At 62.7% G+C, this 57671-nt stretch carries 51 protein-coding genes (2 of these 51 only partly in view); 36 read left to right on the top strand and 15 right to left on the bottom strand.

Translation table 11 applies throughout. The features are described 5' to 3' along the window. The 4 genes from K410_RS0127870 to ggt form a co-directional block, all read left to right on the top strand. Positions 1-781 carry the 3' portion of a branched-chain amino acid ABC transporter permease gene (locus K410_RS0127870; protein WP_028137919.1) on the top strand. Its footprint begins 86 nt before the window's first position, so the window shows 781 of its 867 coding nt (coding positions 87-867); its start codon lies beyond the left edge, outside the window; its stop codon occupies positions 779-781. A gap of 85 nt (positions 782-866) precedes the next feature. Continuing rightward, positions 867-1799 carry a branched-chain amino acid ABC transporter permease gene (locus K410_RS37375; RefSeq protein ID WP_245269556.1) on the top strand — a complete coding sequence of 311 codons (933 nt, stop codon included), beginning with the start codon at positions 867-869 and terminating at the stop codon, positions 1797-1799. A 5-nt stretch (positions 1800-1804) separates the two neighbouring features. Further along, positions 1805-3283 carry an amidase gene (locus K410_RS0127860; protein WP_349509810.1) on the top strand — a complete coding sequence of 493 codons (1479 nt, stop codon included), beginning with the start codon at positions 1805-1807 and terminating at the stop codon, positions 3281-3283. A gap of 12 nt (positions 3284-3295) precedes the next feature. After that, entirely contained in the window at positions 3296-4924 is a 1629-nt protein-coding gene (gene ggt / locus K410_RS0127855; protein ID WP_028137917.1) for a gamma-glutamyltransferase, read from the top strand. 420 nt (positions 4925-5344) lie between these two features. On the opposite strand, the gene K410_RS0127845 is transcribed toward ggt, so the two are convergent. Together K410_RS0127845 and K410_RS0127840 are read right to left on the bottom strand one after the other, a co-directional pair. Then, complete coding sequence (locus K410_RS0127845) at positions 5345-5932, bottom strand: ANTAR domain-containing response regulator (RefSeq protein WP_028137916.1); 588 nt, start codon at positions 5930-5932, stop codon at positions 5345-5347. Next, positions 5929-7104, bottom strand: a complete 1176-nt coding sequence (locus K410_RS0127840) for a transporter substrate-binding domain-containing protein (RefSeq protein WP_028137915.1) — start codon at positions 7102-7104, stop codon at positions 5929-5931. Before K410_RS0127840 ends, K410_RS0127845 begins: the two co-directional genes overlap by 4 nt. Positions 7105-7516: 412 nt before the next feature. Between K410_RS0127840 and K410_RS0127835 the strand changes: the two genes are divergently transcribed. The 9 genes from K410_RS0127835 (at position 7517) to K410_RS0127795 (ending at position 16978) form a co-directional block, all read left to right on the top strand. Next, positions 7517-8917, top strand: coding sequence for an amidase (locus K410_RS0127835; protein ID WP_028137914.1), 1401 nt, complete (start codon positions 7517-7519; stop codon positions 8915-8917). A gap of 17 nt (positions 8918-8934) precedes the next feature. Then, complete coding sequence (locus K410_RS0127830; RefSeq protein ID WP_028137913.1) at positions 8935-9930, top strand: acetamidase/formamidase family protein; 996 nt, start codon at positions 8935-8937, stop codon at positions 9928-9930. 74 nt (positions 9931-10004) lie between these two features. After that, positions 10005-11204 carry an urea ABC transporter substrate-binding protein gene (locus tag K410_RS0127825; protein ID WP_196236091.1) on the top strand — a complete coding sequence of 400 codons (1200 nt, stop codon included), beginning with the start codon at positions 10005-10007 and terminating at the stop codon, positions 11202-11204. A gap of 95 nt (positions 11205-11299) precedes the next feature. Beyond that, a complete protein-coding gene (locus K410_RS0127820; protein WP_049820356.1) occupies positions 11300-12166 on the top strand; it encodes an ABC transporter permease subunit in 867 nt (288 codons plus the stop codon). A gap of 12 nt (positions 12167-12178) precedes the next feature. Continuing rightward, positions 12179-13243 carry a branched-chain amino acid ABC transporter permease gene (locus tag K410_RS0127815; protein ID WP_028137910.1) on the top strand — a complete coding sequence of 355 codons (1065 nt, stop codon included), beginning with the start codon at positions 12179-12181 and terminating at the stop codon, positions 13241-13243. A gap of 2 nt (positions 13244-13245) precedes the next feature. Further along, complete coding sequence (locus K410_RS0127810) at positions 13246-13965, top strand: ABC transporter ATP-binding protein (protein WP_028137909.1); 720 nt, start codon at positions 13246-13248, stop codon at positions 13963-13965. Beyond that, a complete protein-coding gene (locus K410_RS0127805; RefSeq protein WP_080672266.1) occupies positions 13955-14680 on the top strand; it encodes an ABC transporter ATP-binding protein in 726 nt (241 codons plus the stop codon). The genes K410_RS0127810 and K410_RS0127805 overlap by 11 nt, the downstream gene beginning before the upstream one ends. A gap of 45 nt (positions 14681-14725) precedes the next feature. Then, on the top strand, positions 14726-15487 hold the full coding sequence (locus K410_RS0127800) for an SDR family NAD(P)-dependent oxidoreductase (RefSeq protein WP_028137907.1): 762 nt from the start codon (positions 14726-14728) through the stop codon (positions 15485-15487). 87 nt (positions 15488-15574) lie between these two features. After that, on the top strand, positions 15575-16978 hold the full coding sequence (locus K410_RS0127795) for an amidase (protein ID WP_028137906.1): 1404 nt from the start codon (positions 15575-15577) through the stop codon (positions 16976-16978). A gap of 92 nt (positions 16979-17070) precedes the next feature. On the opposite strand, the gene K410_RS0127790 is transcribed toward K410_RS0127795, so the two are convergent. Genes K410_RS0127790 through K410_RS0127780 form a run of 3 tightly spaced genes read right to left on the bottom strand, consistent with a single transcriptional unit; the run spans position 17071 to position 22091 of the window. Continuing rightward, a complete protein-coding gene (locus K410_RS0127790) occupies positions 17071-19281 on the bottom strand; it encodes a S8/S53 family peptidase (protein WP_155253722.1) in 2211 nt (736 codons plus the stop codon). Between the two features lie 2 nt (positions 19282-19283). After that, the gene (locus K410_RS0127785) at positions 19284-20429 is read right to left on the bottom strand and encodes a phosphatase PAP2 family protein (protein ID WP_028137904.1); all 1146 of its coding nucleotides are present in this window, start codon (positions 20427-20429) and stop codon (positions 19284-19286) included. Between the two features lie 15 nt (positions 20430-20444). Further along, positions 20445-22091 carry a hypothetical protein gene (locus K410_RS0127780; RefSeq protein ID WP_245269555.1) on the bottom strand — a complete coding sequence of 549 codons (1647 nt, stop codon included), beginning with the start codon at positions 22089-22091 and terminating at the stop codon, positions 20445-20447. A gap of 112 nt (positions 22092-22203) precedes the next feature. Between K410_RS0127780 and K410_RS0127775 the strand changes: the two genes are divergently transcribed. The 9 genes from K410_RS0127775 (at position 22204) to K410_RS37370 (ending at position 32814) form a co-directional block, all read left to right on the top strand. After that, positions 22204-22437: a hypothetical protein gene (locus tag K410_RS0127775; protein WP_028137902.1), complete on the top strand. Its 234-nt coding sequence runs from the start codon at positions 22204-22206 to the stop codon at positions 22435-22437. A gap of 444 nt (positions 22438-22881) precedes the next feature. Further along, complete coding sequence (locus K410_RS0127770; RefSeq protein WP_028137901.1) at positions 22882-23916, top strand: peptidoglycan-binding domain-containing protein; 1035 nt, start codon at positions 22882-22884, stop codon at positions 23914-23916. 160 nt (positions 23917-24076) lie between these two features. Continuing rightward, the gene (locus K410_RS0127765) at positions 24077-24286 is read left to right on the top strand and encodes a hypothetical protein (RefSeq protein ID WP_155253721.1); all 210 of its coding nucleotides are present in this window, start codon (positions 24077-24079) and stop codon (positions 24284-24286) included. Positions 24287-25036: 750 nt separating this feature from the next. Then, positions 25037-27142 carry a PatA/PatG family cyanobactin maturation protease gene (locus K410_RS0127760; protein ID WP_080672265.1) on the top strand — a complete coding sequence of 702 codons (2106 nt, stop codon included), beginning with the start codon at positions 25037-25039 and terminating at the stop codon, positions 27140-27142. An 18-nt stretch (positions 27143-27160) separates the two neighbouring features. Beyond that, positions 27161-27376 carry a cyanobactin biosynthesis system PatB/AcyB/McaB family protein gene (locus tag K410_RS38725; RefSeq protein ID WP_080672264.1) on the top strand — a complete coding sequence of 72 codons (216 nt, stop codon included), beginning with the start codon at positions 27161-27163 and terminating at the stop codon, positions 27374-27376. Positions 27377-27486: 110 nt separating this feature from the next. After that, positions 27487-27681 (top strand): hypothetical protein, encoded by a 195-nt coding sequence (locus K410_RS0127755; RefSeq protein WP_028137898.1) that lies wholly within the window; start codon positions 27487-27489, stop codon positions 27679-27681. Between the two features lie 58 nt (positions 27682-27739). Beyond that, positions 27740-30091, top strand: coding sequence for a TOMM precursor leader peptide-binding protein (locus tag K410_RS0127750; RefSeq protein ID WP_049820445.1), 2352 nt, complete (start codon positions 27740-27742; stop codon positions 30089-30091). A gap of 121 nt (positions 30092-30212) precedes the next feature. After that, positions 30213-30401, top strand: a complete 189-nt coding sequence (locus K410_RS0127745) for a DUF5837 family cyanobactin class RiPP (RefSeq protein ID WP_028137896.1) — start codon at positions 30213-30215, stop codon at positions 30399-30401. A gap of 310 nt (positions 30402-30711) precedes the next feature. After that, complete coding sequence (locus K410_RS37370; protein WP_196236076.1) at positions 30712-32814, top strand: cyanobactin maturation protease PatG family protein; 2103 nt, start codon at positions 30712-30714, stop codon at positions 32812-32814. Positions 32815-33003: 189 nt separating this feature from the next. Here the strand turns inward: K410_RS37370 and K410_RS0127735 are convergent, their stop codons facing one another. Beyond that, a complete protein-coding gene (locus K410_RS0127735) occupies positions 33004-34143 on the bottom strand; it encodes an acyl-CoA dehydrogenase family protein (RefSeq protein ID WP_028137895.1) in 1140 nt (379 codons plus the stop codon). Between the two features lie 78 nt (positions 34144-34221). Here K410_RS0127735 and K410_RS37365 point away from each other — a divergent pair, with 78 nt between their 5' ends. The 5 genes from K410_RS37365 (at position 34222) to K410_RS0127710 (ending at position 40402) form a co-directional block, all read left to right on the top strand. Then, positions 34222-35085 carry a FadR/GntR family transcriptional regulator gene (locus tag K410_RS37365; protein WP_080672262.1) on the top strand — a complete coding sequence of 288 codons (864 nt, stop codon included), beginning with the start codon at positions 34222-34224 and terminating at the stop codon, positions 35083-35085. A 32-nt stretch (positions 35086-35117) separates the two neighbouring features. Beyond that, positions 35118-35927: an enoyl-CoA hydratase/isomerase family protein gene (locus tag K410_RS0127725; RefSeq protein ID WP_028137894.1), complete on the top strand. Its 810-nt coding sequence runs from the start codon at positions 35118-35120 to the stop codon at positions 35925-35927. A 222-nt stretch (positions 35928-36149) separates the two neighbouring features. Then, the gene (locus K410_RS0127720) at positions 36150-38159 is read left to right on the top strand and encodes an acyl-CoA dehydrogenase family protein (RefSeq protein ID WP_245269553.1); all 2010 of its coding nucleotides are present in this window, start codon (positions 36150-36152) and stop codon (positions 38157-38159) included. Between the two features lie 24 nt (positions 38160-38183). Continuing rightward, positions 38184-39368 (top strand): CaiB/BaiF CoA transferase family protein, encoded by a 1185-nt coding sequence (locus K410_RS0127715; RefSeq protein ID WP_245269552.1) that lies wholly within the window; start codon positions 38184-38186, stop codon positions 39366-39368. 65 nt (positions 39369-39433) lie between these two features. Beyond that, positions 39434-40402 carry a Bug family tripartite tricarboxylate transporter substrate binding protein gene (locus K410_RS0127710; RefSeq protein ID WP_028137891.1) on the top strand — a complete coding sequence of 323 codons (969 nt, stop codon included), beginning with the start codon at positions 39434-39436 and terminating at the stop codon, positions 40400-40402. A 12-nt stretch (positions 40403-40414) separates the two neighbouring features. Here the strand turns inward: K410_RS0127710 and K410_RS0127705 are convergent, their stop codons facing one another. Both K410_RS0127705 and K410_RS0127700 read right to left on the bottom strand, forming a co-directional pair. Beyond that, positions 40415-41368, bottom strand: coding sequence for a Bug family tripartite tricarboxylate transporter substrate binding protein (locus K410_RS0127705; protein WP_049820351.1), 954 nt, complete (start codon positions 41366-41368; stop codon positions 40415-40417). Positions 41369-41498: 130 nt separating this feature from the next. Beyond that, positions 41499-41987, bottom strand: a complete 489-nt coding sequence (locus K410_RS0127700) for a MarR family winged helix-turn-helix transcriptional regulator (RefSeq protein ID WP_028137889.1) — start codon at positions 41985-41987, stop codon at positions 41499-41501. On the opposite strand from K410_RS0127700, the gene K410_RS41070 reads away from it, so the two are divergent. Genes K410_RS41070 through K410_RS0127670 form a run of 6 tightly spaced genes read left to right on the top strand, consistent with a single transcriptional unit; the run spans position 41977 to position 47771 of the window. Continuing rightward, positions 41977-42495, top strand: coding sequence for a hypothetical protein (locus K410_RS41070; RefSeq protein ID WP_245269550.1), 519 nt, complete (start codon positions 41977-41979; stop codon positions 42493-42495). The genes K410_RS0127700 and K410_RS41070 overlap by 11 nt on opposite strands. A gap of 23 nt (positions 42496-42518) precedes the next feature. Next, positions 42519-43838, top strand: a complete 1320-nt coding sequence (locus K410_RS0127690; protein ID WP_028137887.1) for a Rieske 2Fe-2S domain-containing protein — start codon at positions 42519-42521, stop codon at positions 43836-43838. Between the two features lie 10 nt (positions 43839-43848). Beyond that, the gene (locus K410_RS0127685) at positions 43849-44805 is read left to right on the top strand and encodes a PDR/VanB family oxidoreductase (RefSeq protein WP_028137886.1); all 957 of its coding nucleotides are present in this window, start codon (positions 43849-43851) and stop codon (positions 44803-44805) included. Positions 44806-44830: 25 nt separating this feature from the next. Next, positions 44831-46126 carry a CaiB/BaiF CoA transferase family protein gene (locus K410_RS0127680; protein ID WP_245269548.1) on the top strand — a complete coding sequence of 432 codons (1296 nt, stop codon included), beginning with the start codon at positions 44831-44833 and terminating at the stop codon, positions 46124-46126. Next, on the top strand, positions 46123-47319 hold the full coding sequence (locus K410_RS0127675; protein WP_028137884.1) for a thiolase C-terminal domain-containing protein: 1197 nt from the start codon (positions 46123-46125) through the stop codon (positions 47317-47319). Before K410_RS0127680 ends, K410_RS0127675 begins: the two co-directional genes overlap by 4 nt. Continuing rightward, on the top strand, positions 47316-47771 hold the full coding sequence (locus K410_RS0127670) for a Zn-ribbon domain-containing OB-fold protein (protein ID WP_028137883.1): 456 nt from the start codon (positions 47316-47318) through the stop codon (positions 47769-47771). The genes K410_RS0127675 and K410_RS0127670 overlap by 4 nt, the downstream gene beginning before the upstream one ends. A gap of 26 nt (positions 47772-47797) precedes the next feature. Here K410_RS0127670 and K410_RS37360 read toward each other — a convergent pair whose 3' ends face one another. The 4 genes from K410_RS37360 to K410_RS0127650 all read right to left on the bottom strand — a co-directional run bounded on the left by K410_RS37360 (position 47798) and on the right by K410_RS0127650 (position 51053). After that, positions 47798-48649 carry a FadR/GntR family transcriptional regulator gene (locus K410_RS37360; protein WP_049820350.1) on the bottom strand — a complete coding sequence of 284 codons (852 nt, stop codon included), beginning with the start codon at positions 48647-48649 and terminating at the stop codon, positions 47798-47800. 71 nt (positions 48650-48720) lie between these two features. After that, positions 48721-49488, bottom strand: a complete 768-nt coding sequence (locus K410_RS0127660; RefSeq protein ID WP_049820349.1) for an SDR family NAD(P)-dependent oxidoreductase — start codon at positions 49486-49488, stop codon at positions 48721-48723. A gap of 18 nt (positions 49489-49506) precedes the next feature. Next, the gene (locus K410_RS0127655; RefSeq protein WP_245269547.1) at positions 49507-49887 is read right to left on the bottom strand and encodes a Zn-ribbon domain-containing OB-fold protein; all 381 of its coding nucleotides are present in this window, start codon (positions 49885-49887) and stop codon (positions 49507-49509) included. A 5-nt stretch (positions 49888-49892) separates the two neighbouring features. Then, positions 49893-51053, bottom strand: a complete 1161-nt coding sequence (locus K410_RS0127650) for a thiolase family protein (protein ID WP_028137880.1) — start codon at positions 51051-51053, stop codon at positions 49893-49895. 89 nt (positions 51054-51142) lie between these two features. Between K410_RS0127650 and K410_RS0127645 the strand changes: the two genes are divergently transcribed. The 3 genes from K410_RS0127645 (at position 51143) to K410_RS0127635 (ending at position 54492) form a co-directional block, all read left to right on the top strand. Then, entirely contained in the window at positions 51143-52657 is a 1515-nt protein-coding gene (locus tag K410_RS0127645; protein WP_028137879.1) for an acyl-CoA synthetase, read from the top strand. 161 nt (positions 52658-52818) lie between these two features. Further along, the gene (locus K410_RS37355) at positions 52819-53625 is read left to right on the top strand and encodes a tripartite tricarboxylate transporter substrate binding protein (RefSeq protein ID WP_196236075.1); all 807 of its coding nucleotides are present in this window, start codon (positions 52819-52821) and stop codon (positions 53623-53625) included. Between the two features lie 9 nt (positions 53626-53634). Next, positions 53635-54492 (top strand): MaoC/PaaZ C-terminal domain-containing protein, encoded by an 858-nt coding sequence (locus tag K410_RS0127635; RefSeq protein ID WP_028137878.1) that lies wholly within the window; start codon positions 53635-53637, stop codon positions 54490-54492. Positions 54493-54526: 34 nt separating this feature from the next. On the opposite strand, the gene K410_RS0127630 is transcribed toward K410_RS0127635, so the two are convergent. The 3 genes in view from K410_RS0127630 to K410_RS37345 are tightly spaced (at most 3 nt apart) and all read right to left on the bottom strand, a layout consistent with a single transcriptional unit that may run on beyond the window. Continuing rightward, entirely contained in the window at positions 54527-56317 is a 1791-nt protein-coding gene (locus tag K410_RS0127630) for a chloride channel protein (RefSeq protein ID WP_028137877.1), read from the bottom strand. Position 56318: 1 nt separating this feature from the next. Beyond that, positions 56319-57293 carry a formylglycine-generating enzyme family protein gene (locus K410_RS37350; protein ID WP_080672260.1) on the bottom strand — a complete coding sequence of 325 codons (975 nt, stop codon included), beginning with the start codon at positions 57291-57293 and terminating at the stop codon, positions 56319-56321. A gap of 3 nt (positions 57294-57296) precedes the next feature. Then, positions 57297-57671, bottom strand: partial view of an arylsulfatase gene (locus K410_RS37345; RefSeq protein ID WP_049820346.1) — the 3' portion only. Its footprint extends 1269 nt past the window's final position; the window shows 375 of its 1644 coding nt (coding positions 1270-1644); its start codon lies off the right edge, out of view — the gene reads right to left on this strand; the stop codon is at positions 57297-57299.

The raw sequence follows: 57671 nt of genomic DNA, 5'->3' as shown, positions 1-57671 counted from the left end.
CGTGATGCGGCTGGTCAACATCGCGCACGGAGAGTTCATGGTGCTCGCCGCCTATCTCGCCGTGATCCTCGTCGGCCTATTCCCACAGGTCCATCCGTTGTTCGTGTTGATCCCGGTCGTTCTCGCGGCGTTCGGGGTCGGCTACCTCTACCAGGCTGCTATCATGAATCGGGTGGCGCGGGCACCCGATCCACTCGCGCCGCTGTTGCTGACCTTCGGCGTCTCCATCGTGTTGCGCAACCTGATGGTTGAAGTGTTCGGCGCCGACGTCCGGGGACTACAGCTCGGCGAACTCTCGCGCGCGAGCATCAAGCTGTTCGGGCTGAGCATCGGCGTCATGCCCTTGCTGACACTGATCGTGGCCGTGCTGCTGTTCCTGCTTCTGCAATGGGCGCTCAAGCGCACGACCTACGGCCGCATCGTGCGGGCGACCGCCGACCGGCGCGACATCGTGCGCCTGTTCGGAGTTAAGCCGGACCTTGTCTACAACTACGTCATGGGCCTGTCGTTGGCGCTGGGTGCGATCGGAGGGGTGCTGCTCGCGGTGCGATCGAGTTTCACGCCATTCTCGGGCGTGGAGCGCCTGCTGATCGCCTTTGAGGTCGTGGTGCTCGGCGGCATCGGGTCGTTCTGGGGGGCGCTGCTCGGTGGCATCGTGCTCGGCATGGCGCAGCTAGTCGGCCTGAAATGGGACCCGAACGCGGGCTTGCTTTACGCACACCTGCTGTTCTTCGTCATGCTCCTGATCCGTCCAGCGGGTCTCGTCGCGAGCAGGGCCTGATTTCATGTCGAAGGGAATTGCGATTTCAAGCGTCCTCGCCGCCCTGCTGCTCGTCGCGGGACCGTTGTTGCTCGGCGAGGGAGCCTTGCGCTTTGCGACCGAGTGCCTACTGATCCTGGCCATGGCGCAGATGTGGAATTTGCTCGCGGGTTATGCTGGTCTTGTCTCTTTCGGCCATCAGGTGTTCGTCGGGATCGGTGCCTACGGATTGTTCCTGATCTCCGATACCTTCGATCTGTCGCCCTACTGGGTGTTGCCGATCGCGCCGCTCGCCGGTGCGATAGTGGCTTCCGTTATCGCGCTCCCGCTGTTCCGCTTGCGTGAGGCCTATTTCTCGATCGCCATGTGGGTGTTCTCCGAGATCGTTGTGGCCCTGGTGATGAAAGCAGGCTGGCTCGGCGGCACGTCCGGTCTGCCGTTGAAATCCAGCCGGTTGCTCGACCTCGACTGGTTCGAGCCGGTGTTGTTCTGGATCTCGGGCACGCTGGCGCTGGGGACGATCGGCGGCTTGTTCATGTTGATGCGTTCCGGTTTCGGCCTCGGGCTGATGAGCGTGCGCGACAACGATCTTGCCGCAATGAGCGTCGGTGTTGATGTCCAGCGCAACCGGTTTATCGTCTTCGTGCTGTCGGCGGCCGGTTGCGGGCTTGCCGGCGCGGTCTCCTTCCTCGGCAATCTCTACGTCTCTCCCGCGGCTGCGTTCGACGTGAACTGGGTCGTCTATATGATGTTCATCGTGATGATCGGCGGCATCGGGACGCTGGAAGGCCCCATCATCGGCACCGTGATATTCTTCGGCTTGCGGGAGCTCATCACCGACCAGCTCGGCTTTTCGGCGGGCTGGTACTTGGTGGCGCTCGGTGCCATCGCGGTCATCGTCATGCTCTGGTCGCCGCGAGGTCTCTGGCCGCCGCTGCGCGATCGATTCGGCCTCAAGCTTCTCGGTGTTGGCCGGGCGGCACCGATCCCGCCACCAGATATCGCCCCGCTGGCCGGGAAGGCCGGACAATTGGGATAAAAGTCATGTCCTCTTGTGAAATGTCTGCTGACCAGATCTGTTTCCTCACCGCTACCGAGCAGAGGTCATTGTTGAAGGCGAGGCGCATCAGCGCGCGCGAGCTGCTCGACCTACATCTCGATCGAGTGAAGCGCGTCAATCCCTCCTGCAATGCCGTGGTTGCGCTCGACGAAGAAGGGGCGCGCCGTCAGGCTGGTGCAGCCGATGAAAAGATCGCGCGCGGCGAGATGACGGGACCGCTACATGGATTGCCGATGACGATCAAGGATTCGTTCGCTGTTACTGGCATGGCCGCGACCTGTGGGTTGGAGGAGTTGCGCGACTATCGCCCGGATGAGGACGCGGTCGCGGTCGCAAAAATCCGCGCCGCCGGTGCCGTGACTTTCGGCAAGACCAATCTGCCGGCGGGCGCCGCCGACCACCAATCTTGCAACACACTGTTCGGCCTGACGCGCAACCCGTGGCATGGCGAGCGCACCGTCGGCGGCTCCTCCGGAGGCTCGGCCGCCGCGCTTGCGGCGGGGCTGACCGCGCTGGAGCTCGGCAGCGACATTGGCGGCTCGATTCGCGTGCCCGCGCATTTCTGCGGCGTCTATGGCCACAAGCCGAGCCATGGTCTCGTCAGCACCGAAGGGCACATTCCGCCGCCACCCGGCCATGTCGCCCCCGTGGAGTTGGGCGTCGCTGGCCCCTTGGCACGCAGCGCGTTCGATCTCGAGCTGCTATTCGATGTGGTTCTCGGGACGTCCGATGTCGATGGCGCGGAGTTGCGGCTGCCGCCCCCACGCCACGATGATCTTTCATCGTTCCGCATTGCCGTCTGGAACGATGGGCAGGCTTATCCGCTGGATGATGCTTACGCAGCCGCGATCGAGAGTCTGGTCGATGATCTCGCACGCCTTGGCTTGAAGGTGGACAGGCAAGCACGACCTCCCATCGATCCAGCTTCAAGCTACGACGTCTATCTGCAAACCCTGTTCGGCATCATCGGCAGCGGCCTGCCGCCGCAGGCGCGCGAAGCGCTGGTCGCTGCCGGGGAGGCGGCGGAGAGCGGCAGCTATCCGCGCCGCATCGCCGCTGCGGTGGGCCAGTCGTTGTCCCAACATTTCGGAGCGACGGAAGCGCGGCATCAGCTCTATCGCGCTTGGCGCCAGTTCTTTGCCGATCACGACGTGTTGCTATGCCCGGTCACACCCACGGTGGCGTTCCCGCACGACATCGAACGTCTCGATCTCGCCGCGCAATTCACCCGGCGCCTCAACGTGAACGGCGGCACTATTCCCTACATGGACAATCTGGCGTGGCCGGGCCTAGTCACTGTCGCCAATCTTCCGGCCACCGCCATTCCGACGGGCCGCAGAGTTGGTGGCCTTCCCGCCGGTGTGCAGGTCGTCGGACCGTATCTCGGCGATCGCACCACACTCAGATTTGCCCAACTGGTCGAGCAGGCATTGGGCAGTTTCGCCCGGCCGCCCGGCATCTGATCGGCCAAAGCCATGCCAATCGACATTCGCACCGGTCGCCCCGTGACGCTCGCGCCGCGCGGAATGGTGACATCGCCGCACGCGCTGGCTTCGAGCGCCGGCGTCGATGTCTTGCGCGCCGGTGGCTCCGCCATCGATGCCGCGATCGCCACAAGCGCCGTCCTGGCGGTGGTGTATCCGCACATGACCGGGCTGGGCGGCGACGCGTTTTGGCTGATTCACGATGGACGGACTGGCGAAGCAAGATTCCTGAACGGAGGCGGAAAGGCAGCCGGTACCGCGACGCTGTCGGCATTGCGCGAGGGGGGCATGAGCGAGATCCCGCTGCGCGGGATCGTGCCGGCGACGCTCACGGTGCCTGGCGCCGTCGCAAGCTGGACCGAAGCGCATCAGGCTCATGGTCGCCTGCCGTTGGCGAAAGTGCTCGAAAATGCGATCGCTTACGCGCGGGACGGATTTCCAGTGACCGCGCGCCTTTCGAGTTTCATCGAGCTGATGCGAAACGAGCTTGCGGGACAGGCCGAAGCGGCTGCCTTGTTCCTACCTAATGGAGCGGCTCCCGCGCCAGGCGCTAAGCTCATCAATCCTGGTCTCGCGAACACGCTGCAGACGATTGCAGACGCGGGGTGGACCGGCTTCTATCGCGGTGCGGTTGCCGAGGAACTCGCGCGCTTCTCGTGCGAGGCGGGCGGCTTCTTTGGAGAGAACGATCTGGCGCGCCAGACGGCAAGCTGGGGCACACCACTGGTTGGTCGTTATCGGGACGTCGAGATCTACAACACCCCGCCGCCGACCCAGGGCTTTTCGGTGCTCGAGATGCTCAACCTGCTCGAGCCCCATGAGCTGCACAGGAAGGATCTGCTCGGCCCGGACCGCGTGCATCTGATGGTGCAGGCAAAGCAGATCGCCTATCACGACCGCGACCGCGTGCTTGCCGATCCAGCCTTCGCGGAAGTTCCGGTCGAAAGGCTGATCTCCAAAGCGTACGCGGCCAAGCGCGCCGAATTGATCGATACCCGCTTGGCGCTGCGATGGGACCAAGTCCCGTCCTACGGCAGTCTGGCCGGTGACACCGTCTATGTTGCCGCGGTCGATAGTGAGGACAACGCGGTCTCGCTGATCCAGAGCCTGTATGGCGCGTTCGGCTCCTGTCTGGTCGCGGGCCGTACCGGCGTCGTGCTTCAGAACCGCAGCGCCTATTTCTCGCTGGATCCCGATCATCCCAATCGCCTGGAGCCCGGCAAGATTCCCCTGCACACCTTGATCGCGTCGATTGCCAAGCGCGATGGCAGGCTGTGGAGCGTGCTCGGCTGCATGGGGGCGGACGGACAGCCCCAGATCCAGTTGCAGCTCTATTCCGCGATGATCGATCATGGCCTCGATATTCAGGAGGCGATCGAAATGCCGCGCTTCCTGTCGGGCCGTTTTGGCCTGGGCGAAGCGCGCGATACCCTGCACCTGGAGGGGCGCTTCTCCGATGAGGTTGTACGTGACCTTGCGCAGAGAGGCCACATCATAAACCGCTGGGAGGCTTGGAACGAGATGGCAGGCCACGCCCACGGAATAACGATCGATCCGCAAAGTGGCATATTGAGTGGAGGGTCTGACCCGCGCAGCGACGGCGCCGCTGTTGGTTACTGACTGCCCATCGTGCGACGAATACCCATTTGCGGTCGGCTAAGCCCGGTCGTGCGATCAGTAAGTCATTGAGTTTTCTAAGGCCAGGGCTGTCTCTTAATCAGCGGGTCCCAGGTTCGAGCCCTGGTGCGCCCACCATTTAAATCAAGACCTTAGCGAGACAGACCGTTCGAGAAGGCCGAACTAGAGCGGTTTTTCAAACAGTGTTTTTTGACGGCCAGGTAGGCGACGCATTGGGGCAGCTGCGCCGCGCTGTCATCGAAATAGTGCTTGAAGTCGACGTGGACCCTCATGTTGTCCGGGCGATAGGCCGCCATGTGATCGTAGAGAAGAACGGACGCCGCCTCGAAACGCCGATAGACCGATTTATGCCTCGGTGATCTCGATTCTTCCGTCTCGGGATCGTTCCCAACAGGAAGCAATCTAACCCGTTGCGCGCGGAAGCATGCCCTTTGCCGTTATCTCCGCCGAGAGTTCTTCGATCGTCTTGCGCTGCTCCATCGCGGTTCTTCGGATCAGTGCAAAGGAAGCAGGTTCGGTGAGCGCATGCGAATGCATTACCTGAAGAACGGCGGCGAGCACGATGCGACGTGACCGCAGACGCTGTTCGAGCTTGAAAATCTGTTGTTTCAACTCGCTCGTGCGTTCGTTCCGCTCGAATGCCATGACGAGAGCTGCATAGATGCCGGCCGATCGCAACGGCTTGATGAGAAACGAAGCTGGATCGAGTTCGAACACCAGCTTGAGTCGGCTTGGCGTCTCTGTGCCGAGCAGGGCGATGACAGGTGATCGCGTCAGGAATGCGCGTTGCGCCGGTTGCAGCAGGGGCAGGAATTCGTCGTCGATCAACGACAGATCCGGTGCGAAGTCGACGGGCTCCGCCGGCGTCCATGCGACACCCTCGAGTCCCAGACGCTCGAACTGGCGTCGCACGATGGTTGCGTCGCGTTCGTCTTTGATGGCGACGAGAGCCTTGCGTCCGCGTAGCGAAAATGAAGACGGTCTGCTCATTTCACAACCCGCAAATGCGGCGCGTTCGGCAATGCGCCGCCCGCCGAGGTTTCTTTCGACGGGCTGACGGCGACGTCGAGCTGCGTCAGGTAGGGATCAGGCTTAACAGGCGCGTCGGCTTCCCAGAAGATATCAAACTGTCCTTGCGGGTTGGAGACGGCAAGCCGCGGTGTAAGGACGCAATGATTGTTGCCGCCGTCGATCCACACCGGTCCTTGCGGCGAATTGTAGCGATATCCCGCCGCGGCGCGCCGCACTTCGGCAATGTCGGACGTGCCCGCGCGCTGCAGAGCGCGCGCCAGCAGATACACCGCGACATAGGCGGATTGACCGTCGACGGAGGGACTGCTGTCCTCGCCATAGCGCGCCCTCCAGCGCGTGACGAAGGCGCGGTTCTCGGGCAAGCGAATGCTCTCGAAATAGGCTGACGACGTGATGCAGCCGGCCGATGCAGGCCCGACGATCGCTAGTTCCGGCTCGCACAGGCTGCAACTCAGCATGGGAATCTCCAGGCCGGCAGCTTTGGTGCCGGCGTTGAAGGCGCGGATGAAGTCGTAGCTCGAGCTTCCGACCAGAGTGTTGAACACGATTGGCGGCTTTCGGCGAACGATCTCGTCGACGATGTGCCCAACCGCGCTTTCGCCGAGCTCGAGCAGTCGTTCCGCGAGGATGTGGCCGTTTGCCGCGCTGACCAATTCGCGGGTGACGCGATTGGTCTCCCATGTCCAGACGTAATTGGAGCCGACGCAGAAAAATTCCCGCGACAGATTGTCGAGAACGTAACGGACCAGCGGCAACACGTTGTGATTGGGCGAGGCGCCGACATAGATCACGTTGTCCGAGCACTCGAAGCCCTCATAGCGGGCGGGATACCAGAGCAGGCGATCGGTGCGCTCCACGATTGGGAGCACCTGCTTGCGCGAAGCCGAGGTGTAGCAGCCGATGATGTGCTCGACGCCGACGTTGCGGATGAGGTCGTCGCAGACCGTGTGATATTCGGAGACGATGCCGCGGGGGTCGCGGATATGGGGCGCGATCGAGAAGTCGAACTCCGCCTGGCCGTTGATCTCGTCGACCGCCATGATCGCGCTCTTGAGGATCTCGCGGCCCATCGCCTGATATGGCCCGGACTGCGAGCAGACGATGCCAACGGGAACAGACGGCTTTGTCATTGACGGCTTTCGGTCGCGGAACGCGAGCATGAGATCATCATCGCCGACGACAGCGCAAGTGGCTTGCCCTTTTGCTGCGCAGCACTCTCGAAATTTAGGCAGGCGGCATCGTTGACAACATGATGGGCAGTTACTTAGACTTTTCTCCTACAGGGCGACCTGTCGAACCTCGCGTGCGCTGATCTGGCCGATGACGTCCAGCTCTTTGCTACCTAATTGCTTCGTTCGATCACGGACCCTAAGCGACAGATCATAGCCGCGGCATTTGAGCCATTCGTCACCTCATTCGGGAGGGGCGGGTGGCTTTTTTCGTTTTTGCCGCCAGGACAGCTGGCGATGCGTCCGCATCGCCAGAACGGTGACGCATGCGCCTGACGGCCGTGTGTCATGTCGAGCGAGAGGATGAGGAGCAATGGCGGCAACAGATCTCCACTATCTTGGACTCGTCGAGATCGGACAAAAGCTCCAGGCAAAGGAACTGTCATCGGTCGAAGTCACCAAGGCGTTGCTCGGCCGGATCGACGAGCTCGACGGCAAGCTCAGGAGTTTTGCGTATGTCATGGCCGACTCGGCGCTTGCGGAAGCAGCCGCGGCCGAGAAGGAGATCGCCTCCGGCAAAATCAAGGGGCCGCTGCACGGTGTGCCGGTGGCGGTGAAGGACCTCTGCTGGGCGAAGGGCGCACCTTCCGCGCATGGCATGACGATCCATCGCGACTTCCGCCCCACTGAGGATGCAACGGTCGTCGCACGGCTGAAGGATGCCGGCGCGATCATCCTCGGCAAGCTGCAGCAGACCGAAGGCGCTTACGCCGACCATCATCCGAAGATCGATCCGCCGAGGAATCCGTGGAACGCGGATCTCTGGCCCGGTGCCTCTTCCAGCGGCTCCGGCGTTGCGACCGCGGCGGGCCTCTGCTTCGGCTCGCTCGGTACCGATACCGGCGGGTCGATCCGCTTTCCGTCCGCGGCGAACGGAGTCACAGGACTTAAGCCGACCTGGGGACGGGTCAGCCGTTATGGCGCATTCGAGCTTGCGGCGACGCTGGACCACATCGGCCCGATGGCGCGGAGTGCGGTCGATTGCGGTGCCATCCTCGGCGTGATTGCCGGGCAGGATCCCAAGGATACGACAGCGGTGCCGCTGGCCGTGCCCAATTATCTCGCCGGCCTGACCGGCGATCTGCGCGACGTGACCATCGGCGTCGACCGGCGCTGGACCAGCGAAGGCACCGACGGCGATGCGGCCAAGGTGCTGGCCGAGGGTTTGCGCGTGGCGGCCGATCTCGGGGCGAAGATCAAGGAAATTGCGTTTCCCGATCCCAAGGCGATCATCGACGACTGGTTCCCGCTTTGCGGCATCGAAGTCGCGGTCGCGCACGAGGATACCTATCCGGCGCGCAAGGACGAATACGGCCCGGCGCTGGCCGGCCTGCTCGAGCTCGGACGGCAACAGTCCGGTATGGACTACCAGAAAATCGTGCTCCGCCGCGAAGCGTTTCGCGGCGCTGTGCGCGCGCTGTTCGAGACGGTCGATCTCCTCGCGATCCCGGCCCAGGCGTTTGCAGCGCCGACGCTTGCCAAGATGGCAGCGCTCGGAGAGGACGCCTCGCTGATCGGAGGCCTGCTCCGCTTTACATGTCCGTTCGACATGACGGGAAGTCCGACCGTGACGTTGCCCGGCGGCTTTGCGGCGAATGGCGGCCCGGTCGGCTTCCAGTTCGTCGGGCGTCATTTCGACGAGGCACTCCTCGTTCGCGCGGGCGATGCGTTCCAGCGCGTGACCGACTGGCACAAGCGTCATCCCGCGATCTGAATCGAGGAGCCGATCACATGTCCGAAGACTGGTTGAAGACATCCATCATGGCCAGGCGCGCCGTCGCCAAGGGCGCGAGCGGCACGACCCATAGTCTCACGATCGAGCAGCAGGGCGGCTTCCACTACGTCTACGGTCCTTATGCCAAGCCGACCCTGTCGATAGATCCCGGCGGAGTGGTCGTCGTAGAGACCGAAGATGCCTTTGGTGGCGCGCTCACCAAGGAGACCGACAGCCCCACCGCGAAGTTGAACTTTCCCTATCTCAATCCGCAATGTGGGCCGATCGCGGTGAATGGCGCCAGGAAGGGCGACTGCCTCGCGATCTACATTCGCGACGTCGAGACCCGGGGCGAGCAGCCGGCCGGCACGACCTGCATCATCCCGGAATTCGGCGGACTGGTCGGGACAGGCTCGACGGCGCTGCTCAATCCGCCGCTGCCGGAACGCGTGAAGAAAGTGCATGTCGACAGGAACGGCGTGCGCTGGAACGACAGGCTCACGCTGCCCTACGAGCCCTTCATCGGCACGATCGGGGTCTCGCCGGAGATCGAGGCGATCTCTTCGCTGCAGCCGGACTATCACGGCGGCAACATGGATCTTCCCGACGTCGCGCCCGGCGCCATCATCTATTTCCCGGTGCACACCGACGGCGGGATGCTCTACGTCGGCGACTGCCACGCGACGCAGGGTGACGGCGAGCTCTCCGGCGTCGCGCTCGAGCAGCGCGCGACCGTCACGCTCCAGGTCGATCTGATCAAGAATTGGACCTTTGCGTGGCCTAGGCTCGAGACCAGGGACTTCATCATGACGATCGGCAGCGCGCGTCCACTCGAGGACGCAGCCCGCATCGCCTATCGCGAGCTCGTGCGGTGGATGGCGGCCGATTACGGCTTCGACGAGATCGACGCCTACATGCTGCTCAGCCAGGCCGGCCGCATGCGCCTCGGCAACATGGTCGACCCCAAATACACGATGGGGGCATCGATCCTGAAGAATTACCTCAAGCCATGACGTCAGCACTTTCAACAACAGGGGACATCACGATGAATTCGGGACTTAAGTTGCGTGCTATTTTGCTCGGCGCGATGCTCGGTACGGCAGCATCGATCGTTGGCGCTCATGCAGCGGAACCTCCGTTGAAGATAGGTCTGCTCGAGGACGTGTCGGGCGACCTCGCCTTCATGGGCATGCCGAAGCTGCACGGATCGCAGCTCGCCGTGGAGGAAATCAACAAGAGCGGCGGCATTCTGGGCCGGCAGATCGAGCTCATCCATCTCGATCCGCAGGGCGACAATGCGCGCTATCAGGAGTTCGGACGGCGTCTGCTCAACCGCGACAAGGTCGACCTGCTGATCGGCGGCATCACCTCTGCCTCGCGCGAGGCGCTGCGTCCGATCGTCGATCGTACCACGACACCGTACTTCTACACCAACCAGTACGAGGGCGGCGTCTGCGACGCCAGCATGATCAGCATGGGCGCGGTGCCCGAGCAGCAATTCTCGACGCTGATTCCCTGGATGGTCGAGAAATTCGGCAAGAAAGTCTATGTCATCGCCGCCGACTACAATTTCGGCCAGATCTCGGCGGAGTGGAACCGCAAGATCATGAAGGATCTCGGCGGCCAGGTCGTCGGCGAGGAGTTCATCCCGCTCGGCGTGTCGCAGTTCGCGCAGACCATCCAGAACATCCAGAAGGCGAAGCCCGACTGGCTGCTCACGATCAACGTCGGCGCCGCCCAGGATTCGTTCTTCGAGCAGGCGGCCGCGGCCAACCTCAACCTGCCGATGGGCTCGTCGATCAAGGTCATGCTCGGCTTCGAGCACAAGCGCTTCAAGCCGCCGGCGCTCAACAACATGCACGCGACCGCGAACTGGTTCGAGGAGATCGACACGCCGGAGGCGACCGAGTTCAAGAAACGCTGGCACGCCAAGTTCCCCGACGAGCTCTACATCAACGACATGGGCTACAATGCCTATAACGCGCTCTACATGTACAAGACGCTGGTCGAGAAGGCGAAGTCGACCAAGCTCGAGGACATGCGCAAGGTGATCGCGACCGGTGACGCCTGCATCGATGCCCCCGAGGGCAAGGTCTGCATCGATCCGAAGAGCCAGCACACCTCGCATCGGATGCGGTTGATCTCGGTCGGGCCGAAGCACGAGGTGAAGGTCGAGAAAGACTACGGCACCATCCAGCCTTACTGGCTTGGCGAGATCGGCTGCGATCTGACCAAGAAGAACGACAAGGATCAGTACACGCCGAGCCACCTTCCCAAGAAATCGTGACGTCGGGGCACGGATCTTGCTCGTGTTGAGCGTCACGAACTTGAACAAGGCCGGCGCCGCAACGATGCGGCGCCGGGAGCGGCAAGGGGATCAAGATGTCGGCTGAAGTGTTCTCGGTATTCTATCAGTTCGCCGACGTGTTCGCGTTCCTCATTCTCTCGGCCGCAGGCCTCGCCATCGTTTTCGGCATGATGGGCGTCATCAACATGGCGCATGGCGAGTTCATCATGTGCGGCGCCTATGTCACCGTTGGCCTCGTGAACCTTGGGGTCCCGCTCGCCGTCGCGCAGATCCTGGCGGCGCTGACGGCGGGCCTCATCGGTGTCCTGGTCGAGTTCCTGGTGGTGCGGCGCTTCTACAAGCGGCCGCTGGATTCGCTGCTCGCGACCTGGGGCCTCAGCCTCATCGTGACGCAATCGATGCTCCTGATCGTCGGCTCCGCCGTGCGCGGCATCGGAACGCCCGAGGGAAGTTTTGCCATCGGCGGCTACACGTTCTCGACCTATCGCCTCGTGCTGTTCGCCTGCGCCGTAGCTGTGCTGGCCGGGCTCTACATCATCTTCATGAAGACGCGGTTCGGCGTGATCGCCCGCGCGACCATGCAGAATGCGGCGATGGCGAAGGCACTCGGCGCGCGCACGGGCCGCATCTATGCCATCAGCTTCGGAATCGGCACCGGCCTCGCCGGACTTTGCGGAGCGCTCTACGCGCCGACCATGACGCTGATCCCGACCATGGGGGCGACCTTCGTTGTCGAGAGTTTTGTGACCGTCGTGATCGGCGGCGCCAACGTGCTGCTCGGAACGGCGCCGGCTGCGGTGTTCCTGGCGATGATCCGGATGGCGCTAAACGCGAGCTACGGCCAGATCATCGGGCAGATCGGTATGCTGGTGGCCGTCATCCTGATCATTCGCGTGTTGCCCGAAGGGCTCTCCAGCGTGCTGGTTCGTCGTGGGCGCTAGGGGGAAACGTTGATGTTGAAGCTGCTGGAAGGCCCACAGACGCTCGGACGCGGCAGGATGTTCTGGACCTGCTTCCTCGTTGTGTTGGGGGGAGCGCTGGCCTACCCGCTGTTCGCCGACTCCTACGATGTCGGCAATTTCGCCTACTTCCTGATCTGGATTTTCATGGCGCTCGGCCTCTGCCTGATGTGGGGCTATGGCGGCATGCTGTCGTTCGGCCAGACCCTGTTCTTTGGCATCGCCGGTTACGGTTACGGCGTGCTTGCGATCAACATGGGCGGCGGCACCGCGACGATCGCCGCGCTCGTGCTCTCCGTTGCCATCGCGATGATCGCGGCGGGCATCCTCGGCTATTTCATGATCTGGGGCGGCATCAACGGCATCTTCTTCGGCATCGTGACGCTGTCCGCAACGCTGGTGCTCGCCTTCTTCCTCGGACAAACGGCCGGACCGGAATGGCACATCGGCTCCGCGCGGCTGAACGGCTTCAACGGCATGAAGGGTATGGACCCTCTAACGGTGGGAGACGTCTACGTCGAGGGATCGGCGCTCTACTACGTCATGGTCGCGCTGATCGTGATCGTCTATCTCGCGCTGCGTGTTCTGGTGAATTCGGGCATCGGCAACGTCATCGTGGCGACGCGGGAGAATCCCCAGCGTGCGGAGATGCTGGGCTACGACGTCCGCAAATATCAGCTGCTGACCTTCGTGATCGGCAGCGGCCTCGCCGGCCTCAGCGGCGCGCTCTACACATCCTGGGGGCAGTTCATCACGCCATCCAGCATCGGCTTGCCGGCGGCCGCGATGCCGATCGTATGGGTGGCCTTCTCCGGGCGCAGCGATCTGACTGCGACGCTGGTTGGGTCATTTCTGCTTCTCTTCGGCTTTCAGACCATCACCGTCTACAGCCAGCAGGCGGCGCTGGTGCTGATGGGGGCACTGCTGCTCGCGACCGTGATGCTGGCGCCGCAAGGCTTCGTGCTCGGCATCGGCAAGCTCGCCGGCGACTGGTGGCAGGCACGCCGGCGGCGCAGCGACGTAGCCGAAGCCGGCCGCCTGCAACCGGAAGAGTCCTGATCATGGCTCTGGTCGAAGTCAAAGGCGTATCGAAGCGTTTCGGTGGGCTGACGGCGGTCTCTGGCGTCGATCTCACGGTCAATGCCGGGGAGATCCACTGCCTGATCGGACCCAACGGCGCCGGCAAGAGCACGCTGTTCAAGCTGATCGTCGGGCTCTATCCGCCGACCGAGGGCAACATCCTGTTCGACACCGTCGACATCACGGCCGAGCGGCCCTACGCGCGGGTGCAGCGGGGCATGAGCATCAAGATGCAGGCCCCGAGCGTCTTCAAGGAATTGCCTGTCCGCCAGAACATCCAGACCGCGCTGCAGGAGCGACTGTCCGGCCCGGAACGCATCGCCGAGGAGGATCGTCTGCTGACGCTGCTCGACCTGCGCTCGGACAGCGAGAAGCTCGCGGGCGCGCTATCGCACGGCCAGCAGCAATGGCTCGAAATAGGAATGGCGCTGGCGCTGAAGCCGCAACTGCTGTTGCTGGACGAGCCGACCGCCGGCATGTCTCCGGAGGAGACCTTCAAGACCGGCGAACTGATCAAGTCGTTCAACGCAGAAGGAATGACGGTGCTCGTGGTCGAGCACGACATGGCCTTCGTGCGCCAGGTCGCCCAGCGCGTGACAGTGCTGCATCTCGGCAGGATTTTCGCGCGGGGCAATCTCGAGAGCATCCTGCAGGACGAGAAGGTCGCTGAAATCTATCTCGGGAAAACCCATGCTCACTAAGCCCGATGCCGCCGACCGGATTCTGGACGTTGCGGAACTATGGGCCGGATACGGTGCGACACCGATCCTGCAGGGGGTGACCATGTCGGTCTCGCGAGGCGAGATCGTCGGCGTGATCGGCCGCAACGGCGTCGGCAAGTCGACCCTGATGCGATGCATCATCGGGCTGCTCCAAACCTGGCGCGGCACCATCAGTTTCGTCGGACAGGACGTGACTTCGCTGGAGGCCGACGCACGGGCGAGGGCGGGCTTCGGTTACATCCCGCAGGGGCGCGACGTGTTTCCGCAGATGACGGTCGAAGAAAACCTCGAGGTCGGTCGCTTGATCGGCGGTCCCGGAGGCAAGAAGCTGCCGGAGCTGGTCTATGAGTATTTCCCGCGGCTGAAGGAGCGACGGCGACAGGCCGCGGGCACCATGTCGGGCGGCGAGCAACAGCAGCTCGCCATAGGTCGCGCGCTGATCGGCAATCCGTCGCTGATGATCCTGGACGAGCCCTCCGAGGGTATCCAGCCGTCGATCGTTCAGCACATCTGTGAGGCGCTCCGGTCGTTCCGCAACGAGCTCGGAACCACCATCATCTTCGTCGAGCAGAATCTCGACACGATCCTGGCGATCGCCGAACGCTGCTACATCATGGAGAAGGGCAAGATTACGCGGTCGCTCGCAGGCGCCGATGTCAACGAGGACAACGTGCGCGAACAGCTTCTGCTCTGAACGGCCTCAGGCGTGCTTTCAAGTCGTCAATAGGGAGGGAAGAACATGGATCTCGGACTCAAGGGCGCAAAGGTTCTCGTCACAGGCAGCACCAAGGGGATCGGCAGGGCGATCGCCGACACCTTCGCGGCAGAAGGGGCCAATGTCGGCATTTGCGCGCGCAACCAGGCGGACGTCGACAGCGCGGTCACTGCGATCAAGGCGAAGGGCGTCGCCGCGTTCGGCAGCTCGGTCGACGTTTCCAATGGTCCGGCGCTCAAGGCCTGGGTAGAGGATATGGCCTCCAAGCTCGGCGGCATCGACATCGTCGTCGCCAATGTCAGCGCGTTATCGATCGGGCAGGACGAGGAGAGCTGGGAGAAGGAGTTCTCCACCGACATGATGGGCACGGTGCGGCTGATCAATGCGGCGATGCCATATCTGGAGAAGAGCAAGGCCGCCGCGATCGTCACCATCTCCAGCGTGTCGGGCCGCGAGGTCGATTTCGCCAGCGGTCCCTACGGCACATTCAAGGCCGCGATCATCCACTACACGCAGGGGCTCGCCTTCCAGCTCGCCGGCAAGGGCATCCGCGCCAACTCGGTGTCGCCGGGCAACACCTATTTCGAGGGCGGTGTCTGGAATCAGATCAAGGACGGCAATCCCGAGCTGTACAAGACTGCGCTGGCGCTCAATCCGACCGGCCGCATGGGCACGCCGCAGGAAATGGCAAACGGCGCGGTCTTTCTTGCCAGCAAGGCTGCGAGCTTTATCACCGGGACCAACCTCGTGGTCGACGGTGCGCTCACGCGCGGGGTGCAGTTTTAGGCGCATTCCGAGCCGTGCAGCGACGAAACCGGGCCGTCAGCGGCGCCGGCGGGCAGGGCCATTTTCCGACAATAACAAGGCTGTCAGATGTCAGCAGATCCAATCCACTACAAGTCGATCACCGAGCTCTCCGAGCTGTTCCGCCGCGGCGAGCTTCTACCCTCGAAAGTGACCGAGGCCATGCTGAGCCGGATCGCCAGGCTCGACGGCAAATTCCACGGCTATGCGCTCGTCCTTGCCGAGCGCGCCATCGCACAGGCGAAGCGCTGTGACGCCGAGCTCGCCAAGGGCATCTGGCGCGGGCCGTTGCATGGCGTGCCGATCGGACTGAAGGACCTCTGCTACACGACCTTTGCGCCGACGGCTGGTGGCACCATGATCCACGCCAAATTCGTCCCGTCCTTCAACGCGACGATCGTGGACCGGCTCGAACAGGCCGGCGCCGTCACGCTTGGCAAGCTAAAAATGACCGAGGGCGCCTACACCAGCCACCATCCGAACGACCAAGCGCCGCTCAATCCCTGGGGTGTCGATTACTGGGTCGGCTCGTCCTCGAGCGGATCGGGTGTGGCGACGTCGGCGGGGCTCTGCTTCGGCTCGATCGGTAGCGACACCGGCGGCTCAATCCGGTTTCCGTCGGCAACATGCGGGTTGACCGGGATCAAGCCGACCTGGGGACGCGTTAGCCGCTATGGAGTCTTCCCCCTGGCGGATTCGCTCGATCATGTCGGGCCGATGTGCCGGAGCGCAGCCGATGCAGCCGCCATGCTCGGCGTCATCGCGGGCGCCGATGTCAACGATCCGACGGCCCTGCAGGCGCCGGTGCCGGACTATCTCGCAGGTATCGGTGGCGGGGTCCGAGGCCTGCGGATCGGCGTAGACCGCAGCTACACCCAGAACGGAATCGATCCGCAAGTGGCCGCCGCGTTGCTGGAAGCCGAGCGGACGCTCGCTGCGCTTGGGGCCGATATCCGCGAGGTCAGGTTCCCGGCCTACGAGAAGCTGGTAAGCATGTGGATTCCGATGTGCTCGATCGAGACCGCAGAGGCGCATCTCGAAACCTATCCGTCCCGGAAGTCGGAATACGGCCCCGATCTAGCGCAATTGATCGAGCAGGGCAGATCGATGAGCGGCGTCGAGATCGCGCAGATCCATCACGAGAGGCTGAAGTTCTGCGGCAGCTTGGCGGCCCTGTTTGCCGATATCGACCTGCTCCTGATCCCCACCATGCCCGTGCCGATTCCGACGCTGACCAAGATGGGCGAGTACGGCGCGGATCCGAACGTGCTGCTCAGCATCTTGCGCTTCACCGCGGTGTTCGACTTCTCGGGCAGTCCGACCATCACGCTGCCGAATGGCATGGCGTCGGATAGCCTGCCGCTCAGCATGCAGCTCGTCGGCCCGCATCTGTCGGAGGATGTGCTCGCCCGCACCGGGCATGCGTTCCAGTCGGTGACGGACTGGCACACTCGTCGTGCCCCGATCGATTGACTTTCTGGCCCGGTCGGGGGCCGAACCACCGCTTTTCGCATCATGACCACATTGGCGAGCCAAAATGACCAATTCTGCCAGGTGAAATCAAGTCAGCCGATTCGGTCGTCGCTCGAATCGTCGAAGCCAGGTTGCCAGTGCGGAGGTACGCGCACGAAACCAAGTCGCGCCTTCCTCAGAACTGCGCTGTCATTGTCGTCCGCGCCGTGATCCTCCCAATACCCACAAAGTAACGACCGGTAGTTCTCAAGGGCGGCTTTCTCTACGCACTCATCTCCGGCCGTGACGAAGGCTGCTGTCAGTTGCCGGGCCACGAATGGGGCAGCTGTACTGGTGCCGTCCAATCGGGACCGTGCGCCGCTCCGAACCCCCGCTGCGATCGTTCCGGTCAGGACTCGTGATCGGTCAGACATGGATGAGCACGCGACCCTGGCCTCCGGCCATCCACTTTCGAGCGCCCCTGCAGAGCTGTAGGCTGCTGGACGGACGCCTTTGAGGGAAGAGCCGAGCCCAGCGCCAAGTCTATAACCGCCCACGATCAGCGAGGTGCGACCGGTGGCCAATCCGTTGAGGCTGCCGAAGCGACGAACGATCGATCCCGCCGCATCCGTTTCACTGAGATCTCCCTCAGGGGTGTAGCGAGTATTCGCAGGTTGATCGAAATAGCTCTGCCGACTCCCCGAGCGCAGACCTTCGGGGTCCGCGGCACGTTGGATCCAGCATTGGATCGGCTGCTCAAGCGGTGCAGTGTTCTCGTCTCGGTTGATCACGACGGTCCATTGGCCGGATTCGATGGCCGGAAGTGAAGCCATTTCCGGTTCCGTTGGCGCCAGGATGACCAAGACCCGCCATCGTTGCCCCCTGTGCAAATCAGCACTGATCAGACCTACTGGCCGGCCTTCGGCGTTCAAGAGGGGTTTGTGTGATCTTGGATCGCCGCCCGTCTTCATCTGATCGAATTGAACAGGCAAGGAGACGCGTGAGCGATCGAGAGGATCGATCAATTTGATCGTGTAGCCGGATGGCTCCAAGTTCCTCGCAAACCAGAGCTCGAGATAGCTGGGTGTCCGATCGTTTGGTTGGATGCGCCAATTCAGCCTGGCTTGTCCGCGATCGAAATCCGCTTCGCTGACGACCGCGTGCAAGCGATCGAGAAAGCTATTTCCGCTCGGCACCACGAGAGCCGTCGGGCCTGTCGAGTGGCGGCGGAGCGCAACCATCTCATCGATCGCTGCCTCGAGCTCCGTCCCGCCGTCGTGACGCCCTCCGGAAAAACCATAGCTGAAGTTGATGACCAGGCGCGGCTTGTCGATGCCGTATCCTCTGGCGATGACGTCGGCACGGTCGAAGATGTAGTGAAATGCCGACAACATGTACATGTCCTTGCCGAAGCCTGACGTATCCCAGGCGACGGTGTTTGGTAACTGCACGCCGATAATGCGAATTTCTTCGCTTGGGTCGTCACCGCGTTCAGAGGCGCATCCAGCGGCAAGATCCATGACGTGAGCACCGTGGGTAGCGCGCCGGTCGATCAGGCTGCCTAGGGCCTCCGTGTCGACGGCTGCTCCGGCCTTGCGGTACAGCGTGTCTTCGTCGTCTCCGTATTGCGCGATGTAATCCTCGATCTGGCTCCGCATGTATTCCCGCCCGAACAGAACGCTGTCCTGCTGCGGATTGGCGATGGCTGATTGCAGCCAACAGAACTCAACGCGTGTTCGCGTCCCGCCAAGGTCTCGAAAATTACGGTGCGCGAAGGGCAGGCCATCGTCGATGACCGCGATGATGGTGATTCGCTTTTGCCCTGATATCCGTCCGCGGAGCCCGTCGTCGGGGCGCCAGTCCGGCCGCTCCGGATAGCGCCCTTGACCAGGATGCATCGCTCGCTCAGGCACCGGAAATGCAACGCGTGTCCGAGCCTCCTCTATCGTGGCAAAATTCGCATCGATGGCGAATTCCGTGTTCAATTGCATCAGGCCTCTGCTGATAAGGTTGCGAAGCGCTTTCGGCCCCTTGACGTCGTCGAGCGGGTTCTCGACGACGAAGGGAACGAAGGACAGCTTTGCGGCATTCCACAGCGTCGGAAACCATGCGATTCGACGGTCCCCCCGAAGATTGGAGATGGCGTTGATATTCGCCGCTTTCGGGAATTCGGCTAGAGCGGTGATGTATTTCGCGTGGTCGCGGATGGCCGGAAAGGAATAGCCTTGGCCAATTCCGAAGTTCCAGAACTCGTAGGGGCTGAGGTAGACTGGCACGCCGTCTGAGCCATCAGCAAGATCATCGCTCGCGCCATCGTCTGTCATGATCATGCCTCCTGGATGAGGTCAAACTCACCGGATGCCTTGTTCCAAAGCCATTCGAAAAGCTCGGACGATCCAACATCGATAGATCCGGTCTCGGTCACGCCGAAGCCCCGGTTGTCGCCCTTCGCGAACTCCTTGACGAAGAAGTCGAGGTCGCCTTTGGCGGAATACCTATAACCAGTCACGGTGGTGCCGGCGCGACATTTGGCCAGCACGATCTGACCGATGGCGCGGCCCAGGATTGCTCCTGCCCAAGTATCGATCGGAAAATGTACCCCGGCCACGGTCCGATTGACGGCGATGCGCTCCGCCAGCTTGGTGATTAGCGCTTGGCGCGCCTTGACGTCCGGGTAGTGCTGTTGCTGGCGTTCGACAAATCTGTTGAGGACGGTCGCGACTGCGAACGCTTCGGTGGCGTGTGCGCTCGGGAAGGTGCCGTGAGCCGGGGTCGGGATCATCGGCATGACCTGCGCGCCGGCGCGATCGGGGCGCCGACAGGCCAGATGGTGCTTCACAACCATCGCAACGTGGGCGGCAAGCACCTGAGTGATCGTGATCAGCTCGAACGTATGAGTGTTGGCGCCGACTTGAAGGCCGAGCAACATCGCAAAATACGGCGTGGGAAAGCCGAGCTGGGTGATAATCTCAGGCGTTCGGTCGGGCCGCTGGTCCAGGTAGGACCTCATGAATTTCAACTGCTCCTTGAAACAACCGCTGTCCGGACGCCGCACGGCGTAGAAGCTCCGCTCGCCGCGATCATGGTCACCGCTGTCACCGTGATGTCGACGGGGGCCATAGCTGAGGGTCACGGTCCTGTCGTCCACGCACCAATCGAGTTCCTTCAAGAATTCGGTGATGTAAAGCGAGGCTCTCACCCAGTCGGCCCACAAGGCCATGTTGCCGGCGGACGAGAAGGCGAGTTCCTCGATGTCCTCCGCCGTATCGCGGCTGGCGACGTGGGTGATTGCCTGCTCGGCGATCTGCAGACCTTGCACCAGGATCGGATCGTAGACGGGGTCGGCGCCGGCGCCGAGGAAAGAGCCAAGCCCGGTAAAATTGAGGTTCCCGCCCCCAGTTCCGCCTGTACCTCCCGTGCCTCCCGTCCCCCCGGTCCCACCGGTGCCGCCCGTTCCGCCTACAATCGACATCAGACGCTCCTTTGTTCAAGAAGGGATCCCGGCAGCGCTCAGCGCTTCGGCCGCCCGCTTGCCGAAGTTGTAGTCCGCAGCCGGATGATCCCGGCGATAAGCGGAGACCGTGAAGTGTGGTTGACGAGTCAAGAGGTCCGAGGCCGCCCGCTTGGCGTCCTCGTTTCGACCCAGATTGTGCAAAGCCACGATTTTCGTGCGCAAAGTGGAAATGTGGCGATGATGTCTCTGCAGCGAGCGCTCGGCGAAATCCAGCGCTTCGGCGTATCGTCCGGCGGACAGAAGCGCTGTCGCGCTGAGCGATTCGTAGTAGTATCGAAAGGGATCGATCGGAGACAGGCGCCGCGCCCTTTCGGCTGCCGTGACCGCCGTAGGTCCATGGTCTTGGAATGCGTTCAGCGCGCCCTTCAGGAGCCAAGCCAGCGCCTCATTCGGGTTGCGGCGCAGCGCTTCGTCGTAGCGTGCACTGGCGATATCCATACGACGCAGCAGATTGTTGTGTGCGAAACCATCGATCGTGAGGCAAAATGCGTTGTCCGGATTGATGTCGAGAGCGCGCGCGGTGCTGTCGAGGGCGATCCGCGTATCCTTGGCCGGATCGGTGCTCCAGCCATTGAAGACACTCAATGCGTGCCACTTCCCGAACCAGGCGTGGGCTTCAGCGGCATTGGGAGCGCGCTTCAACGTCTCCTCGATAAGTTCGCGCGACCTTGCGAAATCGCGAAGTGCCGGGCGATGCATGAGCCCCACTCCGGCCACCAGGAGCCGATGATCTTCCACGTCGGAGAGTCGACGATCAGACACATGCGAGATCGCATCGTCTGCCACCGTGGCGCCAATGGCGCGCACGATCTCCGCTACGCCTTCCGCGCACCTATCCATGAAGCGGCCGATCGGTCCCGCGAATTGCCGGGTCCACAGGATGCGGCCCGATATCGTGTCAACCAAATCCGCGTCGAGTATGATCTCGCGTGAGGCAACGCGAAGGGTGCCGACCAAGCAATAGTCGACAGCAAGCTGCGCGCGAACTGTTGCGATGTCCACGGCTCGGTGATCGAGCGCCCTGCTGGACCAATGGGAGATCACGGAGGTCAGGTTCGATCGTGAAAGCGAGCGACTCACTTCCTCGGCCAGCCAGTCGCCGAGAACGGCATGCTCCGGTGTTCCACCGATCGTCCGGAACGGCAGCACTGCGACGAATGGCAGCATCGGCGCGGTGAGCGACTGCGTAGAGCAACCGTACAGCGAATAGATCTGCTGAGGATTTTGGCGCATCGCGCCAAGCCAGCTGTTGAAGCCGTCCTCCTTGAGGTTGATCCCTTCGAGCAGCTCCCCAGATCCCGGCCGCCCGATGAATGAGACGCGGGCGAGGTCGAGCGTGAGGTCGGAATTCGTGCTGCTCAGAACGTCTGTGAAGCAGTCTCCCATGATCTGTCTGATATCGGATAAGGCCCGTCTCAGGCTCTGTCTGCCCGTATCATAGCAAGCCGTGCCCCATAGTGTGTCCTGAAGGAACGGCCTGGTCCGACGCCCAAATGGTGCGGTCGCCAGGAGGGCAAAAAGCGCCTTGTGCTTGGCTCCGGTTATCTCAAATCCATCCGCCTGTGTGGACCGGACCACGCAGGCTCCAAACAGATTGATTTCAATGCGCTTGATCTCCACCACAGAAATCCCATAGGTGAGACAACTTGTCATTCCGCAATGAATACAACCTAACACTGTATCAAGCGCATATCCAAGTGTCCTCACACATTTTTCACGCCGCCAGCTTTGGATGTTCGCATTACTGTTCTGTATGGCCAAATCGGGCGGCGAGGGTGAGGACGAAAAAGGTCGGCGATCCGGCCTGGAGGCTCCTCGTGACGTGGTGGAGTTCTACTCCCGCTGGGCCGATTTTCGGCAAACGGCCACCCAGATGCTGGATCGGGCCGACCTTTCCCCGGACGAGCGGCAGACAATCTTCTGGCTGATCCAGTTGGTTGACCGCATTAGCGAGCATGATCTCTAGCCGGACGCCGAGTGAACTAACGGGGGTGCTCGAGCTGCTCTACAACCGGATCCGGCATGATGGCTGAGCCGGGTGGGTGCTCAGTTTCCGCCATTTACTGCCGTCGAGCGCGAAGGAGCGACGCAGCGAGTTGAGCGCGTCGGCTGCGCCCGAGGGACGCACTCACGTTTATCTCACGCGACAAAAAGCAAGCCGCCGATATTCTTCGTATCGACATCGCTCGGCCAATAAAGGTGAGAGCGCGCTGTTCACGTCCGCTGGCACGATCAACGGAATCGCTGTCTCGGGCCGTTCGGCTCCCGACCTCAGAACGCGATATCCGGCAAATCTGTGTCACAGGGCCTTTACGCTTCACGCTCAGAGCCAGGGAGAACAGGCATGTTAGTATCTCAGTTGTTTTCTGGACACGCAGACCTCGAGTTGATCGCGTCCGGCGGGCGTCGCATGCTGGCGCCCGAGGTGTCCGATAGCGTGGCGCTGGTTCAGCAAGCGCTTCTCGCCATCGGATTCCCCTTGCAAGCTGCCGGCGTCGATGGAGCTTTCGGTCAGGAAACGGGAAATGCCGTAGTCGCTTTCAAGACCGACCGCGGTCTGTTTCCGAACGACCCCGTGGTCGGGGTTGGGACGATCAAACGTCTGGACCGCGAGATCACATGGCTCGAAGGTGGGGATGGAGCGGGACTGATCGACGTCGCGACGCTGGACACAAAGACCCTCGTGCTCGATCCTGTCCACGCGGGCTTCGTCGAGAACACGTTAGGGGATATGTCGATCGGTCAGAAAGTGCTGGACCAATGGGAATTTGGCGACAGGGCCTGTTTTCGCGCCTCATTTCTGTTTGATCGCTTCATCGCGCAGGCGCTCGGTCGATTCATCGAGCCGTTCGTTTTCGAGAATTTCTGCGAGAGGACGGGGCCCTGCACCGCCGACGATTTTTTGGACGAGGCGGGCCCGCTGAACTACACGGCGTTCCTTAAGCCGAGAAATCCGACAGTTCCGCCAGCGCGCATTGACGAACTGGCCAGCATGCGGCGTCCGGACATCATCTCGCACCGCGCCTTCAAGGAATGGTACGAGATCAAACCGGCCAGCGTCTGGAGTGCGGGCGAGGCGTGGATCAAGCTGAATAGCATCATTCCAGCCTATGCGGCGCGTGGTCTGCCTTACAAGCCCGGTGAGAAGTATGTGCCGACCGATGTCGTGCTGGGGCGCTTCCTCACGCCTGAAGGCGAAAAGCTCGATCTGATCCTCAGCCTGCGCCGGCAGGCTCCAGGCCTGATCTTCTACATTCTATGTGTGAAGGGCGACTATGTCAGGTACTTCAACCGTGTCCGGATCGCGGCCGGCGTCGCGGCGCTGTTGATTGCGCTGAGCGAAGTCCTGGTGCCGGCAGCGGAGGTGGCGGGCGTCCTTGCTTCTCTCCAGGAGATCCTGACCGCGCTATCGATCGTAGCGGCGCCGGCGCTGCAAAGACTTTAACCGCCGGAAAAACCAATCGTCGCGCAGCTGTCCATCTCAAGCACAGAAGGCGGCAATCTCAACGCGGTGCAGGCATTCAAAGTTCAGTTCACGCTTAACTCACGTGACAAAGCAGGCGCCGTGGCTATCATGGCTCCATCAATCCCATCAGGAGGACCAAGTGATGTTTCCAGTTCAATCGGCACCGATCGGTCGCAGCATTCTCAACAAAAGCTTGTCGTCGCGAGAGATCGGGCACGATCCCGCAGGTTCGGGCACGGCTGACGTCGAGGCGCAGTTGGATGGGTCGATCCATCAACAAGGCTTCTTCAGTGATCTTGGAAGCCATCTTGGCAGTGTGATCGACGATCTGGTCGGTCAGATCTTTTGACCTGAGCGTCGACAGGATCGAGATCCTTCCGAAATGCGGCGCGCCGGGCTACATCGGTCTGTGCGCGCTCTTCTGCCGACACGGTACACGCCTTGGGCCAGAGATCGAGCGTCAAGGTTACGACCCCCACGCGAAGGGCAGCGATAGTGCCAAGTGCGCAGCGGGCTGTTCGAAATGATCATGCAAATATGAAAGCTAAGGCGCGACGCCATTTGTCTTGAGCTCATTGCGACTTGGCGGCTTTGGCCAGCATTCGAACTAAGTGAGCTCCTTGATGCTTCAAAGGCGCCACGAGCTGTCTGCACCGGCCGTTGGATCGACAGTCCCATTCAGCCTCATGACGTCAGCGCTGGTTCGCCGAGCGGCCCGCAGTGCTCGGTCGAAAACGGGGCGTTGCGCATTTCATCTTGATCTGCGGCGGGACGCTGCGATCACGACGCGCACTCACCCCTATAGCGAGTCATTGATTGATTGCGGAGTCGGCGTCGACCCGCGATCGGGCCGCGCACCTATCAACGACTTCATGCATTCGGCGTCCGAAGTTCGCGGGAAGGTGGGTCGTATCCGCGATAAGAAAAATCACGCTTATCTCACGCGACAGAAATCGTTCAACAGATATTATTGCGAACTGAGATCGTGTTCACCGGCGGACGTCGTCGCTGGGATCGGCAACTCTAACGCAGCTTGAAGAGCTGGAGCGGCCGACGTCGAACTGAGATTTCAGGTGCGTATTCGAAGGAAGCGAACGAGATGGCAAGTCGATCTGCCTTAGTTGCTGGCAGGCATGTTGAGCGGCCGTCCGGGTCTGGCGCCGCAGGCTCGTCACCGTCGGGTGTGAAGACGCGCAGCGTGCTGTGGACGCCTGAGGGCAGTTCTAACAATGTGCAAAGATTCGATGCCGGTAGAGGCTCGCCGGGCGTTCGTATCGCCGTGCTGGACGGCCGTGTCGATCTTGAACATCCATGCTTCCGAGGTGCTCATCTTGCTCTGCTGCCCAGCATGCTCCCTGCGGATCAAAAGTCGTTGGGCCCGATGGCCGCGCATGGGACTCACATTACGAGCGTCATTTTCGGTCAACCCGGCAGCGAAGTCGAAGGGCTCGCGTCGGGCTGCAGTGGGCTCATTATTCCGGTCTTCTTCGAAGATCGCCGGAGCGCATCGCAGCTCGATCTGGGCCGTGCCATCGAGCTGGCTGTCGATCATGGTGCGCACATCATCAATATCAGCGGCGGTCAGCTGACGGACGTTGGGGAGGCCGACGCCTGGCTGGAGAACGCAGTGCGCCTCTGCGCCGATCGCAATGTCCTTGTGGTGGCGGCGGCCGGCAACGACGGGTGCGAGTGTCTGCACGTTCCGGCAGCGCTCCCGATGGTGTTGCCCGTCGGCGCGCTGGATCGCCAGGGCCGACCGATAAATTTCAGCAACTGGAGCGGAGCGTATCGCTCCAGAGGCTTGATGGCCCCAGGCCAGGACATCCTTGGCGCCAAGCCGGGCGGCGGCGTGACGCGTCGCAGCGGCACCAGCTTTGCGGCGCCCATCGCGGCCTCTGCTGCCGCGCTGTTGTTGAGCCATCAGGTCGATCGAGGCGAACCACCTGATCCGCATTTCATTCGCCAGCTGCTGCTCGACAGTGCGTTGCCATGCGACGGCTTGGGCTCGGACGAGTCTGACCGATGCTTGGCGGGGAGGTTGAACTTACCAGGTGCTTTCGAACTCTTGAAACGGAGTATAGGACAAATGACCAGAACCACGATGACGGCGAATACGGCGATCAGCCCTCAGTGCGCTTGCAACGAGCTCGAGGAGCCGAACACGGTGGCACAGGCCGAAGTAGCGGGGCCGAATGCGGCGGACCCGCGTTTGGAGTCGTCGCAAGGCGCTATACAGTCGCTGGCTGCGATGGCGATCGGTGGCAGCCGGATGCCGGACGAGGGCGCCGGCCCCCGGCCTGCTGCAGCACGCGCCGCTCCCGGCATGGCACTCAGCTCCGTGGTGCCGAGCTCCATCCCGGACATGGATGAACCTGCCGGTCTGGTCTATGCACTCGGCGTGCTCGGCTATGATTTTGGGACGGAGGCGAGACGGGACAGCTTCAAGCAGCTGATGCCGGACTACAACCAGGTTCCTGCAAATCCTTACGACGCCCGCCAGATGGTCGACTATCTGAAAACCAATCTTGCGGAAGCCAAATCGCTCATCTGGACTTTGAACATCGAGCTGACGCCGGTGTATGCCATCGAGCCGGTCGGAGCATTTGCCCGCGACGTTTATGAAGTGCTCCTCACCATGCTCGCCGGCGAGATCAAGATGGAGTCGGACGCGGATTTCGTTCAGCGCGTGGCCATTCCAGGCGTGCTGACGAAGCGCACGGTCAAGCTGTTCTCGGGGCAGGTCGTGCCGGTGATCCAGCCGGTCAATACGCGCGGAATGTATGGCTGGAAAACCAACGCACTGATCGATAACGCATTGAATGCGCTTGCCAGCGATGGGGTGGAGTCGGATCAGGCCGAGAGCATCCGTTCGTCGCTGGAAGCATTTCTCAACCGTGTTTACTACGACCTGAGGAATCTCGGAAAAACATCCCGCGACCGCGCGCTGAACTTCGCCGTCACCGACGCGTTCCAGGCGGCCACGACGTTCAGCAACTCGCTCGTAGAGGGAATGCAGCTCGATGAAATTGCGGTCGACAAGAGCCCGTTCTGTCGGATGGACAGCGATTGTTGGGATGTGAAGTTGAAGTTCTTCGATCCGGAGAACAACAAACGCGCCAAGAAGATATTCCGCTATACGGTCGATGTGAGCGACCTCATACCCGTCACCATGGGCGAGGTGCGGTGGTGGACCCAACCCAATTGATTTCGGGAGGACACACGCATGGTCAACATCAATCCGATCCTTTCAAGGCCGGTGAAGCGTCCGCATTTCGTGGACCCATCGACATGTGTCGATGTGGTGCATGGAAGGCCAGGGGATTTGATATCTCTGGCGATCTCGCTGATCCACGGCGCGAATTATAACGATCCGGCTCCGTTTGAATGGGCTGCACCTGAGCAGGTCATAAGTTCGGCATTCGTCCACGGGAGGTTTTGACAACATCATGACGCGGGACGCGATGATCGGCCGGCAGTGCCGGGCGACCATCGTGCGAGGCCGAACGAGTTCAGCAAGATTATTTCGCAGCGAACGAGGAGCTGTCGGCAATGACGAAGAAGCCGCGAACGGAAAAAAAGCGCCCCAGCGGGTCGATCACCTGGGACGAGGCAAGAGCGATGGGCATGAGCTATCGCAGCTACCTCCAAGGACTGACGGGGTTAGTGGACAGGAACGCGAAAGCAGCGACGGCCGAAGCGGAAGATGCCGACAAATCGTACCTGCGAGGAAGGATTTGGGCATAGGCGCTTGGCGGACGGGGGCAATCGCCCGGCTCGATGACGAAGGGATCGGATGAGAGACATGCAGGCTGAGGTTGTCGACTATACGGCGAGTTGTTGCGCGAGCCCGGTGCGGCTGTGCATCAAGCCGAACTTCAGTGTCGAGCTCGTCGAGCCGATGCATGTATATTTGCTCAGCGAGCACGCATCTCACGTCCTGACAGGGCAATTGTATTGCGCCATCGTGCCGTTGCTCGATGGCCGATACACCATCGCCGAGATTCGTTCGCTCTTGTCTGAGACAATCTCGAGTGACGTTGTAGACCATGTGATCGCACGACTGAGCAGGCTGGGCTTTCTCGTCGAGGCCGTCGACGGAACAGCTCCCGGCGTCGCGGCATTCTGGAGCGAGCTTGGCTTCGATCCAGGCCGGGTCGTGATGCAGCTCCGGCAGAGCAGGATCTCGCTGGTGGCCGTCGGCGATGTCTCCGTCGCGCGATTGCTGACGTCGATATCGGAGGCGGGCCTCGTTGCTGATATCCGGGCAGTTCAGAGAAGCGGCGATGCGGCAGCAACTCTGCCCGACCTTCAGGTCGTCGTGACCGACGACTACCTGCGTCCGGAGATCGAGGAGATAAACCGGATCGCATTGAAGACCCGACGGCCCTGGATGCTCGTCAAGCCGGTCGGCAGCGTCATCTGGCTCGGTCCCATCTTCGTGCCGGGCGAAACCGGCTGCTGGCAGTGCCTGGCTCACCGCTTGCGGGGCAACCTCGAAGTAAAGGAGTCCATACACCGGCAGAGGAAAGCCCAGGTCGACGCTCCCATTTGTCTGCCGACGTCACGGCCTGCGCTTTCGTCAACTGTCGACCTGGCGCTGCATTGGACGACGACGGAGATTGCGAAATGGCTGGCAGGGCGGACGCTCGGGCCCGAGGACGGCAATGTCAGGGCGGAGACCCTGGCGGGTAAGATCCTCACGCTGGATCATCTGAGTCACGGCTGCCAAACGCATTCATTGCCGCATCGGCCCCAGTGCAGCTGTTGCGGCGATCACGCCCTGATCGCCCGTCGAGGGTTTCGGCCGATCATGTTGGAATCGTCGCCGAAGCAGTATGTCGAGGAAAGCGGCCACCGCTCCATGACGCCAGAGCAGACCGTCGCCCGCTATCAGCACCTGATCAGCCCTGTCTCCGGGGTCGTCACGGAATTGACGAGGATCTCAGATCCCGCCAACCATTTGGTTCACACCTATAGATCGAGCCATAGCCGGGGCACCGTCGGGTCTCTGCGCGGCCTGCGCCGGATCCTCCGACACACCAGCTCCGGCAAAGGCAAGACCAGCGAGCAAGCCCGCGCCAGCGGTCTCTGCGAGGCGATCGAACGCTACTCGTTCATCTATCAAGGTGACGAGCCGCGGATCAACGCCACTTTGGCTGAGATGGGCGAGAACGCGCTCCGTCCCGAATGCTGTCTACAATTCAGCGAGGCGCAGTACGCAGATCGCGAGACGTTGAATGCAAGTTCGGCAGTCGGCAACAATTGGATTCCTATGCGCTTCGACCCTGGCCGGCCGATCGACTGGACACCGGTTTGGTCGCTCACGCATGGACACCAGAAATTTCTGCCGACGGCCGCTTGCTACCAATGGTACCCGCTCCCAAGGGATCATGAGTTCTGTCGGGCGGATTCAAACGGGAACGCCGCCGGCAACAACCTGGAAGAAGCGATCTGTCAGGGATTCCTGGAAGTCGTCGAGCGGGATTGTGTGGCGCTTTGGTGGTACAACCGCTTGCGGCGTCCGGCCGTCGATCTGGCGAGCTTCGATGATCCGTACTTCCGCAATCTCGAGCAGTACTATCGGGACGTCGGCCGGGAGATGTGGCTCCTCGATCTCACTGCTGATCTCGGGATCCCGGTCGTGGCCGCGGTCTCCCGAAGGATCGCGGGCAGCAGTGAACGGCTGATTGTCGGCTACGGAGCCCATTTCGATCCAGCCGTTGCCGTGACGAGAGCGCTGACCGAGATGAGTCAGGTCGGCCTGGAGTTGGACAAGATTCCTGATGAGCTGATCGATGCAGAAGGCGCCGAGTGGCTGCTCGGCGCGCGAATAGAGGACAAGCCTTACCTTGTCCCTGACCGGCTGGCACCGGCTACGAAGTCCGTTGATTTCAAATCAGCCTGGACGGGCGACATACGCGACGATGTCGATATTGCCGTTGCCGCTTGCCGGCGCATCGGTCTCGAGGTCCTGGTTCTCGACCTCACGCGGCCCGACATCGGGCTCAACGTCGTCAAGGTCGTCGTGCCGGGCATGCGCTTCTTCTGGAAAAGGTTTGCGCCGGGGCGTCTTTACGATGTGCCTGTCAGGCTCGCCTGGTTGAATGAACCAACCCCCGAAGCACTGCTCAACCCGACGCCGATGCCGTTTTAGTTGACGCCGCGGGTTCCGCTAGCACCGGACGCTCACGGCGAGCCTGGCTTCTTCCGCAAGGAGGAGGAGTACGCGACCCGCTCAAAGTGGTCGAGCATGCGTCTATCGAAGGAGACAACCTATGAAGATCACGAACAAGAAGCCCGTGCAGATCGCGCCGGTCTCTCGCAGCATCGTCGGCAATTCGGCCGACCTGTTGTCCGAGCTGTCGGAGGAAACCCTTGCCGGCGTGACCGCGTCGGTCAGCGTCAGTGTTCCCGGCGTCGGCTCGGTTACGATCACCTGCGCCTATTCGGGTAGCGCCGAATAGAACCCGGACGACAGTCACCAACTGAAAGACGACGGTTCATTGGTGATCTGTCGAATTTGAAGGGGAGCGCTCGTCGCCGGCGCGGCGAGCGCTCCCAATCCCGGAAACCGAGTGATCGAGCTTCTGACAACGTCAATCGGCCGTGCGCGATTTTGCCGATTGCAGCGGCAGCGGGAGGGAGCGTTTGGATGATCTCAGACGAGCGAGCAGCCCGATGAGTCTGGATTCTTCGAGACTTCTGAACGCCCCATCTGTGCGAGCTGCGGACCTGCATGGGCGGTTTGTCGACGGTTCCTCCACCGCGAGAGGCGTGACTGCGTCCAACCTGATTGTCGATGCCGGTGCCGTCACAATGCCCCACGATTTGGATGGCCGCATTCCTGGTCTCGGCGAGCTCCGAAAGCGGACGTTGGGCGACCCTCGAGTCACCATCGTCGTTCTCGACGGCTACCCCGACCTGACATTGTCTAGTCTTCGCAGCGATCGGATCTCGATGCTGCTTCCGTATTGGCATGAGCGGGCGAGCCCGATCACGGCTGAGCAGCACGCCTTGTTCCGCGAGATCGCGAATAGTGATCTTCCTGATGAGCAGAAGGAAGAAAGACTTCTTACCGAGTTCTCGCCAGACATCCTGCTTCGAATTCTGGGCGACCGTCACGCCACTCATATCACCAGCGTCATCGCAGGTCGGCGTGGCACACCGGCGCCGGGCATCGCGCCGGGTTGTCGGGTGATCGTCGTGCCGATGAACCAAGTTGGCGAGGCGGGGGAGTTCATATCGCCGCTCAATCTCGCCCGGGCGTTCGATCTGGCCCATGATTGGGGAGCTGACGTGATTCATTGCGCCGCGTGCGTGCCGACTCAAACGGATGCGCCACACGACCTGCTGGCGCGCGCGGTCCGCCGATGTCTCGACGACAACATCCTGATCGTGGCGCCGGCCGGCAATAACGCGGGCGATTGCCGCTGCTTTCCTGCCGCACTTCCGGGGACGCTCGCAGTGGGCGCTCTGAAGGACGACGGCAAACCGTTCAAGTTCAGCAATTGGGGCGGCAATTATTCGGCAGACGGCATCATGGCGCCGGGCGAAAACATCCTCGGAGCGCAACCGGGAACGGAGGAGCCGATCCGCGAAATGGGGACGAGCGTGGCGGCGCCGATCGTTACCGGCATCGCCGCCTTGTTGATGAGCAAGCAATTGCAGGCCGGGCAGCAGATTGATGCAGCGGCGATCCGCGCGGCGCTGCTCGATACGGCGCGCTTATGTGACCCAGCCGTCATCGACGAGCCGGAACGTTGTCTTCGAGGCGTTCTGGATCTGCCCGCGGCTTTCGAGGCGCTGTTCACGTCGCGTGGCGGGATTGGTGCGAGCGGCGGAGACGATCGTCTCCTCGCCGGTGTCGGACTCGTTCCCCAGACGGGCGTGATGGCGAGTGCCGCATCATCGTCCGTCGAGGACACCCTCTGTCCATCGGCTTCGCCACCGACCGTAGCGGACTCTGCCGCTTCGGCGTCGGCTTCGGTCGGCGCGACTGGGGGCATCGAACAAAGCACCGCTCATTCGGGCCTGGTCTATGCGCTCGGCAGCTTGGCCTACGACTTCGGATCCGAGATCGGCCGGCAGGAGTTCGAGCAGTATATGGGCCGGGAGGCGGGGCGTGCCGGCCCGGACCGGCCGACTCCGCACGAGGTGCAACACCTCATCGAATATCTCGATCGGCGCCGGACGGAGCGGGACTGTCTGATATGGACTCTGGTGATCGGCGGCTCGCCGGTCTATGGGCTCGTTCCCGAAGGCCCTTATGCCGACACAATATACGAGACCTTTCTGCAACTCTTGGCCGGTCAAAGCCTGACACCGGATCAATCCGATTTCATCGAGAGGATCAGCATTCCGGGCCGCCGCACCGGCGAAATGATAAGGCTTCAATCAAAGGCGGAGCTTCCAATCGTTGCCGTCACTGATTTGCGCGGCATTTACGGTTGGAAGATCAATGAGCTAGTCGATGACGCCGTGGACAGGATACACGGCGCAGAGGCTACTCCGGCGCGCGCATTTCTCCATCATGCAGTAACCGACTTCCTCAATCGCGTGTACTTCGAGTTGCACAATCTGGGGCAGATGTCCCGAGATCGTGCGATGAACTTCGCAGCAACGAATGTGTTTCAGGCTGCATCGGTTTTTGCTGCAGCAGTCGATGAAGGGCGCGTGCTCGACACCATCGTTGTGACCAAGAGCCCAGTATGTCGAATGCACAGTGACTGCTGGGAGTTGTCCTTGACGTTCTTCGATCCGGACGACGAGGGAAGGGCAGCAAAAATATTCCAGTTCACGATTGATGTATCTGAGATGATGCCGGTTACGGTCGGTAACGTGAAGAGCTGGTTCAAGAGGCGCGGTTCCGGACACTAGCATTGCAGCTGCCGCTGATGAGCAGTTGAGCACTCTCGGATCGGCGATAGTCAGGAGGAGAGTGTTGGTACCGTGTTTTCCCCGCTGACTGCCGGAGAATATCGGATCAGCTATCTCGTAGCCGGCTTTGGCGTGCTTCCGAGACTCGAAACGCCACGACGTTTCCTCCGACTTCTATCTGCTTGAGATCTATCGCAACAGCTCGCGGGCGATTACCACGCGCTGGATCTGGTTGGTTCCCTCGAAGATTTGAGTCAGCTTCGCGTCGCGCATCATTCGCTCGACGGGGTAGTCCATGGTGTAGCCATAGCCGCCGAAGATCTGGACGGCGTCAGTCGTCACCTTCATAGCCACATCGCTGCCGAAGCATTTCGCCATGCTGGCGAGCAGATTCAGGCGCTTCCAGTCGCCTTCATCGCCGGCCCGTGCGCATTCATAGACGAGCGCGCGCGCGGCCTCGATCTGGATCGCCATGTCTGCGAGCATGAACTGCACGCCCTGGAATTCGGAGATCGACTTTCTAAACTGCTTCCGCTCCTTGGCGTAGGCGATGCAGGCATCGAGCGCACCTTGGGCCAGGCCGACCGACTGAGCGCCGATCGTCGGGCGGTTGAGATCGAGCGCGCGCATCGAGGCACGAAAGCCCTTGCCCTCTTCCCCCACGAGGTTTTCGGCGGGCACCCGCACATTGTCGAGGAAGATCGGCGTATTGGGCGCGCCGCGAAAGCCCATCTTGCGCTCATGTCGGCCGAACGACACGCCCGGCATCTTCTTTGGCTCGATGATGAAGGCACTGATGCCGTCGGCGCCCGGCCCGTCGCCGGTCCGGGCCATCAACACGATGAACTCTGCCTCCACGCCATAGCTGCACCACTGCTTCCGGCCGTTCAGGATGTAACTGTCGCCATCCTTCTGCGCGCGCGTGTTGAGGGCGGTGACGTCGGAGCCGGCCTGCGGCTCGGAGATCGCGATAGCCGTAACCACGCCGCCCTTGGCGATGATCGGCAGGAACTTGCGGCGCTGCTCCTCCGAGCCGAAATGGAGCAGCGGCATGATGAACATGGTGTTGAGTCCGGCAATGGACGCGCAGGCGGGAGAGACCTTCGATATCTCCTCCCGCGCGATGCACATCATGGTGAGGTTGCCATTGGGGCCACCGTACGGCTCGGGTACCCAGAGCTGCATCAATCCCATCTCGCCGAACAGTTTCACCAGTTCGGTCGGGAAGCGATCAGTCTCGTCGATCTCCGCCGCGATCGGGGCCACATGTCTGGCCACCATCCGGCGGATGCTCTCCCGGAACGCGGTCTGCTCTTCGGTGAAACTCATCGCGGCATTTCCTTGCGAGAAAGCTCCAAAGAAAGAGCTTCCATTTAATGGGTGATCCATTTAATAATCATTGCCGTGATGATGAAGTCAAGACCGCAGACATCCACTCCCTCAAAGTCCGGAACATCGGGCCGACGCGACCGCCCCGCGGATAGCCGCGCCGCTGGGGCGCCAACGGCGCCGAAATTCCGGCCGATCCATACGCGTCGGGCATTCGAGGAAATCTGCGAGAGGATCAGGGAGCAGCTCGCGTTGGGCGTCCTCAGGCCGGGCGACAAACTGCCGCCGGAGCGCGACCTGGCCCAGCAGTTGGGCGTGAGCCGTAACGTCCTGCGTGAAGCTCTGCGGAGCCTGGAGATGGCCGGAGTGCTTCGGCTGCGAAAAGGCGTGAAAGGCGGCGCTTTTGTGCGCGAGGGCGATACCGGCCGCATGAATCTCGTCATGCGCGACATGCTGAGTCTGGGCACGATCTCCGTGCGCGAGCTGTCCGAAGCGCGAATTGACGTGCTGGATCTCGTGGTTCGGCTGGCCTGTGCCAACGGCAAGCCGGTCGATTTCGACGCGCTCGAGGCCAACATCGAGCGCACGGAGCTTGCGACGCAGGAGGGTCGTCTGCTCGACCGCGTCGAATGCTCGCGCGAGTTCTACAAGCTGCTTGCGGTTGCGACCGGGAACAAGGTGATCGCGATGATCCTCGATTCGGTCACCGAGATCCACATGCGGTTCGTCTATGCCAAGGTGGTGTCGAGCGGTGTCGCCATGGCGCGGTTGGTGGAGACGCGTCGAAAATTTCTGACGGCGCTCCGGGCACGAAATGCAGCGACTGCGTCACGGCTGATGCGTACCCACCTCGAGTCAGTGCAGCGCATGCTGGAACAGGATCCCGGTGCGATGTCGCTGCAGGTCGCGCTTGCCGAGATGCAGCCGGGCATGCGCCCCTGAACGAGAAGCGATGAGCCAAAACGGAGGAAACCGTGTCGATCTATGCCAAATACGAATGCCTGAAAGTCGAGGTCGCGGACAAAGTCGCGACGGTCACGCTGAACCGGCCGGAGGCGCGTAACGCCATCAATCAGAAACTGATCCGCGAACTCAGGACGATCTGGGACGATCTGGCCGACGATCACGCCGTCAACGTCGTAGTGCTCACCGGCGCCGGCGATTTCTTCAGTGTCGGCGGCGACGTCAAGGCGATGTCGGAGCGTCCCGGCGGGGACGTCCTGGAAGAGGGCGAGATCCATGATCCCATGATCAGCCGCCGCGGGGTTACCCGGCAACTCGAGCTCGACAAGCCCATCATCGCGGCGATCAACGGCGATGCCATTGGGCTGGCTGCGACCCACGCGCTGCTGTGCGATATCACGGTGATGTCCGAGGATGCCCGCATCGGCGACACGCATGTCTCCCGCGTCGGGCTGGTTGCCGGCGACGGCGGCACCGTGATCTGGCCGCTGTTGGTCGGCATCAACAAGGCCAAGGAGTTCCTGATCCGCGGCACGCTGCTCAAGGGCAGGGAGGCCGAACGGATTGGCCTGGTCAATCACGTGGTTCCTCGTGCCGACGTGCTGGGCAAGGCGCGGGAAATCGCCATTGAACTGGCGAACGGCCCGACCTGGGCGATCCGCTGGACCAAGCTGTCGATCAACCAGATCGTGAAGGATCGCGTGAACATGTTGCTGGAGGCGTCAATGGCGCTCGAGCAGGTCACATTCGAGACAGCAGATCACAAGGAGGCCACCATGTCCTTCAAGGAGAAGCGCAAGCCGAGGTTCGGTCAGGCTTAGGCTCTCGCGATGGCGGCCTCCGGCATGGAAAGCGACGACGTTGCGAGCATGCTTCGCGCATCCTTGCGCGGGCTTCTCGCAACGCATTGGCGCGCCGATCGTCTGAAGGACGGTGCGTCGCCGGACGCGATCACCGAGATCTGGGATAAGCTGGCCCAGCAGGGTGTCGCGGTTCTGGGCGCCGATCCGGAGGAGGGCGGTCTTCGCGAGATCCTGGCGGTGATGGAAGAGCTCGGCCGCGCGGCGTGTCCAGCTCCGATGTGGTCTGCCGTGCTGGCCAACCTCGTGCTGCCGGATGCATCCTCCGAGGGAGCCGAACTGCGAAAGGCGCTTCACGCTGGCGCGGCGCGCATTGTCTTCTCCTTCGGTGCGTTCGATCCCGATCCCGGTGTCGGTTCGATCACGCTTGATGGCGAGACGGCAACGGGGTCCCTCCGGTTCGTCGAGGCCGCGGGAAGCGCGACCCACCTGCTCACGCCGGTGGATGAGGCGCAGCTCGTGCTCGTCGACGTTCGGGCTCCCGGCGTCGATCGTATACCGACGCGCGCGATGGGGGCGTGGGGCAATTGGGAGCTGACGCTCGATGCGGTGCCGGCAAGACTTGTTCCTGCTGCCGAGATCAGCCTGAGCGACCTGCGATCGATCGCGCGCCTGATGCTACTGGCACGCGCCTATGGCGCCTCGCGCCGCGCGTTCGAGCTGGCAGTAGTCTATGCCGGGGAACGGCGGCAGTTCGGCCAGCCGATCGGGCGGTTTCAGGCGATCCAGCACAAGCTGGCCAACTGTCTCATCGACCTCGAAGGTGTGCGTCTCGTTCTGGACCACGCGGCAAAGCTGCGGGACGACGGCGATCTCGACTGGCCGTATTTCTCCGATTGCGCCATGGCGTTCGCAGGCCCTGCTTTGCGACGCGTTTCGCTGGAGACGCAGCACACGTTCGGCGCCATCGGCTACGCCGAAGAACACGAAGCACCACTGCATTTCAAGCGCGTCCATCTGGACACCGTAGCGCTCGGTGGCGCCGCCTATGCCAGACGAAGCCTCGCCGCCTATCTGTTCGACAATGGCGGTGCGGAGATGCCGCAATATGACCTCGGCGCCGCCGGCAACGAACTACGCGACCAGGTCAAACGATGGCTCGCGCAAAACTGGGCGGACGGCAGAAAAGCCGCCTTCGACGCCAAGCCGTTCGCCGAGCGGGAGTTCGACGCTGAATTTGCTGCCGATGTGGGCAGCACCGGCTGGATCGGCCTCGGCTGGCCGCAGCAGTTCGGCGGCCAGGCGCGTTCGCCGCTCGAGCAAATCGCCTTCATGGAAACCATGGAGCAAAACGAGGCTCCGCGTATTGGCGCCTCGATCCAGGCCAACGCCTTGATGATGTTCGGAACGTCCGAGCAACAGAAGAAATATCTGCCGGAAATTCTGCGCGGCGAGGCCATGCATGGGATGGGTTACAGCGAGCCGCAGGCAGGATCCGACCTTGCGGCACTGCGGACCAGCGCGGTCCGCGATGGCGACCATTGGGTCATCAACGGTCAGAAGATCTGGACCACGACCTGGTGGGGCAAATACATGTTCCTGGCGGCGCGAACCGACAAGAGCGCCAAGCCTCATGCCGGCATCAGCATGTTCATCGTGCCGATGAACACGCCCGGGATCACGATCCGGCCGGCCACCACCATGTACGATGGAACGTTCGCCAACATCTTCTACGACGATGTTCGCGTGCCCCTGGAGAACCTCGTCGGCGCTGAAAACGATGGCTGGAAAGTCCTGACCGGTGCGCTCGCTTTCGAGCGAGGGCTGGTCGGCGGCGGCATCGTGCTGAAAGTCGCGCATGCCTTTGAACAACTGCGCCAGCACGTCATCGCCCGGCAGGAGTTGAGCGGGGATCCGATCATTCGGGACCGCATGGCGGCGTTCGCGTGCGAAATCGAGATCGGGCGCCAACTGATGATGCATTGCGCTCACCTCGCCGCCGGCGGCATCACTCCGCCGGAGTATGGCGCGATCAGCAAGGTCTTTTCCAGCGAGCTGATGGAACGCTTTGGCGAAGCCGCGCTCGACATCCTCGGCATGCACGCCACGCTGTCCGAACAGATGCCGGGTGCCATCGACAACGGCCGGTTCGAGCAAAACCTGCGTCATTCCCTGATGTGGGTGATCAGCATCGGAACGAACGAAATTCAGCGCAGCCTGATTGCGCAGCGTGCGCTTGGCTTACCTCGATAGGAACGGATGATGCAGGGACAATCGTTGAGGCAACCACTCGAGGGCGTTCGCGTGCTGGACTTCTCCATCATGCTCGCCGGACCCTATTGCGCTCGGCTGCTGGCAGATGTCGGCGCCGAAGTGATCAAGATCGAGCCGCCGGAAGGCGAGGAGATGCGTCTGCGCGCGCCCCTTCGCGACGGCCAAAGCGCCTATTTCGGTCAGCTCAACGCGGGCAAGAAGAGCATTGCACTGGACCTCAAATCGTCCGAGGCGATCAGGCTCGTGCATCGCATGGTCGAAAGCACAGATATTCTGGTTGAGAATTTCCGCCCCGGCGTCATGGAGCGCCTCGGTCTCGGCTATGAGGCGCTTCGCAAGATCAACCCCCGTTTGATCTATTGCTCGATATCCGGCTACGGCCAGACCGGTCCGCAGTCGGAACGACCGGCCTATGCGATGATCGTTCAAGCCGAGAGCGGCTTCGACCGCGCGCTGATGCGATACGCCGGTGATCGCGACCGGCCGGCGGCCGGAGCAGTGTTCGTTGCCGACATTCTCGGCGGCGTTTTCGGCTTCTCGGCGATTCAAACGGCGATGGTGCAACGGGAGCGTACGGGAGCAGGGCAGCACGTCGATGTCGTTCTGATGGACTGCATGCTGAACCTCATGGTGTATGAGCTGCAGGAAGCGCAATTCTCGGCGCCGGTGGCACGGCCGACCTATGGCCCCGTGCGCGCCAAGGACGGCGACGTCCTGATCGCGCCGGTATCGGCGCGCAATTTTGCGGCGCTTCGCGACCTGACGCGCCTGCCGGAGCTCTCGTCCGACCCTCGTTTCACTTCGGTCGCAGCGCGTGGCGCGAACTGGAGCGCGATGATGCAGGTCGTCGAGCGGTGGACGATGCAGCACACGGTGGATGAGTGCCTGGCAGCGCTCGATCGCGCCGGCATTCCAAGCGCCCGCTTTCGCGATCCCGCGGAAACGCTGGATGATGCGGATTTGTCTGCCCGCGGCGTCTTCGCGCCGATCGCCGACCTCGCAGGCGAGTTCAAGGGCGTCAACGCGCCGTGGCGGATGTCGGGCGCGCGGACTGGAATCGGCCGCGACATCCCCGCCATCGGCGAGCACCGGGACGAGATTCTGACGCGCGTGCTCGGCCTGTCCGAAAACGACCTCGAGCAGGCCGCTGCCGCCGGCGCATTTGGAAAGGGTGGAGCGTCACCGTGATTTGATGCTGCCAGCCGCGAATTTTCTACCGCAAGATAATCAAAAAATATCGTGGGAGGATCGACATGAAGGGACTACGTGTTCTGGCTTTCATATTCGGAGCGGCGATGCTCGTCGCGCCCGCCGTAGCGGACAATTATCCATCGCGTCCGATCCGGCTCATCGTGCCATATCCCGCCGGCGGTTCGACCGACATCATGGCGCGTGCACTGCAGGAGCCGATGACGAAGATCCTCGGCCAGCCGATCGTCATCGATAATCGCGGCGGGGCGGCCGGCACGACCGGTTCCAACGAAGCGGCTCGATCGGATGCCGACGGTTATACGCTTCTGTTTGCCAACAACGGCCCGATCTCGATCGCGCCGTTGCTGCAAAAGGGCATCGATTTCGATCCGCTGAAGAGCTTTGCGCCGGTGTCGCTGGTTTCCACAGCGCCGCTGGTCCTGGTGGCAAGCGAAAAGGTACCCGTGAACGACGTCGCCGGGCTGCTTGCCTATGCCAAGGCGCAGAGCAAGCCGATGTTGTATGCATCCGCCGGGCCAGGTTCGCTCGGGCATCTGAGCACAGAGCGCTTCCTCAATCAGGCAGGTCTGCAAATGGTCCACGTCCCATATCGGGGCCAGGCGCCGACGACGCTTGCGATCTTTACCGGCGAGGTCGACATTCTGCTCACCACCACTTCCGATACGCTGAACGAGCACATCCGCTCCGGCAAGGTGAAGCTGCTCGGCGTTTCCTCGCCCGGTCCTTCGCCGGTCGCTCCCGGTGCGGCATCCATCGGCACCGCCTTGAAGGGCTATTCGGTCGAAACGTGGTTCGGCATTCTCGCCCCTGCGGGCACTCCGCCTGATGTTGTGGCCAAGCTCAACGCCGCGCTTGGCACGGTGCTGGCGATGCCGCAAATACGGGAGCGCTTCCTCTCCTATGGCGTCGAGGCCAAGGCCAGCACCCCTGCCGAGTTGCGCGCCCTGATCGCCGTAGAGATCCCGTCCTGGCGCAAGGTGATCGAGGAACGCAACGTCAAGACCGAATAGCGGAGTACGGTGCTAGTCGAGCGTGATGTTGGCCTCCTTCACCACCTTCGCCCACTTGTCGACATCGGCGCGGATGGTGGCCGCGAAAGCTTCCGGCGTTGAGCTCTTCGGTTCGACGCCGAGCTTTTTGAGAGCCTCTTGCACCGACGGCGTTGCGACCGCGCGCGTGATTGCGTCGTTCAGCCTGGCCACGATCTCGGACGGGGTGCCGGCAGGCGCGAGGATGCCAAACCACACTACGACCTGAAATCCAGGAAGCGCCTCGTTGATGGTCGGCGTGTCCGGAAACAGCGGCGAGCGCTCCGCCGTGCTGATGCCGAGCGATTTGAGCATGCCGGCCTGGACCTGGCCCATGCCCTCGAGCGGCGTGATGAAGTAGACCGAAACCTGGCCCGCGAGCGTATCGTTCGTTGCCGGTGCGCCCCCACGATACGGAATGTGTTGCATTTCAATGCCGGCCTGACGGCGAAACAGCTCCGCCGTGACATGGGAGGCCGATCCTTGCCCGACCGATGCATAGGTGAGCGCGTTGGGATCCTTCTTGCCGCGCGCGATGAGATCGGTGACGCTGCTGATCCCGGTCGACGGCGCCGTTACCAGCAGGAACGGCACGTCGACGACCTTCGAGATCGGCACGAAATCGCGGACGGGATCGTAGGCGAGCTTCTTGTAGAGGCTCGCGTTCAGCGCGTTCGGCCCGAGATTGCCGAATACGATCGTGTATCCATCCGGCGTTGCCCGAGCCGCTTCTGTCGTGCCGATGATGCCTCCGGCACCCGACTTGTTGTCGATGATGACCGGCTTGCCAAGGATTTCGGTGAGGGGTTGCAGGATCGCCCGCGCGAGGATGTCGGTGGAGCCGCCCGCCGGATAAGGCACGATCATGCGGATCGCACGCTCCGGATACCCCTCGGCCAGAACGGGGGCCACAAACAGGAACGACAGCAGCAAAACCAGCGCGCGCATCAGCGTTCTCCCCTCGACGGACGCTCTATGGCGCCTCGGAAATATATTTCGTACGTATACGTATCGTATCGGCCGAAGGATTACAACAGCCGTGGCCAGACAAGCGGGGGTCTGGCCGCGGCTGCGGGACTCAGGCGCCGGGCTCGGGAGGGGGAGACTTTGCGATCGTCAGCATGCAACGCAGGAAATGCGCGCGGTCGTCCTGGCTCAGGGGAGCAAGCATGAGATCCTGCAGCCGGGCGGCGGCTGGAACCACGGCCATCAGGGCGCTGGTGCCCTTGGCCGTGATCTGGACCTGGATGGAACGGCGATCGCCGGGATGGCTCTTCTTGGAGATCAACCTGCGTGCGGTCATCCGCTTCAGCATTTCGCTCAGCGTATTCCGGTCGCAACTGATGCGTTCTGCAAGGGCCGACGCCGTCATCGGCCCCTCCTGCAGCAGCGCCATCAGCACGCCGAACTGGCGGGGGGTGATGTCGCTCTGCCGCGTTACGCTCTGGTAGAGTCCGTCATACTTGGCCTCGAGCAAGCGCAGCAGAAATCCGATGCCGCTTTCCAGCCTCCACTGATGGGCCAGCACGGCCGCCGGATCTCCAGCTTCGTCCTTCTTGACCGACATCGCGCTCGTTCCCCGGCTGCTCCAGTGCAAGAAGCCGTTAGCAGCTTGGGCGTGGTCTCTCAACCGCCGGTCAAACGGGGATTTGTCCCGTCCGCATCCGAACGGTTGCCAGGACGACAACGATATGATACGTATACGTATTAAATGGCGGCTCGAACAAGAGGGCCCCAAGGGAGGCCCTGCGTTGGATCTGCGCGCTCTGTTGTCGATTCCTTATCTGCTCGAGGCGGAAGCCGTCGAGACCGAGCCCGAAGAATGGCTCGTCCGTCTCGCTTATCCGGAGCTTCCCGGCTGCACCGCGGAAGGCGTCGTCGTTGAAGACGTGCTGAAGGATCTGGAACGTCAGCGGATCGAAATGATCGTCAGGCTGGTCGAGGACGGAAAGCTGCCGCCGATTCCGCGACGGCCGCTGGCTTCATCCGACCCGTTATGGACGGCGCGCGATCTCGGATTGTCCGATCGGGTCACAGCCTTGCTGGACGCGCGAACGACCCAAAATCGAACCTGACAAAAACGATCGAGGAGAAAATCATGCTCTCGCACGAGGACAACGAGCGGCTGGTAAGAGTTGGCAAGGGCACTCCGCTGGGGGAGTTGTTCCGGCTCTACTGGATTCCGTTTCTGCCGTCCGCCGATCTGGCGCGCGATGGACAGCCGAAGCGCATCCGACTGCTCGGCGAGGATCTGGTGGCTTTTCGCGACACCGAGGGCCGCGTTGGTCTGGTCGACCAGGCCTGTCCGCACCGGGGCGCGCCGATGGTCTTCGCTCGCAATGAGGATTGCGGCCTGCGCTGCGTCTATCACGGCTGGAAGTTCGACGTCACGGGCGCGGTGACGGACATGCCGGCCGAACCGGTCCGCAGCCGGCTCAAGGAGCGGGTGCGCATCAAGGCCTATGCCTGCCGCGAGCGCAACGGAATGATCTGGGCCTATCTCGGGCCGGATCAGGCCGCGCCTCCGCCGCTGCCGAATGTCGAGTGGAATCTTGTCCCCGAGGAGCAGGTCCACATCTCGGTGCGGGTTCAGGAGTGCAACTGGCTGCAGGCCGTCGAGGGCGAGATCGATTCCGCGCACGCGCCGTTGCTTCACGGCCGTCTCGACGCGCAGGGCACCACCAGCGCCTGGATCCAAAAGCGCGACCTCCGCCCGACCTTCGAATGCGTCAAGCAGGATTTCGGCATGAGCATTGCGGCACGCCGGAACTACGACGCGAATACGCTTTACTGGCGCGTCAATCAGTTCATGCTGCCGTTCTACACGCTCGTTCCGCCGCTATCGCCGTTTCCCGATCTGAGCGGTCACGCCTGGGTGCCGATCGACGACGAGAACACGCTCTGCATCATGTTCTCCTATCATCCCTCGCAGCCGCTGCTGCCCAAGACGCGCGAGGTCTTCGCGGAAGGGCACAAGGGCCGGGAGAGCGGCCACGCCAGCCACCACGCGCTGGTCAAGCAGCCGGTGACGGTGCCATACGCCGACTATTGGACGAAGTACAATCCGCAGAACGGATATCAGTTCGACTACGAGGCACAGCGGACGACGTGGTTCTCCGGTCTCCCCGGTCTTTGGGTCCAGGACGGGGCGTGCCAGAGCGGGGTATCGCCGGTCGCCGACCGCACCAGGGAGAATTTGTGTTCCAGCGATACCGGCATCGCGATGACCAGGCGGTTCATTCTGGAAGCACTCGGCGCCTATCGCGACCACGGCACCCGGCCGAAGGGTGTCGCCGATCCGGACGTGTTCATGGTCCGGGCGGTGTCCTTGCGGCTGCCGCCCGAGGACTCCTGGATCGATTCCGGCGCGCCTTTCATGCGGGCGAAGCTCGGGGCGGATTTCGGTTACGAGCTTTGAGCGCTACGACATGGCCGGCGACCTGCAGGAACTGCGAGTGAAGCGCATCGGCTATGAGGCCGAGAGCATCAATTCCTATGAGCTGGTGCTTCCGGCAGGAGGCGACCTCGCCCCCTTCACCGCCGGCAGCCACATCGATCTGCATCTGAACAACGGCATGATCCGCAGCTATTCGCTCGTCAACGATCAGAGTGAACGGCATCGCTACGTCATTGCCGTCAACAGGGATGCTGCCGGGCGCGGCGGCTCGAGCTTCGTCCACGACAGCTTCAAGGCCGGCGATATCATTACGGTCTCCATGCCGCGGAACAATTTTGCGCTGCGCGAGGATGCGGAATCGTCGCTGCTGATCGCAGGCGGCGTCGGCATCACGCCGCTGGCGTCGATGATCCGGCGCCTGCAAGCGCTGAGGCGACCGTGGAAACTGTTCTATGCGGCAAGGACGCGGCGGGCCGCAGCATTTCTCGACGAACTCGGCGCGATCGGCCCGGACGCACAGCTCAATGTCCACTTTGACGATGAGCATGGCGGGCGGCCCCTCGATCTTGCCACCATCGTCGGACATGCGCCGGCCAGCACGCATCTCTATTGCTGCGGCCCGGTGCCGATGCTGGAAGCCTTCGAGAAGGCCACCACCGGCCGTCCGGTGGGGCATGTCCACGTCGAGTATTTCCAGGCCAAGCAGGCGCCTGCCGTCGACGGCGGATTTGAAGTCAGGCTGGCGCGCAGCAATCGCACGATCGCGGTCGAGCCGGGCAGGACCATTCTGAATGCCCTCCTCGATGCCGGCGTCATGGCCAATTACTCCTGTTCGGAAGGCGTTTGCGGGACCTGCGAAACGCGAGTGATCGAGGGAATTCCCGATCACCGCGACCTGTTCCTCAGCCCGGAAGAGCAGGCGGCGAACAAGACCATCATGATCTGCTGCTCTGGATCGAAGTCCGGCACGCTGGTGCTGGATCTTTGACCGGATCATCTCGGAACGAAGGCATATGGGTGGAAAGATGCTGGATCGGATCGAAACGGAATTTCCGGAGCACACGCCCCGGACATCCGATGCGCCCAAGGCGCTTGCCGGGATCAGGGTCGTGGACTTCTCGCATTTCATTGCAGGGCCGTTCGCGACGATGATCCTGGCCGACATGGGCGCCGAGGTGATCAAGGTCGAGGCCCCCGTGCGCGGCGACGACCTACGGCGCTACCCGCCAGTCGATGCCAGGCTGAACTATGGCGCGCCGTTCCTGTGGACCAATCGCAACAAGCGAAGCGTGGCGATCGATCTGAAATCGCCCGAGGGCGTCGCGGTCGCACGGGACCTGATCCGCACGGCGGATGTCGTGGTCGAGAATTTCTCCACGGGGGTCATGGAGCGCTTCGGGCTTGGTTACGAGAATTGTCGTCAGATCGCGCCAGCGATCATCTATTGCTCGGTCTCCGCCTACGGCCGGGAGGGACCTTTCTCGGACCGGCTTGGCTTCGATCCGATCGCCCAGGTCGAGAGCGGATTTGTATCCATGAACGGCTACGCGGACCGCGAGGGCGTGCGTGCATTGTCGCCGGTCATGGATATCAGCACGGCCATGATGGCCAGCAATGCCGTTCTCGGCGCACTTGTCGCGCGCGAACGCACCGGGATTGGTCAGGCCATCGAAGTATCGCTGTTCGACACTGCCGTTCTGATGACCGGCTATGCGTCGATGCAGCAGTTGTTCACCGGAACGGATCCGCAGCGCCACGGCAATACCAGTCCGGACACCTGTCCCTCGGGGGTCTTTCAGGCCACCGATTCCACCTTCTACATCAACTGCGGCAACGACAAGATCTTCCAGCGCCTGATGTCGCAGGTGATCGATCGTCCCGATCTTGCATCGTCAGATCTTTATGCGACGGGAGCCGACCGCATTCGCCGGCGCGATGAACTGTTTTCGATTCTCGCCGAAGCGTTCGCGCAGCATCCCTGGTCGCACTGGCAGTCGAAGATGCGCGCTGCGGCTGTACCTTGCGGCAAGGTCCGGACCGTCGGTGAGGCGATCCGCTCTCCGGAAGCGCGCGAGCGCGGCATCGTCACGCGGATTCCTCATGGTGAAGTGGGGTGGATACCGAACGTCAGCCTGCCGATCCGCTATTCGCAAACGCCAGTCGTGGACCCCGTAGCCGCTCCCGCCGTCGGCCAGCATACCGGGCAGGTGCTCCGCGATCTGCTTGGCTACGATGAAGCCCGCCTCGTGCGGCTGGCCGAGGCCGGCGCTTTTGGTGCGGACGCCCTCCCGCGGGCGGCCAAGCCATGACGGCGCGGGCAACAGGCGAACGCACGCTGCGGGGCCGTGTTGCCGTAATCGGCATCGGCGAGACGGATTACTATCGTCACGGCGCATCGCCCGACCCCGAATTCAAGCTGGCACTCAAGGCGATCCTGGCAGCCTGCAACGATGCCGGGCTCGATCCGCGCGATATCGACGGGTTCTCGTCGTACAGTGACGACCGCAGCGATGCGTCGCGCCTGGCGGCAGCGCTCGGGATACGCCGGCTGAGCACCACCACGATGCAATGGGGTGGGGGCGGCGGGGGGTGCTGCGCAGCGGTGGCCAACGCCGCTGCTTCGATCGTTGCTGGGCTTGCGGATTGCGTCGTGGTGTTCCGTTCGCTGGCGCAAGGGCAGTACGGGCGTTTTGGACAAGCCGGTAGCATCAGCACCATCTCGGGCGAGAGGGCCTATCTGATGCCGTATGGCGTGCTGGCGCCGCCGCAGCGTTTTGCCATGCGCGTGCGGCGCTACATGCATGAGCATGGCGTGCGGCAGGAAGCCATGCAGGCGATTGCGCTGGCCTCGTACCATCATGCGCAGTCGAACCCCCGTGCGGTGATGTTCGGCAAGCCGCTCGATCCCGAAAAGTACAACGCCTCGCGCTGGATTGCAGAGCCGTTTCATCTTTTCGATTGCTGCATGGAGAATGACGGCGCCGCGGCGATCATCCTGGTGCCCGAAGAGCGCGCCGGCGATTTCCGCAACAAGCCCGCCTACGTTCTCGGTGCAGCCACCGGTGCTGGATATCGCAGCGGGGCGATGCCGCATAATTCGCCGCAATATGCCAGCGCCAGTTTCGAAACGCTCGCGCCCGCGCTGTACCGCATGGCCGGGATCCGGCCCGCCGACGTCGACGTCGTTCAAAGCTATGAGAATTTTACCGGTGGCGTGATCATGGCGTTGGCCGAGCATGGCTTCTTCAAGCCCGAGGAGGCGAACGATTTTCTTGTGCTCGACAATCTGATAGCGCCCTCCGGGCGGCTTCCGCTGAATACCAGCGGCGGGAATCTCGCCGAATGCTACATGCACGGCTTCGAGCTGGTGATCGAGGCGGTGCGCCAGATCCGCGGCCAGTCGGTCAACCAGGTCAAGCGCAACGACGTGGCGATGGTGATCGGCGGGCCGATGGTGACGCCGGCCAGCAACCTGCTGCTCGGTTCCGGAGCAACGCTATGAGCGACACTCCACGCGCGGCCTATCTTCCCGAGGGGCTGCCGATTCCGGTCCCCGAAAACGATGGATTGTCGGCACCGTATTGGGCGGGGTTGCAGCAGAACCGCCTGCTGGTGCAGCGCTGCCCGCACTGCACGACGTGGCAGTTCGGGCCGGAATGGCTCTGCCACGGCTGCCATTCGTTCGACGTTGAATGGACCGAGGTCGAGCCGCGCGGCCGCATCTTCAGCTGGGAGCGGATCTGGAGCCCTTCCCACGACGCATTGCGCGGGCGTGGACCTTATCTTGCCGTCCTGGTGGAGCTGCCGCATGCCGGACATGTGCGCATGGTGGGGAACCTGCTCGGCGATCCCATGCAAACCATCACCATCGGGACTGATGTCCAGGGCGTATTCGAGCATCACCATGACGCCGTGCCGCGATATTCATTGCTGCATTGGCAGGCCGCCGGATGAAGGCGGTGAGGTGAGGCCAACCGAAGTCAGACCGGCGCGCGCGAGCGGCGGCGGGCGTCGCCGCGCAGACGGACCTTCTCGGTGTTCAGCAGGTGCTCGTTCAGTTTGATGAGATAGCTGCGCATGGTCTCACAAGCGCCCTTGGTATCCTTGGCCTTGATCTGCTCGATCAGTCGCAGGCGGGAGGCGATCACCGGGTCATGGGCGGGTGGTCCGGCGATCAGGACAAAGCGGCGGATCACGGATGCCATGGCTTCCAGAATTGCCGACATTACCTGGTTGGCGGTCGAGTTTGCCAGCAAGGTGCTGAACTCGACGGCTTTCAAGGTCCGCTCCTCGTAACGGCCCTGCCTCGTCAACTCGACGGTCTCGGCCACGTTCCTGCTCAGCCGTTCGATATCGGCGGGCTTCGCGCGCTCGCAGGCGGCGCGCACCACGGCGTCCATCACCATGAGCCTCGCCTCGAGCAGCGTCGCCAGCGACACATGACCGAAGTCGAGCATGTCACGGAAGGTACGGGTGACCTGCCCGGCGCCGCTCCGGGTGATGAAGGCGCCACCCCGGCTTCCCTTTCGCATCTCGACGATGCCGGCGATCTCGAGGCTGCGGATGGCTTCGCGCAACGCGGTGCGGCTGACATCGAGCATCTCGGACAGTTCGCGCTCGGACGGCAGCCGGTCGCCGGCTTTCAGTTCGCCACTGACGAGCTTGGCGCGGATCGCATCGCAGATCTCTTCGAAGATCCGGCGGGTCTTGATGGGACGGAAGGACTTTCCGGCAGATCGGCTATCCCTGAGATCACCAGACGATGGCGCTGGCGTGCTGGCCGCTGTCTTTCGACCGGTACGCGGCTCTGGCCTGGATCGTTGCTGCGGCATGAGTCGTCCCTGGGGTTATCAGGTCTTCATCAGCCCGCACCGGCCTCTTTGCAAGAGCTTCCGCTGGCCGATCAGATTGATATGTGGAAACCGCCGTTGACCGCGATGTGCTGACCGGTGATGTAGGAGGCGGCGTCCGAAAGCAGGAAACACACCGGCTGCACCACTTCCTCGGGCTGGGCCCAGCGCCCCATCGGAATGCGGGCCAGTATCCCCTCGCGGAACTTGTCGCCACGAATGGTTTCGGTCATGGGGGTCTCGACCACGCCGAAGCAGACCGAATTGGTCCGGACCCCGAACTTCGACCATTCCTTGGCCGAGGTCATCGTCATCCCCAGCATGCCGCTCTTGGCGGCGGCATAGTTGATCTGGCCCATCGCGCCGGCACGCCCTGCGTCGGACGAGATATTGACGATTGAGCCGACGTTGGTCTCTCCGCCCTTTGCGCGTTGCAGCATGGTGCGGCCCACCGCCTGGGTCCACAGAAACGCTCCTGTCAGATGCACCTCGATGACCGCGTTCCATTGCGCAAGCGTCATCTTCTCCGACATCGCTGGCCGGGTGATGCCGGCATTGTTGACGAGGCCATGGATCGCACCGAACCGCTCGACGATCCTCTCGACTGCATCCGTTGCGAACGCCTCGTCCGTCACGCTGCCGGTGATCGTCATCAGTTGGCGGTCGGACGTATCGTAAGTCGACAGCGTGTCGCGATTGAGGTCGATGGCAACTGCGTTGGCGCCGAGCTCTCGCGCCAGGTTGATCGTGGCTCGGCCGATGCCCTGGCCCGCACCGGTGACGACTACAGTCTTGCCTTCCAGGGAGACGATGTTGCGCATGGCTTGCGTCCTCAAGCTTCAGATCAGAGTGAACATCGGCGCGAGTGCGCCGTCGGCGCCCGGGCGAACGACCAGGCGGACGGCGGCGCCATTCGACAAGGCGCTCGGCGGACTGTCGACTATTGATGTCATCAACGTCGGGCCCTCGTCGAGCGTGACATAGGCAAGAACCGGCAGGTCCTTGGCCGCGCGCAGCACGCTGTAGGCGTAGATCGTTCCGGTGCCGCGGCTTTCCAGCCATTCGGTCGCGTCCGAAAAGCAGAACGGGCAGCCAGCGCGCGGATAGAAATGCGGTTGCCGGCACTGCGTACATGCTTTGATCAGCAGCTTCCCGTCGCGAAGGGCCTCGAAATAGGGCTGGATCTCGGGATTTGCGGATGGTGCAGGGGTTTGCGACACGGGGATCACTGCCTTTCCAGAATCACGGTGGCACTGCCATGGCGCGTTCCGAGCGAGCCGCCGGTGCCATGCGCCAGGGCCAGCGCGCAGTTGGGCACCTGCACGGCGGGATGGGCCTCGCCGCGCAACTGACGGACGGCCTCGAGCACTTTTGTCATGCCGCCCCGATTGCCGGGATGGTTGTTGCAAAGGCCGCCGCCGTCGGTGTTGAAGGGCAGCTTGCCATGTCCCGAGATCAGATTTCCGTCGGCCACGAAGCGGCCGCCCTGGCCCTTGGCGCAGAAGCCGAGATCCTCCAGCGTCATCAGCACCGTGATGGTGAAGCTGTCGTAGATCGAGGCGTATTGGATATCCGATGGACGGACGCCGGCCTCTTCAAATGCGCGCGGTCCCGACCAGACAGCGCCGCTGTAGGTAAGATCGATCCTGCCACCGGCGGAATGCTTGATCGCCTCGCCGGCCCCGCGAATGCTGACGACCGGTCTTTTGAGGCTTCGCGCGATATCCGGGGCGACGAGAACGATTGCGCCGCCGCCGTCGCTGATCACGCAGCAGTCGAGGCGATGCAGTGGATCCGCCACCATCGGAGAATTCAACACGTCTTCGACCGTCACGACGTTACGCAGCATGGCGTGGGGATTGTGCTGAGCGTGATGGGATGCCGCGACCTTGATCCAGGCGAGTTGTTCCGACGTGGTCCCGAACTCGTGCATGTGACGATTGGCGGCCGCGCCGTACATCGTCGCGATCACGGGATTGAAGGGCGACTCGAACGGCGCGTCCGCCGTTGCGCCCGGCGCCGGACGGACCTGGCTTTGGCCGGCGGCACGGGGCCGGCCTGCCAGGGTAATCAGGGCGACGCTGCATTTTCCGAGCGCGATCGCGGCCGCGGCATGGCCGACCGCCAGAACATAGGAAGAGCCGCCCGTATCCGTCGAATCGACATGACGCGGCTTGAGGTTGAGGTACTCGACCATGTTCATCGGGCCGAGCCCCGGTGCATCGCCGGCGCAGAAATAGCCGTCCACGTCGTCTTTGCTGAGGCCTGCGTCGGCAAGCGCGCCGCGCGCGACTTCGGCGTGGATCTGGGCGAGCGACAGCCCGTCGGCCTTCCGCGTCGGGTGCTCGTAGATGCCGGCGATGCAGGCCTTGCCCCGAATGCTCAAAGATATCTCCTTGGTCTATTGATCTAATGGTCAGTCCATTATATTGATGCCAAAGTCAAGTTGGGCGAAGACCCGCGGACGGAGGAAATGTGAGCGACGAAACCGCGACCATCATCGTCGGTGAACGCACCCGCTCGAAGTCCGAGCTGCTGGCGCGCGGTCGCCGGGCCGCCACCGGACTTGCGAGGCTCGGCGTTCGCGAAAATGACGCCGTAGCCCTGTTGCTGCGGAATGATTTCGCCTTCCTCGAAGCGACCCATGCCGCGAATGCCATTGGCGCCTATGCTGTGCCATTGAACTGGCACGCGAGCCCCGACGAAATCACCTATATGTTGGGAGATGCGAAGCCGAAGGTGCTGGTCGTTCACGCCGACCTGCTTGACCCGGTGCGCCGGATCATTCCGGCAGCGTGCGAGGTCCTTGTCGTTTCGAGCGCAGATGCTGGCCATCCCGTTGCTGTGCGGGATGGCGATCAGGATTGGGACCGCTGGCTGGATGCACAGCCGGAATGGGACAGGCCGCCGCTGCCGCCACGCGCGTCCTGGATCTACACCTCTGGAACAACAGGCCGGCCCAAGGGCGTCCGTCGCGAACCGGCAACGCCTCAACAGGCCGCGGCGATGCGCGATCTGTTCCGTGTCGTCTATGGCTGCCGCGAAGGCATGCGCTCATATGTCGGCGGACCGCTCTATCACGCCTCGCCCAACGCCTTCGCGCGGCAAGGCCTGGCGCTGGCCGATACGCTCGTGCTGTCATCGCGCTTCGATCCTGAAGAACTGCTCCGGCAGATCGACCGCCACCGTTTGACGACGCTGGTGATGGTGCCGACGTTCTTTGTGCGGCTGCTCAAGCTTCCGGAAGAGGTGCGGCGCAAATACGACGTGTCCTCGCTCGAACTGGTGCTGCACACGGGCGCGCCGTGTCCGCCGGATGTCAAGCGGGCGATGATCGCCTGGTGGGGACCGGTCCTCGTCGAAACCTACGGCGGCTCCGAGACCGGCGTCGCCACGATTTGCACGTCACAGGACTGGCTCTCCAGACCCGGAACCGTGGGGCGTGTCGCTCCCGGCGGAACGATCAAGATATTCGACGAGCAGCGCCGCGAACTGCCGCCGGGCGTCAGCGGCGAGATCTACGCACGCTCGCCGGCCTATCCGGATTTCAACTATCACGGCCGCGATGATGATCGCCGCTCTGTGGAAATTGACGGCCTGATCACCTGCGGCGACGTCGGGTACCTCGATGCCGACGGCTATTTGTTCCTCAACGACCGCAAGCGGGACATGATCATCTCGGGCGGGGTGAACATCTATCCGGCCGAGATCGAAGCGGCGCTTCAAAGCTGTCCGGGCGTTCAGGACTGTGCCGTTTTTGGCATTCCCGATGACGAGTTTGGCGAGCGCATCTATGCGGCCGTTCAACGCGACGCGGGCGCGGTGCTGACCGAGGACGATGTCAGGAACTTCGTCCGCGAGCGCCTGGCGGCATTCAAGGTGCCGCGCGAGGTGGTCTTCCACGACACGTTGCCGCGCGAAGAGAGTGGCAAGATCTTCAAGCGAAAGCTGCGCGAGCCGTTCTGGGCCGGACGTTCAACACGTATTTGAGAGGGACCATGCTTACGCGACGTTCACTCATGAGAAGCGCCGTCGGCATTGCAACATTTGCCGCGACGCCCGCGCTGGCGCAATCGCCATGGCCCAGCCGGCTGTTGAAGATCGTCGTGCCGTTGCCGCCGGGCGGCGTGATGGACGGTTTGACGCGCGTCGTGGCCGACCGGCTGGCGCAGCGCCTGGGCCAGTCCGTGATCGTGGAAAACAAGCCCGGCGCCAACGGCATGATCGCTGCGAGCGCGGTCGCGGGGGCGGACCCCGACGGCTACACCATCCTCTCCACCATGAGCTCGATCGTCCAGAACGTCTCGCTGCACAAGTCGCCGAGCTACAAGATGTCGGACTTGTTGCCGTTGGCGCCTCTCGGCCGCTTGCCGATCGCGTTCATCGTGCCAAAGACGCTCGGCGTAACCACGTTGCGGGACTTCGTCGAGAAGGCCCGCAGCAGCCCCAAACCCCTGAGTTACGGAACCTACGGCCTTGGCTCGAGCGCGCATATCATCGGCGAAGTTCTGATGAAGAACACCGGCATCAAACTGCTTCAGGTGCCGTATCGTGGCGAGGCGCCGGCGCTGACCGCGATCCTTGCCGGCGAAGTGGACAGTGCCTTCGTATCGGTCGGTGGCGCAGTGGCTCAAAGGGAGAACGCGCTGACGCTGGCGATCGCCAATCCGGCGCGTATGAAGCGCTATGCCGATATACCCACCTTTGACGAAGCAGGATTTCCCGTGCTCGGCCTGACCGGGTTCAGCGGCTTCTTCGCGCCGGCGGCCGTGCCCAAGCCCGTTGCCGATCGGCTCAACAGGGAATTGCGGGAAATCGTCGCGCTTCCCGATGTGAATTCCAAGCTGCTTGATCTCGGGTTCGAGGACATGAGCGACATCGCCGATTTTGCGGGCTTTGTCGACGATGAGGTCAAGCGATGGGCCTCAGTGATCCACGAATTCAATATCAGCATCTAGGATACCCCGGTGGCGATCAACCTCGAGGCGCTCCAGGCGCTGGAAATCACCGACATGCGGTTTGCGTATGGGGAGCGCGAGACGATGCTGTACGCGCTCAGCATCGGCATGGGACGCGATCCGCTCGACCTGCGCGAGCTGCCGTTCGTCTACGAAGGCGCCGCGCTGCAGGCCGTTCCCACGATGGCGGTGGTGCTGGCATCGACCGGGATAATTCGCAAGACCGGCGTCGACTTCGCCAAGGTTCTGCATGGCGAGCAACGGCTCACCCTGCATCGTCGCCTGCCGGCCGCAGGCGAGCTGCTGGCGAATTCACGCGTCGCGGCTGTCTATGACAAAGGCGCCGGCAAGGGCGCCGTATTGTTGCTGGAAACGACCGCGCGATCGGCAGCAGATAATGCACCGCTTTTTACCTACGTCATGACGATCATCGCGCGCGGTGACGGGGGATTCGGAGGACCTCAAGATTCGGGCCCCGAGCCGCATCAGCTTCCCGAGAGGCCGCCGGACCAGACCGACATGTTCGAAACGCGCCCGGAGGCGGCGCTGCTCTATCGTTTGAACGGAGATCGCAATCCACTCCACGCCGATCCCGGGGTGGCCGGCCGCGCAGGGTTTGCGCGACCGATTCTTCACGGGCTCGCGACTTACGGGATTGCCTGCCGTACCGTGCTGCGGACGATCTGCGACTGCGACGCGGGACGGGTGCGGTCGTTCGATGCGCGCTTCTCTGCGCCGGTCTATCCAGGCGATCGCATCGTGACCGACATGTGGACTGATGGCAACGTCGTGTCGTTCAGATGCCACGTCCCCGATCGCGATGTAATTGTCCTCAACAACGGGCGATGCTTCTTAGCCCGATCATGATTTTCGAAGCCATGGATCTGCGGCCCTAGCACCCTTAACGTGAGAACAGCTCCTGGTTCCGGCGTTCGAGCTCTTCTCCGTAGGTGCGCAGAACGTGAGCTTCGCTCAAGGTGCCAATCGTGGCGCGATGGTCGGAGCGGTCGACAACCGCGAGCACGTCAGCCTCGCTGCGTTCGAAGGCCTTCAAGATCTCGCGAACCGGCGTGGTCGGAAGCAGGTATTCGTCCAGTTGTTGCGCCAGCGACCCGAGCAGCTCCTCGTCCTGATTGGCGACGGAATGCAACGTCGCGGCGGGCACGATTCCCGCATAGATGCCGTTGGGATCGCGCAGCACGATCTGGCGGACCTGCGCCGGCGAGAACAGCTTTTGCGCTTCGCCGATCGGCATCGTCGTTAGCGCATTCTCGAAATCGGTGCGCATCAGGGAGGCTGCGCTCATCTGCCGGACCCAGCCGACGTCCTGCGGGCCGCGGATGGCCTCGCCGCGCAGATGAAAGCGCCATGTCGCGAAGCTGTAGCCGAACAGCTCGCGAACGATCAGCGCGCAGACCGATGACGCGACCACCGCTCCAACAGTGACGGAGAAATCGCCGGTGATTTCGAGCGCGAGACAGACCATACTGAAGGGCGCTCCGAGCACGCCGGTTCCGAGCGCGGCGAGCGCCGCGATCGCGGCGGTGCCGGGCTGAAGCGCGATCGTGGGAAGAGGGCCGGTCAGCACGACGCTATAGAGCTGTCCGATCAGCGCGCCGAGCAGGAGCGAGGCGAAGAACAGGCCGCCTCGAAAGCCCGAGCCGAGCGAGATGGCGGAGGCCAGGATCTTGAACACGATGGTGGTCGTGAGCAGGATCCAGGTCGGATTGCTGACCAGCAGGATCTGCATGGCGCCGTGGCCGGCGCCGAGCACGGTCGGCGTCAGCAGGGCGAGGCTGCCGAGCAGGAGACCGCCGAGAATCGGCCGCAGCAGGCCCTTGAACACCGTGATGCGCTGAAAGCAGCGCTCGGAGAATGCGACGGCGAGCATCACGAGGATGCTGACGAAGGCGCAAATGATGCCGATCAGTACCGTCTGGCCGATCATCTCGACGGAAACCGGTGAGGGGAAGCCGGGCACCATCAAGAAGGATTGGTGCGTCAATTGCCGCGCGACGAGCCACGCGGTGACGGCGCTGGCGATGACCGGCACGAGTCCGGCGGACGTATAGGCGCCGAGCACGACCTCGAAGGCGTAGAAGGCGCCGGCGAGCGGTGCAGAAAACGCGGCACTGATCGCCCCCGCGGCGCCGCAGGCCACCAGCAGCCGCATGTCGTTGCGGCGGGCGGCCAGGCGCTGACCGACATGAGAGCCGAACATCGAGCAGATCTGCGTGTAGCCGGCCTCCAGCCCGACCGATCCGCCGAACCCGTTGGACAGTAGCGTCTGGATCGAGATCAGCAGGCTGCCGCGAAAAGACACCCGGCCGCCATAGAGCGCATTGGCTTCGATCGCGTCGGCGAGCTGCTGTCCCTTCACGCGCCGGGCGAAGTACAGTCCGATGAGCGCGAGCACCAGACCGCCGAGCATCGGGACGAGCAGCGTGCGCTGCCAGGAGATCACGCCTGTGGCGCTGAGGTGGGCGTCGAAGGGAATGTCGAACAGCAGGGCGTGAGAGACCTGGCTGAGGCTCGAGATCGCGGCCACCAGTAAGCCACTGAGCAGTCCGACAACGATGGCGACCAGCACAAGGCCGGTCTCGCGGTTGCGCACGAAATTGCGCAGGAACAACGGCAGCAGGCGGATGCCGGGAGCCGTGGCCGGCTTCGCAGGATGTGACGCCTGCGCCATCCTAGGCCGAATCCTGCAGCGGCTCGGTGCGCACGACGCGGAAGCCAATATTGCTGGACGAGGAGTCGGGCGTATTGGAGCTTCGCGCCGCGACGCGATAGCGATTGCAGTAGGATTCGTGGCAGAGGAAGGATCCGCCGCGCATCGATCGATTGGGAGCTGGCTCGCGGTTCAAGGGGTCTCGTAATGGCGTGAGGCGGTGATAGCTCGGCGAGAAATAGTCCTCGCACCATTCCCAGACATTTCCGGCGACATTGTGCAGGCCATGTCCGTTGGGCGCGAAACTGTGAACGGGCGCGGTACCGAAATAGCCATCATCGACGGTGTTGCGATCGGGAAAGCTGCCCTGCCAGATATTGCAGCAATGCTCGCCGCCGGGCTGAAGCTCGTTGCCCCAGGGGTAGGTGGCCTGGTCCAGCCCGCCGCGGGCGGCCATCTCCCATTCCGCCTCGGTTGGAAGGCGCGTGCCGGACCATTGGCAGTAGGCCTGTGCGTCGTTCCAGGAGACGTGGACGACGGGGTGATCGAGCCTGTCGAGGATGCTGCTGGACGGCCCTTCCGGCTGTGCCCAGTAGGCGCGTGTCACCGGGACCCACCATGGCGTTTCCTGAACCCGCGTCGTGCGGGTCACACGTGTATCTTGCGGCAGCAGCCCCTCGAAGACGAAGCTCCAGCCGAAGCGTTCGGCGTCTGTCGTGTAGCCCGTGGCACGCACGAAGTCGCCGAATTGCAGATTGCTCACGGCATGGCAGGCAATGGCAAAGGGCGACAGCGTGACGGGTCTCACCGGGCCTTCGCCGTCTTCGACAAAGCCGATGCCGGCAGATCCCATGTGGAAGGTTCCACCGATCAGCGAACTCCAGCGGCGTTGGATCGGGGTTGGACTGGGAGGGATCGCCGCTCGTGCATCCTCGCCCGTCGGCAGTCCGCTGCCGGCGGCACGCTGGATGCAACAATGTGAGCGATCCCCCGTCATGTCCTAGTTCTGCTTTTCTTCCTCCCAGAAAGCGGTGCCGCCTTCCGCCTTCATCAGCTCGAGGATCTTCTCGCGAGGGATCACGCCGCAGCGATTGGCCCATTGCTGATACTGTGCCGTCATCTCCTTGACGCGGTCCGGATGCTGCGCGGCGAGATCGTTCATCTCAGTGCGGTCGGTCTCCATGTCGTAGAGCTCCCAGGGGCCGGGATACTTCCGCACCAGCTTCCACTTGCCGACACGCACGGCCGCATTGCCCTCGTGCTCCCAGAACAGCGGGCCGCGATTGCCATAGGCCGAGGCGAATGACGGCACGAGGCTCTCGCCCTCGCAGGGCAGGATGGCGTTGCCGTTATACTCCTTGGGATAGGTGGCGCC

Source organism: Bradyrhizobium sp. 22 (assembly GCF_000482425.1).
In the GTDB taxonomy this organism is placed as follows: Bacteria; Pseudomonadota; Alphaproteobacteria; order Rhizobiales; family Xanthobacteraceae; genus Bradyrhizobium; species Bradyrhizobium japonicum_B.
This window is presented reverse-complemented; position numbering and strand designations above follow the sequence as displayed.

What these genes read in the sequence shown, in the direction of transcription:
- K410_RS0127860 (WP_349509810.1), top strand. Translation starts at nt 1,805, where the DNA reads ATGTCCTCTTGTGAAATGTCTGCTGACCAGATCTGTTTCCTCACCGCT.
- ggt (WP_028137917.1), top strand. Translation starts at nt 3,296, where the DNA reads ATGCCAATCGACATTCGCACCGGTCGCCCCGTGACGCTCGCGCCGCGC.
- K410_RS0127845 (WP_028137916.1), bottom strand. Translation starts at nt 5,932, where the DNA reads ATGAGCAGACCGTCTTCATTTTCGCTACGCGGACGCAAGGCTCTCGTC.
- K410_RS0127840 (WP_028137915.1), bottom strand. Translation starts at nt 7,104, where the DNA reads ATGACAAAGCCGTCTGTTCCCGTTGGCATCGTCTGCTCGCAGTCCGGG.
- K410_RS0127835 (WP_028137914.1), top strand. Translation starts at nt 7,517, where the DNA reads ATGGCGGCAACAGATCTCCACTATCTTGGACTCGTCGAGATCGGACAA.
- K410_RS0127830 (WP_028137913.1), top strand. Translation starts at nt 8,935, where the DNA reads ATGTCCGAAGACTGGTTGAAGACATCCATCATGGCCAGGCGCGCCGTC.
- K410_RS0127825 (WP_196236091.1), top strand. Translation starts at nt 10,005, where the DNA reads ATGCTCGGTACGGCAGCATCGATCGTTGGCGCTCATGCAGCGGAACCT.
- K410_RS0127820 (WP_049820356.1), top strand. Translation starts at nt 11,300, where the DNA reads ATGTCGGCTGAAGTGTTCTCGGTATTCTATCAGTTCGCCGACGTGTTC.
- K410_RS0127815 (WP_028137910.1), top strand. Translation starts at nt 12,179, where the DNA reads ATGTTGAAGCTGCTGGAAGGCCCACAGACGCTCGGACGCGGCAGGATG.
- K410_RS0127810 (WP_028137909.1), top strand. Translation starts at nt 13,246, where the DNA reads ATGGCTCTGGTCGAAGTCAAAGGCGTATCGAAGCGTTTCGGTGGGCTG.
- K410_RS0127805 (WP_080672266.1), top strand. Translation starts at nt 13,955, where the DNA reads ATGCTCACTAAGCCCGATGCCGCCGACCGGATTCTGGACGTTGCGGAA.
- K410_RS0127800 (WP_028137907.1), top strand. Translation starts at nt 14,726, where the DNA reads ATGGATCTCGGACTCAAGGGCGCAAAGGTTCTCGTCACAGGCAGCACC.
- K410_RS0127795 (WP_028137906.1), top strand. Translation starts at nt 15,575, where the DNA reads ATGTCAGCAGATCCAATCCACTACAAGTCGATCACCGAGCTCTCCGAG.
- K410_RS0127790 (WP_155253722.1), bottom strand. Translation starts at nt 19,281, where the DNA reads ATGACAGACGATGGCGCGAGCGATGATCTTGCTGATGGCTCAGACGGC.
- K410_RS0127785 (WP_028137904.1), bottom strand. Translation starts at nt 20,429, where the DNA reads ATGTCGATTGTAGGCGGAACGGGCGGCACCGGTGGGACCGGGGGGACG.
- K410_RS0127775 (WP_028137902.1), top strand. Translation starts at nt 22,204, where the DNA reads ATGTTCGCATTACTGTTCTGTATGGCCAAATCGGGCGGCGAGGGTGAG.
- K410_RS0127770 (WP_028137901.1), top strand. Translation starts at nt 22,882, where the DNA reads ATGCTGGCGCCCGAGGTGTCCGATAGCGTGGCGCTGGTTCAGCAAGCG.
- K410_RS0127760 (WP_080672265.1), top strand. Translation starts at nt 25,037, where the DNA reads ATGGCAAGTCGATCTGCCTTAGTTGCTGGCAGGCATGTTGAGCGGCCG.
- K410_RS38725 (WP_080672264.1), top strand. Translation starts at nt 27,161, where the DNA reads ATGGTCAACATCAATCCGATCCTTTCAAGGCCGGTGAAGCGTCCGCAT.
- K410_RS0127755 (WP_028137898.1), top strand. Translation starts at nt 27,487, where the DNA reads ATGACGAAGAAGCCGCGAACGGAAAAAAAGCGCCCCAGCGGGTCGATC.
- K410_RS0127750 (WP_049820445.1), top strand. Translation starts at nt 27,740, where the DNA reads ATGCAGGCTGAGGTTGTCGACTATACGGCGAGTTGTTGCGCGAGCCCG.
- K410_RS0127745 (WP_028137896.1), top strand. Translation starts at nt 30,213, where the DNA reads ATGAAGATCACGAACAAGAAGCCCGTGCAGATCGCGCCGGTCTCTCGC.
- K410_RS0127735 (WP_028137895.1), bottom strand. Translation starts at nt 34,143, where the DNA reads ATGAGTTTCACCGAAGAGCAGACCGCGTTCCGGGAGAGCATCCGCCGG.
- K410_RS37365 (WP_080672262.1), top strand. Translation starts at nt 34,222, where the DNA reads ATGATGAAGTCAAGACCGCAGACATCCACTCCCTCAAAGTCCGGAACA.
- K410_RS0127720 (WP_245269553.1), top strand. Translation starts at nt 36,150, where the DNA reads ATGGAAGAGCTCGGCCGCGCGGCGTGTCCAGCTCCGATGTGGTCTGCC.
- K410_RS0127710 (WP_028137891.1), top strand. Translation starts at nt 39,434, where the DNA reads ATGAAGGGACTACGTGTTCTGGCTTTCATATTCGGAGCGGCGATGCTC.
- K410_RS0127705 (WP_049820351.1), bottom strand. Translation starts at nt 41,368, where the DNA reads ATGCGCGCGCTGGTTTTGCTGCTGTCGTTCCTGTTTGTGGCCCCCGTT.
- K410_RS0127700 (WP_028137889.1), bottom strand. Translation starts at nt 41,987, where the DNA reads ATGTCGGTCAAGAAGGACGAAGCTGGAGATCCGGCGGCCGTGCTGGCC.
- K410_RS0127690 (WP_028137887.1), top strand. Translation starts at nt 42,519, where the DNA reads ATGCTCTCGCACGAGGACAACGAGCGGCTGGTAAGAGTTGGCAAGGGC.
- K410_RS0127685 (WP_028137886.1), top strand. Translation starts at nt 43,849, where the DNA reads ATGGCCGGCGACCTGCAGGAACTGCGAGTGAAGCGCATCGGCTATGAG.
- K410_RS0127680 (WP_245269548.1), top strand. Translation starts at nt 44,831, where the DNA reads ATGGGTGGAAAGATGCTGGATCGGATCGAAACGGAATTTCCGGAGCAC.
- K410_RS0127675 (WP_028137884.1), top strand. Translation starts at nt 46,123, where the DNA reads ATGACGGCGCGGGCAACAGGCGAACGCACGCTGCGGGGCCGTGTTGCC.
- K410_RS0127670 (WP_028137883.1), top strand. Translation starts at nt 47,316, where the DNA reads ATGAGCGACACTCCACGCGCGGCCTATCTTCCCGAGGGGCTGCCGATT.
- K410_RS37360 (WP_049820350.1), bottom strand. Translation starts at nt 48,649, where the DNA reads ATGCCGCAGCAACGATCCAGGCCAGAGCCGCGTACCGGTCGAAAGACA.
- K410_RS0127660 (WP_049820349.1), bottom strand. Translation starts at nt 49,488, where the DNA reads ATGCGCAACATCGTCTCCCTGGAAGGCAAGACTGTAGTCGTCACCGGT.
- K410_RS0127630 (WP_028137877.1), bottom strand. Translation starts at nt 56,317, where the DNA reads ATGGCGCAGGCGTCACATCCTGCGAAGCCGGCCACGGCTCCCGGCATC.
- K410_RS37350 (WP_080672260.1), bottom strand. Translation starts at nt 57,293, where the DNA reads ATGACGGGGGATCGCTCACATTGTTGCATCCAGCGTGCCGCCGGCAGC.